Here is a 57180-nt window from a genome sequence, read left to right as displayed (position 1 = left end):
ATCCTGGCGCGCGACCTGGTATCCTCGGCTGGAACGGTGGATTAAAAAGATCTGATCGCCGTCCGGAGAGTAGCGCGCACGGGCATTATAATTGCCGGTAAACGTCACGCGATTTGTCTCGCCGCTACCTAACGAAAGCTGGTAAATCTGAGGGCCGCCGCTACGATCAGAGGTGAACAGCAGGCTACGACCATCCGGTGACCAAGCGGGCTCGGTGTCAATGCTATTGCTGTCGGTAACGCGCTCTACCGAGCGGTTAGCGATATCCATGATATAGATTTCAGGCTGCCCATCCTTGGATAACGACATAGCGATACGGCGACCATCGGGGGACCACGTGGGTGCACCATTGATACCGTCAAAGGATGTTGCCATGACACGCTGACCGGTGGCGATATCCTGGATATAAATCGCTGGGCGCTCCGTTTCAAAGGAAACATAAGCAAGCTTGCGTCCGTCCGGCGACCAAGTGGGCGACATAATCGGTTGATCAGACGTTAATACCTGCTGGCTATTGCGACCATCAGCATCGGCTATATAGAGACCGAACTGCATATTATCGCCAACCCCTTGGGCCGTTACGTAAGCAATGCTGGTTGAGAAAGCACCGCGTATATCAGTAATCGCCTCAAATATCTGGTCGCTGATATAGTGTGCCGCACCACGCAGATCATCGGCATTCGCTGTGACGGTTTCGCCAATCATCCGGCGCTGGCCACTGACATCCATCAGGTCAAACTGTAGCTGATAGCCGTTGTCCGTTTGCTCGGCACGCCCGACGACCAGATAACGCACGTCCAATGACCGCCAGGTCCCAAACTCAACATCATCCGCTTGGCTTGGTTGGTCAAACATGGCACTACGCTCTAGCGGTGAAAATAGACCACTACGTTCAAGATCATCCTGAATGATTTGAGCAACATCTTCCGACATGCCCTGATTGCCTGCGAAAGGCACCACCCCAATGGGTAATGCCTGGTCGCTGCCCCGTGTAATTTCGATGGTCAAGTTTGCATTCGCAGCTGCGAAACCACTTACTAGCAGTAGTACGCAAAATAACCACACTTTCCTTAGTTTTTGCATCAGCGAACATCCCCCGGGGTAAATCGCAGATTAAATTGACGTAAGTTCCGCTGCTGTTCCGCAGGTAAATCTCTTAATTCACCAAACGGTGCAGCATGTTCAACGGCTTGCATGGCAGATCGATCAAATGCACTGTCGCCACTAGATGTAGCAATTGACGTTGCAAGTAGTTCGCCCGAAGGGCCTAAACGTATTTGTAGCGTAGCACTCAATGAGTCGCTTGCTCCAGGTGGGATCAACCATGCCTGTTCAACCGCTCGACGCACAATATTGATAAAGCTATTGGCGGCCTGCTGCGCTTGCTGTGCATTGGCTGCTGCTTCCGCCTCACCTTCTAACTGGCGCTGCATAGCGGCTTCCGCTGCGGCAGCAGCTTGGCGTTCAGCTTCTTCACGAGCACGCTGCTCTTCAGCTTCACGTTGACGCTCTGCCTCGGCTTCTGCCTGAGCTTCTGCTTCAGCCGCTGCCTGGGCTTCTGCTTCAGCCGCTGCCTGGGCTTCTGCTTCGGCCGCTGCCTGAGCTTCTGCTTCGGCCGCTGCCTGAGCTTCTGCTTCGGCTGCTGCCTGAGCTTCTGCTTCGGCTGCTGCCTGAGCTTCTGCTTCGGCCGCTGCCTGGGCTTCTGCTTCGGCCGCTGCCTGGGCTTCTGCTTCAGCCGCTGCCTGGGCCTCTGCTTCCGCCGCTGCTTGGGCTTCTGCCTCACGGGCTTGAGCTTGCGCCGCCTGTTCTTGCGCTAGTCGTTCGGCTTCCTCAGCGCGGCGTTGCGCTTCGGCTTCTGCTGCGGCTTGGGCTTCTTCCAAAGCTTGTTCCTGCGCTTCAGCTTCAGCGGCAGCCTGCTGCTCGGCCTCTTGGTTATCCGGCTCTGGCTCAGCGACCTCCGGCTCAGGAACAGGTTCAGTTGAGCTGTTCATTGCCGCCTGCTGTTCAGTTACCTGTTGGGCCTGATCTGTGAACGTCTCGGTACTCACAAACGTGGCCTGAACAATGGATGAAGAGTCAGGTTCCGGGGTTGAACTGGGCCAATTGATAAGGCTAAAAACAATAATAGCCAAATGCACAGCGACCGCGAGGATGATTGGCAATGTGTAGCCAACGTCTTGCGGGTCATGCGGCGCAGCAACGGTTACTTGCGGCTTGCCCTTACTCATCTTGCGGTGGCTCTGAAAGCAGTCCTACGTTTTCAACGCCCGAGCGCTGGAGCGTGCTCATGAGTAGAATAATTTGTCCATACTGTACGCCTTGGTCGCCACGCACCATGACGGGCGTGCCCGGGCGACGTTGCAATATGGCCGAAACGCGTTCTGATATTTGCTCCAGCGAAACGGCGGTTGAATCCTCACCCAGCGTAATAAAATATCTACCTTCACGATCCACCGAAATAATGATCGGGTCACTGTCCTGAGTATCGATCGGTTCGGATGACACCTGAGGCAAATCCACCTGAACGCCTTGCGTTAGCATCGGAGCGGTAATCATAAAAATGACCAGCAGTACCAACATAACGTCGATAAAGGGGACAACGTTAATCTCCCCCATCGGCTTACTTTTGCCGCTGCGATTGAACGGACCTTGCATGGCTAACTCCCTTAACTGGCGCTAGGCTTGCCATCACGGCCTTGCAAATTACGATGCAAGATAGCGTGAAACTCTTCGGCGAAGTCTTCATATTTACCGAGTAAGCGAGACGCACTGTTAGATAAGCGGTTATAGAAGATAACAGCGGGAATAGCCGCGAAAAGCCCCATAGCGGTCGCAATGAGTGCCTCGGCGATCCAGGGTGCTACGGTTGCCAGTGTCGCTTGCTGGGTCATTGAAAGGGACTGGAAAGAGCCCATGATGCCCCAGACGGTACCAAACAAGCCGATATAGGGGCTGGCAGAGGCAACCGTTGCCAAAAACACCAGGTGTTGAGTCAGACGGTCTTCTTCGCGTGACCAGGCAACGCGCATGCTGCGCTGCACACCTTCAAGCACGGTGTCGGCATTGTGAGTTTTTGGCATTAGTCGGTTGAATTCACGAAACCCAGACTGAAAGATATGTTCGGCGCCATGGCGCGGGTCATCAGCTGGTATTTCTCGGTAAAGTTCGTTTAAGTCGACACCTGACCAAAACGACTCTTCGAATTGGTCGTATTCCCGCTTGGCACGGCGCAGCGCAATACTGCGCTGAAAAATCACCACCCAAGAGAGGACTGACCCCACCACCAAGAGTAGCATTACCAGCTGTACAACCGTGCTGGCATTCATAATCAGGTGCGGGATGGACATGGTGTTATCGTTCACAGGTGCCCTCATCAATCAATGATTGTCGGTCAAGCCCGACAAGTAGTGGTCTCTAAATTACGAAACCGCAGTGTTAAGAAATCGCTAACGTTTGTAGCTGGGACTGAAAAAAAGCGGGCCAGGCTTTGGGCCGCATCCGTTCAGCGCTCAAGCACGCTATCTCGACTGTCGCGCTGCATAGGAGTTCCTCACCGCGCATTACAAACTGCTCAAACGTTACTCGGCATCGCCCTATATCAATGACCCGTGCGGTTATCTCTAGCGCTTCGTCCAGGCGAGCCGGTTTCGCATAGTGACAGGCTAAGCGATATACCACTAGCTGCGTGCCCTCGTCTAGTAACGTTTGCTGGTTGAGTCCTTGCTCGCGCAGCCACTCACTGCGCGCTCGCTCCATAAACTTCAAGTAGTTAACGTAGTAGACAATGCCACCAGCGTCAGTATCTTCCATATAAACACGTAGAGGCATTGAAAACGAAGTACTCATGGGCGACGCTCCCCCTCCATATCAACCGAGTGCTCGTTGGGAACGCGGTTAAAGTGCCGCCATGCCTGACGCGTAACGGTACGTCCACGCGGCGTGCGCATCATCAACCCTTGTTGAATAAGATACGGCTCAATGACATCTTCTATCGTTGTGCGCTCCTCTCCAATGGCGGCCGAGAGAGAGTCGACGCCTACCGGTCCGCCTTCGAACTTATCGATCATCGCGAGCAGCAGCCGCCGGTCCATGTGGTCCAGACCATAGTGATCCACATTGAGCATATTAAGCGCCGCATCCGCCAATGCCACGTCTACGGTGCCATCCCCTTTAATTTCTGCGTAGTCACGCACTCGGCGCAGCAAGCGATTGGCAATACGTGGCGTCCCTCGGGAGCGCCGGGCAACCTCAACCGCGCCTTCATGGTTGGTTTTTACACCCAACAGGCGAGCTGAACGGGTCACAATTTCAGTGAGTTCTTCGAGATTATAAAACTCAAGCCGCTGAACGATCCCGAACCGATCACGTAGCGGTGCTGTTAAAAGACCTGCGCGGGTCGTCGCCCCCACCAGCGTAAAACGCGGCAAGTCCAGCTTGATGGATCGCGCAGCGGGTCCTTCACCAATCATGATATCCAGCTGAAAGTCTTCCATGGCGGGATAAAGGACTTCTTCAACGGCGGGCGATAACCGATGGATCTCATCGATAAACAAGACATCGCCTGGCTCAAGGTTGGTCAGCATGGCAGCCAAGTCGCCTGCACGCTCCAATACGGGACCAGACGTTGACTTAAGCCCTACGCCCATTTCCGTTGCAATGATGTTGGCCAGAGTGGTTTTACCTAGCCCTGGTGGGCCAAATACAAGGGTATGGTCAAGGCTCTCTTCGCGTAATCGGGCTGCGCCAATAAATATCTCAAGCTGCTCGCGAACCCGTGGCTGGCCGATGTAATCATCCAGCCGCTTGGGGCGAATGGCATAATCAATCCGCCCCTCTCCCTGTTCTGGTTCAGCCGCTATCAACCGATCATGTTCTAACATAGATGCTCTTTTTGAATATCTGGCGATCTGTTTGCACTGGGTGACGGCAAAACGGCGACCGCTATCAACCGCTCATTCGCCGTGTTAACGCTGCCTTGATCAAGGCCTCTGCCGATTGCTGTGGGTCAAGGTCTGAGAGCATTTTACTGGCTTCGGCTAGCTTGTAGCCCAGACTAACGAGTCCGGACTCGGCATCGGCCAGGTTATTACGGCTCGGTTGCCCATTGGTGCCTTCCAGGGCAAGCGGCGCGTCAGCACCTTGCTCCCATTCGGGAAAACGGTCACGCATTTCGATGATAAGTCGTTCGGCGGTTTTCTTGCCAACACCAGGCAGCTTGGTTAACGCCTTACTGTCATCATCACGAACACAGCGCATGAAGGCGTCTTCATCCATTCCTGACAAGATCGCCAATGCTAGCTTGGGACCTACACCGTTGACTTTAATCAGCGCCCGAAAAAGAGCGCGTTCGTGCTGCCGCGCAAACCCGTACAGCAGGTGGGCATCATCACGAATGGTTAAATGAGTATACAGAGATGTGCTTTCGCCTAACGCAGGAAGCGAGACAAGCGTATTCATTGAAGTCTCAAGCTCATAACCCACGCCATGAACGTCAATAACGATCCAGGGCGGTTGTTTTTCCAGCAAATAGCCACTTAGACGTCCGATCATAAATACGCTCGCGATAGTAAAAACAGACGGTTACTATAATGCTACTCTGTACAAGTGACCAGTGGTCGTTAGAGTCGCCAGCGCCCTGTAGAGGCGCGCCGCCCGCGCCCACGAGGCGTACTGGAAACTGAATTGTTGGTATAAGCGTGGGTTAATGCGATGGCCAAGGCGTCTGCCGCGTCCGCTTGGGGTGTGGCAGACAGCGTTAAAAGCGCGGTCACCATGTGCTGAACCTGTTCTTTATCTGCGCCTCCCTGCCCGGTTACCGCTTCCTTGATACGCCGCGCGGCATATTCGGCGACGCTTAGCCCGTGGTTTGCCATACATACCAACGCAGCACCGCGCGCTTGCCCCAGCTTTAGCGCTGAATCGACGTTTTTAGCCATAAAAACGCGCTCTATCGCAGTATCTGTGGGTTTGTACAAACCTACTACTTCGCTTAGTCCTGCGTATATTTGCGCCAAACGCTGCTCCAGCGGCCCTTCTGAGGTGCGAATGCAGCCGCTAGCAACATAGCTGGGTTTAACACCGACAAGATCAATAACACCATAGCCAGTAATTCGTGACCCAGGGTCGATGCCTAATATGCGCACGGGTAACGCAGCGCCTGCTTTATCCATTAACGTTTATCCGCTCAAGGTTACAAATTCCACACCACAAAAAGCAATGATACAAAAACACCGACGCCGGGGCGTCGGTGTTTTTAGCCATTGTGCAACTCATAGCCGTTACATCAAATAGCGCCAGGCTTACTCGCTGGCTGCTTCAGGCTTGGCTTTTTGACGCAAGCGGATATTAAGGTCTTTCAACTGATCTGGGCTAACCTCACCAGGTGCATCCGTCATTAAGCAAGCGGCGCTTTGCGTTTTCGGGAAGGCAATAACTTCACGAATGGTGTTGGCACCGACCATTAACATCACCAAGCGGTCCAGGCCAAAGGCCAAACCACCATGAGGCGGTGCACCGTACTGAAGTGCATCCAGCAGGAAGCCAAACTTCTCCTGGGCTTCTTCCTCGCCAATACCCAGAATCTCAAACACCGTGCTTTGCATGTCTTGATTATGGATACGGATAGAGCCGCCACCCAGCTCGGTACCGTTGAGCACCATATCATAGGCGCGTGAAAGCGCTTTTGCCGGGTCAGCCTTGAGCTCCTCCGGCGAGCAGGACGGCGCGGTGAACGGGTGGTGCAACGGGCTTAAGCGACCATTGTCATCCGCCTCGAACATCGGGAAGTCGACCACCCACAGCGGTGCCCACGCTTGGGTGTACAGATCAAGATCAGCACCCAGCTTAACGCGCAGCGCGCCAATGGCTTCGTTAACGATGCGCGTTTTGTCAGCACCGAAGAAGATGATATCGCCATCTTCTGCGCCAAGACGATCAAGCAGCTCTTCAACGATGTTTTCCATGAACTTGACGATAGGCGACTGAAGCCCTTCAAGTCCTTTGGCACGCTCATTGACCTTGATCCAAGCCAACCCTTTCGCGCCATAGATACCCACAAACTTGGTGTATTCGTCGATTTCCTTACGCGAGAGCTTGGCACCGCCCGGTACTTTAAGCGCGGCTACTCGGCCATCATCGGCACTGGCGGGGCCAGAGAAAACCTTGAAATCGACCTGTTTCATTAGGTCGTCAACGTCGGTCAGTTCAAGCGGAATACGCAGATCCGGCTTGTCTGAACCAAAACGGTCCATAGCTTCTTGCCAGGTCATGCGCGGAAATTCTGACAGTTCAACGTTCAGCACTTCCTGGAAGAGCTGACGAATCATGTCTTCAGTGATGCCCATGATGTCGTTTTCTTCGACAAATGACGCTTCGATATCAATCTGAGTAAACTCAGGCTGACGGTCGGCGCGCAGGTCTTCGTCACGGAAGCACTTGGCAATTTGATAGTAACGATCAAAGCCCGCCACCATCAGCAGCTGTTTAAAGAGCTGTGGAGACTGAGGCAGTGCAAAGAAGCTACCCGCATGCGTACGGCTAGGCACCAAGTAGTCACGGGCGCCTTCGGGCGTCGCACGCGTTAGGATCGGCGTTTCGATATCCAGAAAGCCCTGATTTTCCAGGAACGCACGGACGTTATGCGAAATGCGCGAGCGCAGACGCAGTTTTTCGATCATGTCGGGGCGACGCAGATCAATATAGCGGTGCTTCAGGCGAACTTCTTCACCCACCTTGCCATGCTCATCAAGCTGGAACGGCGGTGTGGCCGCGGTGTTCAGCACTTCAACGTCTTTGGCTAGCACCTCAATCATGCCGGTGGGCATATTGGGGTTTTGGGTACCTTCTGGGCGCAGCCTAACGCGGCCGGTAATACGCAGAACATACTCACCGCGCGCACGATCAGCATTGGCAAATGCATCAGCAGTATCCGGGTCTACCACAAACTGCGCAATGCCATCACGGTCACGCATATCGAGGAAAATTACCCCGCCGTGGTCGCGACGACGGTGTACCCATCCGCAAACGGTGACCGTTTGATCTACCAATGTCTCGTTTAGCTGGCCGCAATAATGGCTGCGCATGTCAAATCCTGTTCTGTTTCGTGGCAAATAAGGTGTCTTGGGCCAACCAGGCCCCGACCGCTACAGTCAAACTGCAGAGTCTTTTGACGTGGAAGTAGTATCGCTTTTAGCACTGTTAGCCGTTGTGCTTTTTGCATCAGCGACCAGGTTCTTTTTACTTCCCGTTTTAAAATCGGTTTCATACCAACCACCGCCCGCCAGGCGGAACCCTGCCGCGGATACAAGCCGCGCCAAGTCATTACGATTGCACGCAGGGCACTCTTTTAACGGATCTGCGCTGATTTTCTGTAATTTTTCCATGCGATGGCCGCAGGCCTTGCACTCATATTCATAGATAGGCATGTTGATAATTCCTGAAAGCTCAACGACGACAGAATATTGTCGAATATAAACGCAGCCAGCTGCGAATATGTAGCCTGTCGATATAAAATCCAAGGCTGCGGTTGATAAAGCGTCAATATTATACCCTTTTGTGCCCCCTGCCGAGCAAGGTTAACAAGCCCAGGCAGCAACTGGAGAGAATAAAATGCCTCATGCGGTCATGTTGGATGCGAAAAGTCTTGGGCCTCAAATAGATTTAAGCGCTATTCGCGGTGCGGTTACTCAACTGGATGTCTTCGATCAAAGTACAACGCAACAAGCTAAAGAGCGCTTGGAAAATGCTGACATCGCATTAGTAAACAAGGTGGTCCTGGATGCGGAAACGTTAAAACAGCTGCCTTCGCTTCGCTTGATTTGTGTCATGGCTACTGGTCTAAATAATATCGACCTTGAGGCAGCAAAAGCACTTAATATCAGCGTTAAGAATGTTGCGGCATACGGCACGGCAAGCGTGTCTCAGCACACATTAATGCTGATACTTAACCTGGCAAACCGGCTACCTCTATACCAACAGGAAGTCGCCAAAGGTGTTTGGCAGCAAAGCGACTTTTTCTGCCTCCAGGACCACGTAACGCTACAGTTAGCGGGCAAGCGGCTGGTGATGGTGGGCCAGGGCGAACTGGGAACTGAAGTGGCGCGCTTGGCGGAGGCCTTTGGCCTTCAGGTGACCTTTACGGCACGCCCCGGTCATGAAGCTAACGACGCACGCCCTTCTCTCGATGACGTGCTGCCTGAAGCCGATATTATCAGCCTACACTGCCCGCTTAATGCTGAGACACAGCACCTTATTAACCAAGAGCGCTTGGCCAAGGCTAAATCGTCCCTTCTGCTCGTAAATTGCGCTCGCGGTGGCATTATTGATGAAGTAGCGGCGCTTGAGGCATTACGCCAAGGGCGTATCGGCGGGTTAGCGGTAGACGTGCTTCCTGTAGAACCACCGAGGGAGGGACATCCACTATTGGCAGCGCTGGATGAACCGCTCAATTTGATTGTCACCCCGCACAATGCATGGGTAACGCCAGAAGCGCGCCAAAACATTATCGCTCTAACGGCGGATAATATTGCTCATTGGAAGCACGCCCAGTAAGCCTAAAATAAATATTAGCCTAATGCATCGTGAAGGCATCAGGAGCGTGGCATTGGGCTAATGCCTCATATTCGATATGGGTTACCTGCGCATTAGCAGGGCCTTGCCAAAGCCACTTACCTAGCATATTTACATGATGGCGCTCGCCACACATAAGCACCTCAACCCGACCATCCGCCAGATTTTTGGCATGACCGGTTACTCCCGCCGGTAACGCCTGCTTTTGAACGGCACGGCGATACCCTACGCCCTGCACTTTTCCGCTGACCAAGGCTTTTATGCAACACGCTGACACTATTCGTCTCCTGCTATCCTGGGCGTAAACGCCTCTGGTTCCAAGACTTCCTGCCTAACCTGAACGGCACTGTTTCGCGGAATAAGCTTTCTGCCTCGACGTAGTAAAAGCGAGCGTGTAAAGGCGGCACCAAACAATAAAATAAGCGACGAGTAATACACCCATAGCAATACCATCACCACCGACCCGGCAGCACCGTATGTCGATGCCGTCGCGGTATAGGTGAGATAAATCGCAATCACGGTGCGGCCGATAGTAAACAGTACGGCCGTGACAACAGCCCCGGTTAAGACATCCTGCCAACGCAGCACTACATCGGGCAACACTTTGAAAATAGCCGCAAACAGCAAGGTAACGACGCCAAGTGACACAAGAGAGTCCAATAGTGTCGTGGTATAACCGGCGAGCGGGACAAGATCACCTGCCATTTGCAGGATACTTCGCAAAGCAATACTTAATACCAACGAAATTAATAGAATAATACCAATGAGAAAGACAACCATTAACGATAAAAAGCGCGTTTTTATAAATACAAACAAGCTGTTACTGGCCGGCTTGGCGATCACTCCCCAAATGGTGTTCAGTGAAAGCTGCATTTGCGCAAAGACGGTTGTTGCACCGACTAACAAAGCACAAACGCCTAACACAGAAGGCAATACACCAGACTCTTCGAACCGAGAGTGGATAACGGCCTCTTCAATCGCGGAGGCCACATCGGTACCCAGTGAGTCCTGCAGCTGGGCCACGATTTGACCCTGAGCAGCGTTTTCACCAAAGACAATACCGATAACCGCAACGGCAATAATGACAGTAGGGGCTAATGAAAAAAGCGTATAAAACGCTAATGAGCCCGCGAAGCTAAACGCATGACGCTCTAACCATAGCTTCGTTGCATCCTGAACCACCTTCCACCAAAAAGTGAGGGTGTCTTTAGTCATATTCGGTCCCTTGCGTCATTGATGGATACCTTTATGTGCAATAGCTTAGCAGCATACCCAATACGGGTGCAGTACGTAGCCTTCGCCAGATTGCACCGCTGAACCGCTCTCTTCATAATGACGCTGTTATTTGACCAAATGTTAAAGGAAGCACCATGGCCCTTGATGCAAGATGCTCTACGCCTGATTACACCTTTGATTGTTTGGTATTTATTGGGCGTTTTCAGCCTCCTCACCTAGGCCACTTGGCCGTTATCCGTGAAGCGCTTAATCAGGCACGTCAGGTCATTGTATTGGTAGGCTCTGCATGGCAGGCGCGCTCGCTGAGAAACCCATGGCGCTTTGATGAGCGCCAGGCAATGATTCGTTCCGGGTTTGATGATGCTGATAACCAGCGGTTAGAAATCACGCCGCTGCTGGATGCTCTGTATAACGATGATGTTTGGGTAAGAGATGTACAGCGAAAGGTACGAGACTTAGCCGCACCGGCTAATATTCGTTTACCACGCATTGGTTTGATTGGTGCAAGCCGTGGTCAGTCAAGCTACTACTTGTCTCTGTTTCCGCAGTGGGAATCCGTCAGCGTTCCGCTGATTGAAGGCATTTCAGCCAGCCAGATTCGTGAACGACTGTTTCGATCGCCAAGCGCTTCAGACGATTATTTGAGCACGGGGGCTTATCATGACCTGCCGCCCGGCGTGGTCAGTCGCGTTAGCGAATTTTGTCGCGCAAGCGCCTATCAACAATTACTGGAAGAGCAACGGCTACTGGATCAGTACCATCAAGCCTGGTCACACGCTCCCTACCCGCCTATTTTTGTTACCGTGAATGCGGTGGTTGTGCAATCCGGGCATGTACTTCTGGTGCGCCGTAATGCAGCACCCGGTAAAGGATTGTTTGCGCTGCCTGGCGGATTCATTAACCCTCATGAGCGACTGCTGGATGCGTGCTTGCGGGAGCTCAGGGAACGGCTGCGCTTGAAAGTACCAGAGCCCGTTCTAAAAGGGTCATTACGTGGGCAACGCCTTTTTGATGAGCCGCACCGAAGCTGGCGAGGACGCACGCTAGCGGAAGCCTTCTACTTTGCGCTACGCCCAGACCAACAGCTACCGCGTTTAAAACCTGTGAAAGGGGGCGACCAAGCGCGGTGGGTGGCACTGGCTGATTTAGAGCCAGACAGCCTGTTCGAAGACCATTTTTTTATTATTCAGAACTTTCTTGGCCTGCCTGCTGACTTCGGCACGTCAACGTAACCCATTACGCTTGTAAAAAATCACGGGGCAGCTTCATCATCTGACGCCAAAGCTTCTCAACGCCAGGTTTGTGTACCAACGAGCAGCGATAAAGGCGGATTTCGAGCGGTATGTCCCAACTTTCATCACCGGCCCTGACCAAGCGCCCACTTTTGAGCTCTTCACGAATACAAAAATCCGGGATCCACGCCGCTCCAATGCCTTGAAGTACCATGCCTTTTAATCCTTCTGCCATGGCGGTTTCATAAACCGTACGTAATTTCATACGCAAAGGGTCATTCTTTAACAGCATTCGCACACTGCGCCCTAAAAAAGCACCCTGGGTATAGGCCAGGTAGGGAATTGAGGCCTCTTGCTGTAGCGAAAAACAGGGTTTCCCCGTTTCGTCGGGTAGCGAGACGGGCAGCATATTGACCTTGCCTATCGAGAAGGACGGGAAAACCTCGGCATCCAACTGCATAGTGGCAAAGGGGTCATAATAGGCCAGCATGAGATCGCAATTACCTTCACGCAGCACGTGGATCGCTTCGCCTACATTCATGGCGACCAAACGCGTTGGCAACTCTCCAAGGCCTTTCTGAAGGCGTGATATCCAAGGGGGGAAAAAGCTTAATGCCAATGAGTGGGCGGCCACAATATCAAGTGCTTCATTGGCAATCGACAAGCCACGCAAATGACTTAATGACTCGTTAAGCTGTTCAACGAGGTTTCTCGCTGTCACCAGAAACAACTGCCCTTCTGACGTAAGCCCTACGGGGGTTGTTGAGCGGTCAACAAGGGTTACGCCAATGGCTTGTTCCAGTGCTCGAATGCGGCGGCTAAAAGCAGGTTGAGTAACATGACGCTGGCGGGCAGACGCTGAAAAGCTGCGTGTATTCGCAAGTGCGACAAAATCTTCTAGCCATTTTGTTTCAAGATTCACCCAACACTCCTTTGCCGATTATTGCTATTGGACAGGCGACATTAAATACGCCGCCCGTGATACTACTTTTTTCCATAATGGACGCTGTTGAATTTCATCAATTGTGATACGCCGACAATCATTAAAGTCTTTCACCAACATGGTGTGCACTTCGGCGGCAAATATGGTGTCAGGAATATACGCTGTAATTTCAAAATTTAAGCGAAATGAACGATTATCCAAGTTTACCGTACCTACGGTGGCGGCATCATTATCAATCAGAATTACTTTTTGGTGCAGAAACCCAGGCTGATAACGGTATATTTTAACACCTGCTTTTAACATATCGGCCAAAAAAGCAAAGGCCGAGAGAAATACCAGCAGATGGTCTGGCCGCTCGGGAATCATCACTCGTACGTCAATTCCCCGCATGGCGGCCAAGCGTAGCGCATCCTGAACGCCTTGGTCGGGTACAAAATAGGGGCTGGTGACCCATAGTCGATGCGTTGCACTATGAATCAATTGCTGAATCAACAGGCTGGCTGTGTCCTGTTTGTCCGCGGGGCCTGAAGGGACAATAACAACATTCTGATCAATATTAGGGTGGCTTTCCGCCTGCCAATTCAAGCTGGTGACCTCCCCCGTTGCCCAGTGCCAATCTTCCCAAAAAGCTTCTTGTAGCCCCAATACGCTGGGCCCTTCCAGTACCAGGTGCGTATCTCGCCAAGGCCCATGGCGTGGATCCTGGCCCAGATATTCAACCCCTACATTAAAGCCCCCTAACCAACCCCGCTTACCATCGACAACAGCTACCTTGCGGTGATTACGAAAATTGAGCTGAAAACGATGTTTAAAGCCTCTTGAGGAGCGAAACGGGCTGACTTCTACGCCTTCTGCGGCCAGTTCCCGAAGATAACCCTCATTGAGTTTGCGACTACCAATTTCATCGTAAAGAAAATACACCCGTACCCCACGGCGTACCGCACCCAGCAAGTGCTGTTGAAGACGGCGGCCCAGCGCATCATCTCGCACAATAAAAAACTGCAGCAGTAAATAGTGCTCTGCTTCATCAATACCGTTAAACAAGCTATTGAACGTGGCGTCACCATCAATAAGCAACTCAGCGCTATTGCCCCGAGTGAGAGGCATCATGGCCAACTGCTCTACTGCTTGTGTATCAGAATTAGAAAACGGGACTAAATAAGGTAAGGAGCTTTCCTGGTAGCGAGCAAGCACACGCCTTAACACGCTATCGCGCTCCCCACGGGCCATTACGTATCCATAAAAGCGCGGCCGACCAAAGAACCAATAGGCCGGTAAAGCGATATAAGGAAAGGTAAGAAGAGAGATAATCCATGCGATGGCGCCTTGTGATGTCCGGCTAGACATTAGCGCCATGATCGCCGACATCACCCCTAACAGGTGTATCAGCATAATGCTTGTCCCTAGCAGCCAAGAGACCATACCTACATCTCCATTAAACGTATGGATATTTCAAACAGGGTATCGCTATGGTTCTCAATGCACAGAAGCCCCGTATGAACGGGGCTTCTGTAATTTAATCACTCGTCACAGCACAGACTGCCTTATGCCGTTTGAGCAATAATCTCCTTCCATTTGGCCGGTCCGGTTTGATGAACCGAAGTGCCCTGGCTATCAACCGCTACGGTGACCGGCATATCTTCTACTTCAAACTCATAGATGGCTTCCATCCCCAGGTCCTCAAAACCAACGACCCGGGATTTTTTAATTGCCTGAGCGACCAGGTAAGCCGAGCCACCCACCGCCATCAAGTAGACAGCCTCGTTATCGCGGATTGCGTCTATGGCCACTTGGCCACGTTCCGCTTTACCAACCATACCCAAAAGCCCGGTTTCTTCGAGCATGGTGCGCGTGAATTTATCCATCCGCGTCGCCGTTGTGGGCCCTGCTGGCCCCACCACTTCGTCACGTATCGGGTCAACTGGGCCAACGTAATAGATAAACCTGCCTTTCATATCAACAGGCAGTGGCTCGCCTTTCGCCAGCATATCCACCATGCGCTTATGAGCAGCATCACGACCGGTCAGTAATTTTCCATTCAGTAACAGCGTATCACCTGGCTGCCAGGTTTTAACTTCTTCGGGTGTTACGGTATCCAGATTAACGCGCTTCACGTTATCACCCATTTCACGGGTAATTTCTGGCCAGTCTTCCAGCTTCGGCGGGTCAAGCGCTGCAGGGCCTGAGCCATCCAGCGTGAAATGCGCATGGCGAGTTGCCGCACAGTTAGGAATGATCGCAACCGGCTTATTCGCCGCGTGGGTCGGGTAATCTTTTACTTTTATGTCCAACACCGTGGTAAGGCCGCCGAGACCCTGAGCGCCAATACCACTTTTATTGACCTTATCAAAAAGCTCTAACCGTAGTTCTTCAGCGCGGTTGCTCGGGCCACGTGCTTGCAGGTCCTGAATATCAATAGGGTCAAGCAGTGCTTCTTTTGCGATTTGCATCGCTTTTTCAGCCGTACCACCAATCCCAATACCCAACATGCCCGGCGGGCACCACCCTGCCCCCATTTTGGGAAGCTGCTCCATGACCCAATCGACAACGCTGTCAGAGGGGTTAAGCATCGCGAACTTCGATTTCGCTTCACTACCGCCGCCTTTTGCCGCAACGTGAATGTCGACCTTGTCACCCGGCACCAGCTTGTGGTGGATAATAGCCGGCGTATTATCTTTGGTGTTTTGGCGCTTCCCGTCCGGGTCTGCCAGCACGGATGCACGCAGCACGTTATCGGGCAACTGGTAAGCGCGGCGAACACCTTCGTTGACCATGTCGTCCAGGCTCATATCCGCGTCCCAGGTAACGTTCATGCCTACATGAACGAAGACGGTCACAATACCCGTGTCCTGGCAGATAGGCCGATGGCCAGTGGCGCACATTCTTGAGTTAATCAAAATCTGCGCGATAGCATCCTTTGCAGCCGGGTTTTGTTCTCGTTTATATGCTGCATCCATGGCATCAATAAAATCTTTAGGATGATAGTAAGAGATATACTGCAGAGCATCGGCAACGCTTTGTATCACGTCGTCCTGGCGAATCACGGTCATGGAGTAACAGCTCCTTGGTTTTCGTCTTGTCTACGGCTACTTTAACGAAGGTGGAAATAGCCGTTTAAGCGTGCAAGCAGTATACCGTATTGATCCCCAAGCGGCAGCTTCTACGATTTCTTAACTACCATTGAATGAGTTTGATAGTGATGTTTTGACAATCCAAACAAGATAACGGTATAAATTTTTTAATTATGCGCTCGGCTGCCCGGCGGATTTCGGGACCTTCTGGCATATCTCTATCCTAGCGCCAGCTGTTTTTCTTTCATTTGATGCAGTTGATCGCGCAGGCGCGCTGCTTCTTCAAACTCCAGATTCTGCGCTGCCTCAAACATTGCGTCTTCCAGCTTGCTGATAGCGGCTAACAAATCATGCGCCCCCATACTGGCGATATCATAATCACCGGCACCTTCTGCCACCTTACGCTCGGACCCACGCTTGCGGCTGCTCTTTTTGCCGGGGGTTTGCGCAGCCTCCAGAATATCTGCCACGGTGCGCGTCACGGTGGTTGGCGTAATACCATGCTTTTCATTGTGGGCTTGCTGTTTGGCCCGACGACGCTCTGTCTCATCAATCGCTTTGCGCATAGAGTCGGTAATGCGATCACCGTACAAAATAGCTTTACCGTGGGCGTTACGTGCCGCGCGTCCAATGGTCTGAATTAGCGAGCGCTCTGCACGCAGGAAGCCTTCCTTGTCAGCATCCAGAATCGCCACCAACGAAACTTCGGGAATATCCAACCCCTCGCGCAGCAGGTTAATACCTACCAACACATCAAACTTGCCCAGGCGCAGATCACGAATAATTTCTACCCGCTCGACGGTATCGATATCGGAGTGCAAATAGCGAACACGTACCCCATGCTCATCAAAGTATTCTGTTAAATCTTCAGCCATACGCTTGGTAAGCGTTGTCACCAGTACGCGCTCACCGACGGCAGTACGCAAGCCTATCTCGGAAAGCAGATCGTCTACCTGAGTGCTGGCCGGACGAACTTCAATTTCAGGATCCAGCAGCCCCGTAGGACGCACAACCTGTTCAACGACTTGACCGGCATGCTCGGCCTCGTACTTACCCGGGGTTGCCGAAACAAAAATAGCCTGAGGAACAATGGATTCCCACTCCTCGAATTTCATGGGACGGTTATCCAACGCCGAAGGCAAGCGGAAACCATACTCTACCAACGTCTCTTTACGTGAACGGTCACCCTTATACATACCGCCCACCTGAGGCACGCTGACGTGAGACTCATCAATAAACAGCAGCGCGTCGTCAGGCAGGTAGTCAAAAAACGTGGGCGGAGGCTCGCCAGGCGCACGCCCGGACAAGTAGCGTGAGTAGTTCTCAATACCATTGCAGTAACCCAGCTCCAGCATCATCTCGATATCGTAAAGCGTACGCTGTTCAAGGCGCTGCGCTTCTACCAGGCGTTCATGCTTGCGCATCCATTCAAGGCGCTCTTTTAACTCATCTTTTATTGAGTCAATCGCGCCTAAAATGGTTTCACGCGGCGTCACATAGTGAGACTTGGGGTAAATTGTCATGCGCGGGACTTGGCCCCGTATGTCCCCGGTTAGCGGATCAAAAATGCGAATAGTGTCAATTTCGTTATCAAACAGTTCAACCCGTACCGCATCCTCATCAGAATCAGCAGGAAAGATATCAATGACGTCACCGCGCACGCGATACGTGCCTCGACGAAAGTCCATGTCATTGCGGGTGTATTGAAGCTCTGCCAAACGGCGCAAAAAGGCACGCTGATCAATCAACTCGCCGCGGGTAAAGTGCAGACGCATTTTTAAGTACTGGTCGGGATCACCCAACCCGTAAATAGCAGAAACGGAAACAACGATGAGCGCATCACGACGTTCAAGCAACGCCTTGGTTGCCGAGAGACGCATCTGCTCAATATGATCATTGATAGAGGCATCTTTTTCGATAAACGTATCCGATGATGGTACGTAGGCTTCGGGCTGATAGTAGTCATAATACGAAACAAAGTACTCGACAGCATTATCCGGAAAGAAGGACTTAAACTCTCCATAAAGCTGAGCCGCGAGGGTTTTGTTAGGTGCCATCACAATGGTCGGGCGCTGAAGCTGCTCAACCACATTCGCCATGGTGAATGTTTTGCCCGACCCGGTTACCCCCAGCAGCGTTTGATGGGCAAGTCCTGACTCCAAGCCACTTACCAAGTCTTTTATCGCATTTGGCTGGTCACCGGCAGGCTTAAATTTCGACTGTAACCGAAACTCTTTGCTCATCATTGCTCCTGAATGAAAAGTTAAATAACGTGCGTAGTGATATCGACAGTTGCCTGCGTCATCAGGCGCTGGATGGGGCAGCGATGGCTGATCTCTTCCAGGCGCGCCCGCTGTTCCGGGTCGCTGATCCCATGCAGTGTTAACGCTACATTCAATTTATAAGTTCCATGCGCTTCCTCACTGTCGTCCCGCTGCACCGTGACAGTAATCGCCGTAAGCGGCCACTTCTTGCGCTTGGCATACATCTGCACCGTAATGGCCTTACACGTTCCCAGAGAAATATCGAAATAGTCATGTGGGTCGGGCGCACTGCCTTCGCCTCCAACCAGAGTGGGAACATCGGCATACAGGGCCTCCAGGCTATCGACCTCAATACGCTGGCGAAATACATGGTTACGCTGGCTGATTACCGTAATAGGCGGATGCATCAGGATACTTTCACTCCCAGTTTGAGCTTCTCTACAGCGTTGATCAGTGCCTCACGTTTAACACGGCCATCCACATCTGCGCCGTGGCGACCTACCTCTGCACTATCAACCCCCTCCAACATCATCAACGCCGTGGTAATCTTGTTAACTTGATCAGCGTTTTTTACGCCTTGAAACGTTAACGATTGTTGTGCCATTACGCTACCCTCCTCACTTAACCTTATGCAAAACTGATACAACAGAAAGATTCTAGCACGCTATTACACCTTGCAATTAGTATCATTAGCCCACAGGTTGAGAAGCGCGGCGTCCTAATCCTACTTTCAGCGATCAGCTACTCATCAGGAGTCTATATGGCAACGGTTATCCCCTCTACTGCGATCACCGACAATGTGCGCCTTCATCACTTGGCAGCGCTGGATGTAACAGGGGCAGATGCTGAAAAATTCCTGCAGGGCCAAACAAGCGCTCAGGTAAGTTTAGCGGATGGCGAGTTTGCCCCTCTTACGTGTTTTTGCACACCCAAAGGAAGAATGCTCGCCAATGGTCAGCTGCTACGCCTTAACGCTGAACACTTTAGACTTATCCTTAGTGTCTCTCTTGCCGACTCGCTGGCGGCCCATTTAAAAAAATTTGCCGCGTTTTATCGAGCTGAATTGATCCATAACACAAACATCACGTTTATTGGCGCCAGCAAAGCAGCAGGCACCTTAGCTGAGTCACTGGGATTAACCCTTCCTGAACAACCATACGCACAAAGCGTTAATGAACAATCAAGCGTTGTACGCGTGGCCGGGAAAATGCCTCGCTGGCTGTTTTGCACGACTGAGACAACGACAGAGGCATCCTCTCAACAGGTGGTGGACGACGAAGCCCAGCAGGCTGCCTGGCAACTTGCCGACATTCGCAGCGGAATTGCCTGGCTCTCAGAGGCTCAGCAGAATCAATTTCTGCCTCAAATGCTGAACTGGGAAGCACTAGGGGGCATTAGCTTTAAAAAGGGCTGCTACACAGGACAGGAAGTGGTAGCCCGAGCACACTTTCGTGGACAAGTTAAAAAACGCTTGGTTCACGCTGAACTGACATCGACAACGCTACCCGAGACAGGCGCCAGCATAAAAACCGAGCTGGATAAAGCCATGGGCGAGGTCGTTGCAAGCGTAAGGCGCGATAATGATAGTGTGGAGCTACTGGCAGTGATGAATACCAAGGCGACAGAAGAAGCGATACCGCTTTACTGGGAAGGCAACGCAATCACCCTACTGCCGCTACCCTACGCTATTGAACGGCTTGACCCTGAACAACTGGTGGCCACGTTAAAGGGCCAGGTTTAAAAGGGCTAGGCCTACAAGGGCTAAGCTCACTCGTTTAAGAATCCTGAAAAGCCTTAAGCTTAAACAACCGGGCGGCATTGGCACTGCTATGTGCCGCCACCTCTTCTTCTGTTTGGTTGCGCAGCGTGGCCACGACGCGACATACGTGAGCAACACATTGGGGTTCGTTACGCTCACCCTGATGGTCGCTAAGGGGCATATCAGGGCTATCTGTTTCCAGTACAAAGCCATCATTGGGCAGTGCCGCTACCGTTCGCCGCAGCCGCTGAGCACGCTCATAGGTAACAGCGCCCCCAAGCCCCAGTACAAAGCCTCCGTCTAAAAACTTTTGGGCTTGCTCTATAGAGCCAGAGAAGGCGTGAATCAGCCCCGCTTGCGGAAGCGCTAACTGGCGCAGTCGTTTACTGACCTTGTCATTGGCCTGCACACAGTGAACCACGACAGGGAGCTTGTACTGCTTGGCCAAGCGCAGCTGATCATCGAAAAGGCGCCACTGCGGCTCCCAGGAATCTGTAAAGCGTGCATCAATACCGCACTCCCCAACCGCTACGACCCTTGGATTTGAACGCAACGCCTGCTCTAGCGCGAGGATATCCTTATCGTGCTGGTGCTGTTTTATAAAATAGGGGTGGAGGCCCAAGCACACGCTAACATCACTGCGCTTGCCTAGCGCCAGCACCTGTTGCCAACGCTTCCGAGTAGTGCCAGGCACAATGAAATGAGAGACACCGGCCGCGTGTGCTGCTGCAAAAACAGCATCGCGGTCCTGATCAAACGCGCTAAAGTCCAGATGACAATGGGCATCGATTAGCACTGTCGGGCCTCCCTGTTGATATATCACGCAAGCCCCTCCTTGGGCTTGCCAACCTTTGCTTATCTTAAAGAGTAGCTAACTTAATGCTCTCGTGTGGGCTGGAAGCGAATATCGGGCCAGCGCTCCTGGGTCATTTGTAAATTAACCCGAGTAGGTGCGATGTAGGTTAAGTAACCGCCTCCATCAATAGCCAAATTCGTGCTGGCTTTACGCTTAAACTCTTCGAGCATTTTGACATCGTCGCAATATACCCAGCGGGCCGTTTGTACGTTGACCCCCTCATACAGACAATCGACCTTGTACTCCTCCTTTAGCCGATGGGCGACCACGTCAAACTGCAAGGTGCCCACCGCCCCCAGGATTAGATCGTTGTTATCCATAGGCATGAAGACCTGAGTAGCGCCCTCTTCGGACAGCTGCTGCAAGCCCTTCTGAAGCGCTTTCATTTTCAGCGGGTCTTTCAGGCGGACTCGCTTGAAGAGCTCGGGCGCGAAGTGAGGAATACCGGTAAAACGCATATCCTCTCCGACGGTAAAGGTATCGCCGATTTGGATCGTGCCATGGTTATGCAAGCCAATGATGTCACCCGGCCAGGCTTCTTCTACATGGGAGCGATCAGATGCCATAAACGTCAACGCATCGGCAATTTTGACATCCTTGCCAATACGTACATGGCGCATCTTCATGTTCTTCTCATATTTGCCGGAGCAAACACGTAAAAAAGCGATACGGTCACGATGATTAGGATCCATATTGGCCTGGATCTTAAATACAAACCCGGTGAAACGCTCGTCGTGAGCGGTTACTTCACGCAGGTCAGTTTTATGCGGCTGAGGGGCAGGCGCATACTCGACGAAGCCGTCCAGCATTTCGCGTACACCAAAGTTCCCCATCGCGGTACCGAAGTAGACGGGCGTAAGCTCACCTCGCCGATAAGCCTCAAGATCAAACGTGTGCGAAGCGCCCCGTACCAGCTCAACTTCCATACGCAGCTCTTCGGCCTGCTCTTCGCCCAGAACGGCATCAACTTCAGGGCTATCCAAGCCCTCAATGCGCTTGTCTTCCGGAATATGGCTGCCCTGGCCCTGGGTATAAAGATGGATAACATCATTGTAAAGGTGGTAGACACCCTTGAAATGACGCCCCATACCGACAGGCCATGTCATGGGCGCGCACTGAATATTTAAAACGGTCTCGACTTCGTCCATCACCTCAATAGGGTCACGGATATCACGGTCCATTTTGTTAATAAAGGTCAGGATGGGCGTGGCACGTAAACGACACACCTCCATCAATTTGATGGTCCGGTCTTCGACACCCTTGGCGCCATCAATCACCATCAAAGCGGAGTCAACGGCGGTCAGCGTTCGGTAGGTATCTTCCGAGAAGTCTTCGTGCCCTGGCGTATCCAGCAAGTTCACAACACGGCCGCCATAGGGGAACTGCATAACGGAGGTCGTCACCGAGATTCCCCGCTCCTGCTCCATCTTCATCCAGTCAGACGTCGCGTGTCGGTCATTACGCTTACTTTTCACCGAGCCTGCCAGCTGAATAGCATTCCCAAACAGCAGCATTTTTTCGGTGATGGTTGTTTTACCCGCATCCGGGTGCGAAATGATAGCGAATGTGCGGCGCAGATCCGCTTCCTGGGCTAACTGAGTGTCTTTCATCTTGCCTCTACAGAAATTAGTACTCAGCAACGTAACGCGACTCTGGCTGAGTGATTCAGAATTGGGCGAGATTGTAACGTTATGACCGTTTTAGCGCCATGTTCATTGAAACCTGCGCCTTGAAACCCTTGGGGGAAGACACATGATGGATGCTGGGAATTTTTAAGGGCTACTACTAAGGGCTACTACAAGGCGTCCGCGCAAGCGAGGCCTGCAAAATCACTTTTGAGCTCAATAAAAAACGCCGAACGGGTCGGCGCTTTAAAATGCTAGCTGATGGTGGTCGCGGGCAACGTTCTAAGCGTAGGTATTAACCTGCGTACCCACACTACCTTCTTGAGCAAGATTGGGTTCAGCGCCCATATCCGCTGACGCCATGATTTCCGTGACCCGTTGAGCCTGAATATCCAATACGTCTTTGAATATCTGCCTTGCGGCGTGGCGATTTAGAACCGCTCAGCTCGAAAGGGTGACATATCAACTTCTGTCGGCTTGCCTTCGATCATGTCAGCCAATAGCTGACCTGTTGCGGGACCAAGGGTAAACCCCTGGTGCCCGTGCCCAAATGCTAACCATAACCCAGGATGGCGTGGTGCCGGACCAATAATCGGCTTCATATCAGGCAAACAGGGGCGCGCGCCCTTCCAGGCGGCCGCATCATGGCGCTCGCCAAGCGGAAAAATAGTCCTGGCCACTTTTTCCGCCGCTTCCAGCTGATGCTCATCAGCGGGCGACTCTATTCGATCAAGCTCAGCACCGGTCGTCAGACGCACTCCTGCGTTCATGGGCGCCAGCAAATAGCCAACTTCAGCATCCATTAACCAGTAATTCAGCTTGGCTGGCGCTTGGGCAGCATAGTGCATGTGATAGCCACGTTTAACAAAGGTAGGAAAATGATAGCCAAGCCCTTTCATCCATTCGCCAGACCATGGTCCCAAGGCAACCACCACGTCATCAGCATCAAGGGTTTGCGTTTCAGTAACGATCCGCCAGCGCTCGCCTGCTTGCTCAACTTTTTGAATATCCGCCTGAAGAAGCTTGCCTCCGTTGTCCATAAAACCTTGCGCATAGGCGGCCACCAAGGCACCCGGATCGGCCACCGTCCAGGGGTCCAGCCAATGAATAGCACCAATAATATCCTTACCTAAATTCGGCTCTTTGCTTTCAACGCCTGCACGATCCAGCACGTTAAACTGCACCCCATAATGCTCACGAGCTTCTTCAGCCTCTTTAATACGTTTTGCCAAACGCGACTGCGTGCGGTAAATCTCTAACCACCCTTCACGGCGCACCAAGTGCTCGGCGCCAGCAGCTTCAATCATCAGACCGTGCGTTTTTAAGCACAATTGGATGAGGGAAGCCCACTCAGGAATGATTTTTTTATAGCGGCCTGATGAAGAGTTATGCCAATAGCTTAACAGGGGTGAAGCGGCATTCAGCATGCCTGCCGGGCGGTAACGAATATCCACGCGCTTGTTAGGCAGCACGCTTAAAATGGTTTTCATATCACGAGGGAATGCATAAGGACGCACCGCTTCTCGCTGAATGATGCCCGCATTACCAAACGACGTTTCCCGACCAGGCTGGCGTCTGTCCACCAAGGTGACCTGGTGCCCGCGACGCTGTAAATGCCATGCAATACTGACACCCACCATGCCTGCCCCTAGCACTACCGTTTGTCGCGTCATCTTGTATTCTCCTCAGCGCTAATACCTACGTTTAATACAGGCGAAAACAACGCCAGCAACTGATTGAAAAATATCACTAAACAAAGGGCACTTGCACAGCTTAAAAAGCTTTTTTCAAGGCTTTTTACAGCAATTAACGCTATAAAAATATCACTAGCAGACAACTCCACTGCTTTAGAGCTTTGCAGGCGGACAAAGCCACAAAAACAGCTTAAGCAGCAATTAAATGCAGGGTGCATGAAGAGCAAGCACAGCCAAGAAAGCAGTAAGGAAGCATGACGAATAAAACAAGCTGTCTTTAAACAGACATTACAACATGCAGGAAGGAATATGAAAGAAAAATGCAGGGATCAAAAACAAAAAAACCACAATTAAGTGGTATCAGATAAGAAGAGAAGACATTAAATAAGCAATACGAATGGGGTGGATGATGGGTTTCGAACCCACGACCACCGGAGTCACAATCCGGGGCTCTACCACTGAGCTACATCCACCACAACCTAAAACTGTAGCCGCATATTACTATCGAATGGGGTGGATGATGGGGTTCGAACCCACGACCACCGGAGTCACAATCCGGGGCTCTACCACTGAGCTACACCCACCATTGATAGCACTAACGTACTTAAACTTTCCTAACCGGCAAATGACCATCGAACAGCATTACTAATGGCACGCCCAGCAGGACTTGAACCCGCAACCTACGGCTTAGAAGGCCGTTGCTCTATCCGGTTGAGCTATGGGCGCACATAAAGCATCCCAAAAAACACTGAACGCCAATGAGCACTTGACCACAACCAAACTTGGAAAAGCAAAGTAACGCCTTTCGCGTTAAGTGTGGTCGGGATGGAGGGATTCGAACCCCCGACATCCTGCTCCCAAAGCAGGCGCGCTACCAGACTGCGCTACATCCCGATTTATCACCTTTGACGCTTACCGCGCTGCTCGTCTCAAGCGAGGCATATATTACTATTTTTAAAATTAAAGTCAACACTTAACGCGATTGATTGTGTAGATGCTTTGCCTGGCCGCTTGGGCATGCGAAAATTACTCCCTATAGTAAATGCTCAAGCAAGCGTGCTTTTGCATCAGCGCTCCAACCTCCATAGGATCTTTGTAAATGACCGCCCAACTTATCGATGGAAAAGCCATCGCTGCTCATGTCCGTCAACGCGTTGCCGAGAAGATAGCCAAACGTCAGCAAGCAGGCGCTCGTGCACCAGGACTAGCCGTTGTTGTGGTCGGTGAAGACCCGGCGTCTCACGTCTATGTTAGTAATAAACATCGAGCCTGCGAACAAGCGGGCATCCTATCGTTTCAACATGCCCTCCCCGCCGCTACCACGCAGCAAGCGTTGGAAGCATTGGTTGACCAGCTTAATGATGATGCAAGCATAGACGGCATCCTGGTTCAGCTACCGCTTCCAGCTCACCTGGACGCCAACCCGATTCTGGAGCGCATTAAGCCCGACAAAGATGTCGATGGTTTTCACCCCTACAATCTTGGCCGGCTTGCTCAGCGGTTGCCGGCTCTACGCCCCTGCACCCCCAAAGGGGTCATGACCATGCTGGCAGAAAGCGGCCTGTCGGTGCGTGGCTTAAACGCCACTATCGTTGGCGCTTCTAACATCGTGGGCCGTCCAATGTCGCTGGAACTGATGCTGGCAGGCGCGACCATCACTGTATGCCATCGCTTTACCCAGGATTTGCAGGCCCATGTTAACCGTGCCGACCTGGTGGTCGTGGCTGTCGGCAAACCTGGCATTGTTAAAGGGGAGTGGATTAAGGAAGGTGCCATTGTGATTGATGTTGGTATTAACCGTCAGGAAGATGGCTCGCTGGTGGGAGATGTTGATTTTGCAGCTGCGGCCGAGCGGGCCAGCTTTATCACCCCCGTTCCGGGGGGCGTAGGCCCCATGACCGTTGCCACTTTGCTTGAAAATACGCTTGAAGCGGCTGAGCATCACGACGCCAACGCTTAGGCTTACTGTACTGTTAATTTTTAGGGTTTGATAAAGGAGCCTATTCGATGAAGCGTATTGGCATTATTGGCGCAATGGCGCAAGAAGTCGGCATTCTGGTCGAGCAGCTCGACAATGCCGAGCGCTATGAGCATGCAGGGTTTGTATTTCATACAGGTATGCGCCATGGGCTAGAGGTAGTGATACTACAGTCCGGCATTGGCAAGGTGAATGCGGCTGTGGGTACCGCCATTCTGCTGGAGCGCCACCACCCTGACGCTATCATCAATACGGGTTCAGCGGGCGGATTTGCAAGCGATCTCAACATTGGTGACGTCATCATTTCAGATGAAGTACGCCATCATGATGTCGATGCAGTGGTGTTCGGCTATGAAATAGGTCAGGTGCCCGGCATGCCCGCGGCTTACCTGGCAGATGTTCAGCTACGCACCATTGCCCGCCAGGCAATCAAAGAGGTTGGCGAGGTTAACGTCCGAGAGGGTCTCATTGCGACAGGTGATGCGTTTATGTCTGACCCTGCACACGTGGCTGCGACACAGGCCCACTTCCCTTCCATGCTGGCGGTTGAGATGGAGGCTGCGGCGATTGCGCAAACCTGTCACCTGTATCAATGCCCATTCGTGGTGATTCGTGCGTTATCCGATATTCCAGGCAACGATGATAACCACCTTTCTTTTGAACAGTTCCTGGACGTAGCCGCCGCCCACTCATCGCGTATGGTGGACCACATGCTACAAACACTTGGCCAGCGCTAAGATCGTACCAACAGCCGGTGTTTACCACTAACGAAAACGGAGCCGAATGGCTCCGTTTTCGTTTCTTACTTCATCAACAGATTTCTTACTTCATCAACAGTTACGCTTTAATGGACCACTCAAGCGACTCTCCCGCCAGCAATGGGACAATCGTTTTGCCCCCCGCGTAAGGATAGGCTTCCGGCAGTTGCCAAGGCTTACGCTCTAACGTGATTTTATCGGCATTAGGCGCCAAGCCATAAAAACGCGGACCATTCAGGCTGGCAAACGCTTCCAGCTTATCGAGCGCGCCCATTTCATCAAAGGCCCTTGCATATAATTCAATCGCCGCCGGTGCCGTGTAAGCGCCAGCGCAGCCACAACTGGATTCCTTATCGCCCTTGGCGTGAGGCGCGCTATCCGTACCTAAAAAGAACTTGGGGCTGCCACTGGTGGCTGCTTTCAGTAATGCCTGGCGATGCTGTTCGCGCTTTAAGATGGGCAAGCAGTAGTAGTGCGGGCGAATCCCACCCACCAGCATTTTGTTGCGGTTAAACAGCAAGTGATGAACCGTAATAGTGGCCGCAACATTATCCGGCGCGTTTGCCACAAACTCTGCCGCTTGCTGGGTCGTAATATGCTCACAAACAACCTTTAACGCGGGATGGCGCGCCAGCAGAGGCTTCAGCACCGTTTCGATAAATACCGCTTCACGATCAAAAATATCGATATCGGCAGTGGTTACTTCACCATGAACAAGCAGCGGCATTCCCACCTTGGCAAGTATGGCAATGGTGTCATCGCAGTGCGCAAGATCGGTGACACCCGAATCCGAATTAGTGGTTGCCCCAGCAGGGTAAAGCTTAACCGCTTTGATCACGCCGCTTTGTGCTGCGCGCTCAATTTCCTCAGGCGGCGTCGTATCGGTTAAATAGAGCGTCATAAGAGGCTCGAACGTGCTGCCTTCAGGCAAGGCAGCCAAAATACGCTCACGGTATTCAAGCGCCTGAGCCGTGGTCGTTACCGGAGGCGTTAAGTTAGGCATAATAATCGCACGGCCCATTTGGGCGGCGGTATGGCCTACCACGGCTTTCAGCGCCTCGCCATCACGCAAATGGAGGTGCCAGTCATCGGGGCGGGTCAGGGTAATAGCGTCCACGGCAAGTCCTAAGCTGTTTAAAGAAGAAAAGCCAATACAGTATACGTGATCCACTTGGCGGAGAAATCTGCTTATCAATGTCACACACCGTAACAAGTATCGTATTATAACGGCACTCTTAGAGGTTCAAGGTCCAATTGTTTATGCAAAATGTGCGACGCTATGCGGATATTATTGCCAGCATAGAGGGGCTGGTATGGCTAGGTCTCGCCTGGTCGATTTCTATTTCCGTACATACCGGCAATACCGAGCCGACGCTGGCAGCACTTTTTATCGTGGGTGCGCTGGTGCTATTTAGCTGGGCACACCGACCGATGCGCTATCTACTGCGCCGCTACCATATCCGTAAGCGGCGCACGGATATGTGGATTCATATTCTGGCGCTACCCCTTCTGCTCGCGATGTTCTTTCATATCATGGTGGAAGCGACGTTAGGCAGCACCTGGCTGCCACCAAAAATGCTGTTATTCAATCTAATGGCATCCGCTGGCTGGCTGACCTATGTCATGACGCTACTCATTAAGGTTGTCATTCACAGCATCAAAACTTCACGTAAATAGGTAGTAGCCCATGCAAACGGCTTTGCCGCTGCCCCTCTCGACCCCGAACCGCAATCTGGTTCGCCTCACTATTGTTCGGGGAATCACCTGGACAGGGTTTCTGATCGCCATTGTGGTCGGCGTGGAGCTACTGGCCTTTGAATTACCCGTCACCGCGGTCGTCAGTGTCGTTATCGCCATGGGCTTATTGAATATCGCCACCTGGTGGCGATTGGGGCGCCCGCGAGCGGTGGAACATATTGAGTATCTGCTGCATTTATTGGCCGACATTGCGGGCCTGACCCTGGTATTTTATTTTTCGGGAGGCTCCACTAATCCGTTTATTACCTACTATCTGGTGCCTGTGACGATTGCTGCGGCAACGCTTCCGTGGCGCCATGCCTGGATATGTGCGGTCTGCGCCATGGCAGGCTACAGCTTTCTAATGTTCTTTTACCACCATGTCCCCCAACTGGCGCATATTAATAGCGATGAAATGCTCAATCTGCATGTCATGGGCATGTGGCTTAACTTTGGCCTTTCAGCAGGCCTGGTCACGTTTTTTATCTATAAGATGGCCCATGCACTGCGTAATCGAGATAAAGCACTTTCACTTACTCGCGAAGCGGCGCTGCGTAACGAACAGGTGCTGGCTGTAGCCACTCAGGCGGCGGGCACAGCACACGAACTAGGCACCCCGCTTTCGACCATGGCCATACTGTTAAAAGAGATGCAGGATGAGGCCCCCGAAGGGGGAACGTTACAGCAGGATATTCGCTTACTGCGCCAGCAAGTCGACATTTGCAAATCTCGTCTTCAGCATTTGGTCACCAGCGCTGATCGGCGACGTATGGCAGAACCCGAAATACTGGATGCCCAGATTTGGCTAACCGGTGTTGTGCAGCGCTGGTTAGTGTTGCGGCCAGATGTTAGCCACCAATTTGAGATCGTTGAAAGGCGCGGCAAACCCTGGCTTGCGGTTGACACAACGCTGGACCAGGCACTAATGAACCTGCTAAACAATGCCGCTGATGCCAACCCCGAACATGTTTCTATTCGTCTTGATTGGCAGGAAGAGAGTGTTGTCATTGATATTCGTGACCACGGCCCGGGCATTGCCATGTCTATCGCTGACCAGCTCGGTGATACGTTTATTTCTACCAAGAGCAAGGGGATGGGCATTGGCCTGTTTTTAACCCATGCCACGATCAATCGCTTTGGCGGAGGTGTTAGTCTGTATAATCATCCCGAAGGTGGCACGCTGACAGAAGTAACGCTTCCGCGTAGCTCCGCCCCCCTTTAAGCCAAACTAACGGCACAGCCTAATTGAAACGCGTTTTAGTGTGTTTCAAGCACTATCGTTGAGGACATCATGCAAACGACAGATCAGCGCCTGCTAATTATTGATGACGATGAAATGTTCTGTCACGTGCTCAGCCGCGCGTTTACCCGCCGCGGTTATGAGGTAATGACAGCGCATGATGCAGACCAGGCGCTTGCGGTAGCCGTTCAGTTTCAACCCACCATGGCCACGCTCGACCTGAAGCTTGAAAACAGCTCAGGACTAAAGCTGCTCCCAGAGATGTTAGCCGCCGTGCCAAGCTGTCGTATTGTGGTGCTTACCGGTTACTCAAGCATTGCCACGGCCGTGGAGGCCATGAAGCTCGGAGCCGTCAACTACCTGTGCAAACCAGCCGACGCTGACGACATTGTCGCATCCTTTGAACACCAGGAAGGCGACCCCAATATAGAGCTTGCTGATAACCCTCCGTCCATTAATCGAATCACGTGGGAGCATATTCAAAAAGTGCTTCATGAACACGACGGCAATATTTCCGCGACGGCTCGCGCGCTCGGTATGCATCGCCGGACACTCCAGCGTAAGCTGCAAAAACGCCCCGTTAAGCGCTAGCCTACCCCAGCGGCCTGCTCCGCGGCAGAGCCAACACTCGCCGCGTTGAGTTTGCCTACCGCATTAGCTCCCAAACCGGCCACCGCAGACGCCGATACCATCGGCGTCATTGCCTTACCCTATTGGCGAAACAAGGACTGCTACGCCACAATAGGCACCCTTGAGCCATCCATCACTTTGACGTTAGGAGTTTTCGCATGTTTGTGGTTATTTTTGGCAGAATGACCTGTCCTTTCTGTGTCCGTGCCAAGCAACTTGCTGAGCATTTGGAAACAATCGGTAAGATCGAGGGTTACCGCTATGTCGATATGCCCTCTGAAGGCGTTACTAAAGAGGACATCGCTAAAACGGCAGGCAAGCCTATCCATACGGTGCCGCAAGTATTTGTCGACCAAACGCACATAGGCGGTTTTACCGAATTCGACAGGTTTGTACGTGAGAAGCAGTTATTAGCTCCCCTGGAAGATTCGTTACGTTAAATTTGCCGTTTATAGTCGTTGAACACGCTTTTTCTCGCCTGCCTATACTGGGTTTTAAACAAGTACCCTCTTTCTAACATCGCTTGTTTAGGCGGCGAGGATAGCATCGTGCAACGTGATGAATTCGTACAGCAGCTTTGGCTTGACTATATTCACTCGCACCCCGACATCGGCGGTTTGCGTCTTTGGCCTCTCTCCTCTACGGCGGAATACTTAACGCTCGTAACGCTTAACCATGGTCCTTTTTCTGCTTCCGTTTTGAATAACCGGTTGGCGCACATGGGGTATCGTCAGGTTGCCCATTATGCGATGGCTGACAAGGGCCTTCTTATTCGCCTTCTCGCGCCTGATGACCATGGAAGTTGGCTAGTACTAGCTGAGCTACAGTTGGGGACGCTGTCAAAACTGCCTCGCGAGGCGCTGGCTGCGCTGGTGAATCAATCACACCCACAGGACTGCAAGGGCCACAACTTACTTTGTCGCGGTCGTCCGTGGCCCATGCCCTCCTGGTCGCTGTATCAGCAGCTTCTAAAGGCGCACCCTCTTGCTGCCTGGCTGGCGGTTATGGGCCCGCGCCTACACCATGCAGGCTTTGATTGTGCCGAGCTCGGCGATACGCTAACAGCGCTTAATGACCAGCTAGAAAAAACAGGCATGCCCGGTGAAAAAGAGCCACAAAACGGCGTGTTTGCGCTTTCGACGCTGATTGAGCATCATTTTTATCCTGCCATGCCGCAACGCATCATCTTTAGTGATGGCGATGAGCATCGCCTCTGCCTGGGCGGTTTGGCGCTGACTCAAAAACATATCGATGCGGGCCATGAACGCATCGCCGAAATACTCATTCCGGCCCATGCCCGCTGTGAGATTGTCTAAGCAGCCTGCCAAGGCTGCTTAAAACAAGTAACGTACTGACATTTACGTTTACGCTTCCACAAACGTCATTTCGGGTACATGGTCAGGCACTATCAGCTTACCCGCCGTTTTTTCGATAATTTCATCGATGCTGACCCCGGGCGCGCGCTCTTTAAGCACAAAGGCGCCATCTTTAATTTCCAGGTAGGCCAAGTCAGTCAGAACACGGTTAATACAACCAGCGCCCGTCAGCGGTAGAGCACACTGCTCAAGTAGCTTCGACTCGCCATGCTTGGAGGCGTGGGTCATCGTGCAAATAATATTTTCAGCGCCAGCCACCAGGTCCATGGCCCCCCCCATTCCTTTAATCAACTTGCCTGGCACCATCCATGACGCAATATTGCCATTCTGATCGACTTCAAACGCACCTAAAACGGTGAGATCCACATGCCCACCGCGGATCATGGCAAAAGATTCTGTCGATGAAAAAATAGCAGCACCAGGCCGAGCGGTCACCGTCTCTTTACCAGCATTAATCATGTCAGCATCAAGCTCTTCCTCCGTCGGGAAACGCCCCATGCCCAATAAACCATTTTCTGACTGAAGCATCACATCAATGCCTTCAGGAATGTAGTTGGCGACCAGAGTGGGAATACCAATACCCAAATTTACATAAAAGCCATCTTCCAGTTCACGCGCAACACGCTGCGCCATCTGTTCACGTGTTAAAGCCATGGTGGCAACCTCATTATTGAGCGATTAAAAAAAGTTGTTTAGCCGTTAACGGTCAACGATTTAGCCATGCACCGTGCGTTTCTCGATGCGTTTCTCAAACGAACCCTGAATAATCCGATCCACATAAATACCCGGGGTATGGATCTGGCTGGGCTCAAGCTCACCAGGCTCTACAATTTCTTCAACTTCCACCACTGTGATTTTTCCAGCGGTCGCCACCAAGGGATTAAAGTTTTGCGCGGTATGGCGGTACACGACATTGCCATAACGATCCGCTTTCCAGCCTTTTACTATTGCGAAGTCACCGACGATAGCTTCTTCCATGATGTAGTGGCGGCCGTTAAATTCGCGCACCTCCTTACCCTCACCAATGGGAGTACCGTAGCCTGTCGCGGTATAGAACGCTGGAATACCTGCGCCACCCGCCCGCATTTTTTCAGCCAGCGTGCCTTGAGGGGTAAGCACAACCTCAATGTCATCGTTGAGCATCTGCTGCTCAAAGAGCGCGTTTTCGCCGACATAAGAGGCAAATATTTTGCGGATTTGACGATCTTCAAGCAAAACGCCCAAACCAAAACCATCAACGCCGCAATTATTAGAAGCAATCGTCAGGTTCTTAACACCTCGACGTTTTATTTCTGCTATCAGGTTTTCTGGTATTCCGCATAGGCCAAAGCCGCCAGCCAGTACGGTCATTCCGTCTTCGATACCTTCCATCGCTTCGGCATAGGAAGCAACACGTTTATCAAATCCTGCCATTATTATGCCTCGCCTCGTTGTCGGTGGTGCGTAAAATGCGCTTATCGGTACTGTCAGTGTTGTCTCTATTACTACACTTGGTTACCCAAGCCCAAAAAGTGATGCCTATCACAGGCTGCCTTAAGCTTAGCCATTAAAGAGCCGGAAGTGTCGCTGGATAGAAAATTACTTTTTGAAGCGCACGAAGGTAACGACAATAAAATAAATGCTTTTTTACCATTGTGCTGGGCAGTATGGCATTGATCCATTAGCATTAATCGCATCGTTATACGTTTCATTGAAGGACGGATATGGCTATTTTCAAGGGCTTAGTCAGCATTGCGCTGTTCACGCTCACCACGCTTTTTTGGGGCATTCCCCTTATTGCGCTCACTTTTCTAAAAGTCGTTATCCCAGTGAAACGCTTTAGAAAATGGATACTTGACGGCTTATGCGCCGTGGCCCTTAACTGGATCGGCGCTAATCTTTGGTGGATGAAGCGCTGGCTGAAGCCAGATGTCACTTTTTCGATTCCTGAATCGTTGAGCCCACACCAATGGTGGCTGGTCATATCCAATCACCGTAGCTGGACCGATATTTTTATTCTTTTCATGGCCTTGCACTGCCGTATCCCTATGCCGCGTTTTTTTCTAAAACGACAATTGATCTGGATCCCGATTGTAGGTCTTGCCTTTTGGGCACTTGAATTTCCGTTTATGCGCCGCTTTAGCCGTGAACAGATCGCCAAGAACCCCACTCTTGCCACGATAGACCGCCAATCCACAGCATCCATGTGCCATCGGGCACGGAGCGCCCCCATCGCTATATTTAATTTCATCGAAGGCACACGGTTTACCATAGCGAAGCGCGATGCACAGAAAAGCCCATATCAGCATTTGTTAAGGCCAAAAGCAGGGGGAATTTCGCAGGTACTTAGCCTGCTTGGCGATCAATTGGATGGTATTCTTGATGTAACGATCAGTTACGCTAACCCGTCGCCAACGTTTTGGGGGTTTTTATGCGGTCAGGAAGCGCCTATTACACTACAGGCACGAACATTGCCCATTCCCCAGTGGATGCACGAATCCGACTACCACGAAGAAAAGCAGCATAAGGAACGCTTCCACGCATGGACCAATTCACTCTGGCAGGAAAAAGATGCCTTGTTGGACAGCCAATCCGATCACGCCTAACTGTCAGGCTTGGTGCCTGCTTGCTAATTAGCTTATTAACAGGCTGTGCAGGTTCGTCGCCCTCTTCCTCCCAACGCGATGCCGCACCTACCCATAGTGCGAGCCAAACCAGTGGCAACTGGGTGGCCGTTCAACGTGGAGATACGCTAGGAAAACTGGCTAACCGGGCTAACGTACCTCTTGAGCGACTGGAGCGTTTTAATCCAGGCGTCAATGCGCGTCGTCTTGCGGTTGGCCAGCGCTTGATGATACCTACTCAACAAGAGCGTGCTCCCTCCGGCGGCCCTTACCGTTATCAAATCCGGCCTGGCGATACGTACTCCAACATAGCACGACACTTTGGCACGACCAGTGGACGTATTCAGAGCGCCAACCCCGGCGCTTCGCCCACCGCGCTAAGGATAGGCCAAATCATCAGCGTTCCTTTAAGTAGCGGCGGTACGCGTAGCCCAGCGCCTACCAGCAACGCCTCGCCCAGTAATCGTCCGGCGCCCTCTAGCAATACCCCGGCAGTGTCGCCTCCGACCCCCACGTCATTGCCCGCATCCGCGCGTCGCTGGCCTTGGCCGCTTGAAGACTACCGCATTGTCAGACGTTTTGGCGCAGACAGCCGAGGAGCATTGCAACCCATGCTGCTTGCGACCCAAGCCGGTGCGCGTGCTCAGGCCGTAGCCCCCGGCGAGGTACGCTTTGCAAACGGTATGCGCCAGCTAGGTGAAGTCGTGATTGTGCACCACGCTGATAATCTGCAAACCGTGTATGCACTGTGTGAACGCACGCTGGTCTCGGCCGGACAGCAAGTCAAAGCAGGTGATGAACTGTGTGAAGTAGGTCAAAGTAATACCACTCAACGTTACGATCTGCTGTTTGATTTACGCCAGGGCGGCAAGCCGATTGATCCCGGCAAGGTACTGCGTTAACACGCTTGCTAAACGAGCAAAGCCCCTTATCAAAAGGGGCTTTGTTTTCTATAACGACTATTTACGGTTGACTTAGCCGCGATAATATCGGGGCTTAACAAAGGGCATCGGCGTTACGGTCATCGGTAGTTGTTTGCCGCGCACATCCGCAAACACGTTGCTTGCTGGCGCTTCCCAATCGCGGCTGACATACCCTATAGCGACAGGATGCCCAACGCTTGGCCCAAACGTGCCTGACGTTACGACTCCAACTTCGTTACCTGACGCATCCCGCAACACAGCACCTTCTCGAATAGGTGCCCTACCTTCTGCCAGCAACCCTACACGCTTGCGTAAATGATCCCTGGCATCGATTTGATGAAGAATGACATCCGCCCCAGGAAAACCTGCCGAACGCTCCCCCCCATGACGACGAGGCTTACCAATCGCCCAAATCAACCCGGCTTCCACTGGCGTTGTAGTGGCATCCATATCATGCCCATAAAGGCATAGCCCGACCTCCAGGCGCAGCGAATCGCGAGCGCCTAGCCCAATCGCCTCAACTTCCGGCTCCGCCAACAGGCGCTTGGCAAACGCTTCACAGGCATCGGCTGCCACAGAAATTTCAAACCCATCTTCGCCGGTATAGCCACTGCGGCTCACCCATACCTCATGCCCATCAATGGTAAAACGTTGATGCTGCATGAACACCAGTTCACATGCCGCTGGGCAAAGGCGCTGCATAACTGCATGTGCCTGGGGGCCTTGCAGGGCAAGCAAGCCGCGGTCTAACAACTCAATTTTGTGGGTGGCGCCCAAATTTTCCCGCAAATGCGCCAAATCTTGGTCTTTACAAGCAGCATTAACCACCAGATAGAAGTGGTCGCCACCATTAACGACCATTAAGTCATCAATAATTCCACCTTCAGTATTGGTAAACAGACCATAGCGCTGCTCACCTTTTGGGAGCCCCACTAAATCCGCTGGAATCAGTGTTTCCAGCGCCTTGGCGGTATCTTCCCCCGATACAAGAATCTGCCCCATGTGAGAAACGTCAAAGAGGCCACACTGCTGCCGGGTATGCTCATGCTCTTTTTTTACCCCCAGTGGATACTGCACCGGCATATCATATCCAGCAAAGGGCACCATTTTTGCCCCGAGTTCAAGGTGCAGTGCGTGAAGTGGCGTATGCTTTAGATCGGTCATGATAGTTCCTTGGTAAAAACGAACAACGGGGAGCTATTGTCATAACTCCCCGATGCGATTACTGCTTAAGCGGCCAATATCGCTTACTTGTCATGGTCGAGTTCTTCACCGGCTAACACTTCCTTGCCCGCAAAGTAGTCTTTGGTGAGCTTGAAAACCACCGGGGAAAGCAGCGCCAGCGCAATCAGGTTAGGAATGGCCATCATGGCATTAAAGGTGTCGGCCATGAGCCAGATAAAGCCGAGTTGCGCAATAGCACCCAGTGGAATGGCTAATACGAACAGAACGCGATAGAGCATGATGGAGCGCGTTCCAAACAGGAACTGGAAACATTTTTCACCATAAAACGACCAGCCTAGAATAGTCGTGAAGGCAAAGATAGCCAGCGCGATAGCCACAATGGGGTTACCGAATCCAGGCAGTGCCTGGTCAAAGGAGAGCGCGGTAAGCGATGCGCCTTCTTCACCCGTTTGCCATACCGTAGAGGTCAGGATCACCAGTGCCGTAATAGTACAAACGATAATGGTATCAATGAAGGTGCCCAGCATGGCAATAAGCCCTTGGCGAACCGGGTTTTTAGTTCTGGCCGCGGCATGAGCAATAGGCGCACTACCTAAACCTGCCTCATTGGAGAAAATACCCCGCGCCACACCGAAGCGAATAGCGGCCATCACAGCGGCACCCGCAAAACCACCTGCCGCCGCCATGGGGTTAAAGGCGTAGTAGAAGATCAGGCTAAAGGCCTCGCCGATTTGCCCTGCGTTAACAATCAGCACCAGCACACCGGCAATCACATAGGCAATCCCCATGATCGGTACGAGCTTCCCAGCGACTTTCGCAATCCGCTTGATGCCACCTAGAATGACCGCGCCGGCCAATACCATGATGATGACACCGGTAAGCCAATGCGGTACGCCAAAGGTGACGTCCATCGCATCAGCGACCGAGTTAGACTGCACCGTGTTACCAATACCAAAGGCTGCGACAGCACCAAAAAACGAGAACAGACCGCCAAGCCAAAGCCACTTTTTACCCAGCCCGTTTTTAATATAAAACATGGGGCCACCTACGTGGTGGCCGGTATTATCTGTTTCACGATAGCGTACAGCCAATACCGCTTCGGCAAATTTTGTTGCCATTCCCACCAGCGCTGTAATCCACATCCAAAACACAGCACCTGGGCCACCTAATGCAATTGCGGTGGCCACACCGGCAATATTGCCGGTACCAATGGTGGCTGAAAGCGCCGTCATCAGGGCATTAAAGGGAGAAATTTCGCCGTCTTCATCGGACTTGTCGACGCCAGCCTTAGCGACGGAGTCCTTGTGGGCAGGTTTAGGCTCACGCCCCTGCCAAAGTAGCTTGAACCCCATGCCCAACTTTCTGATGGGCATTAATTTTAAACCAATTTGTAGGTAGATCCCCACACCCAGTAGCAAAATCAACATCAATGGCCCCCATACGACGCCATTGATCGCCCCAAAAAGGCTATTTAACGTTTCCACACGCTTCTCCTTACCCTATTAGTTCAATTTTTATAGATGTTTGGCCGTCAGAAAACGGGCATTCACGATTATTTTGTTTAGCTAATATAGCGATGTCATGGGCACGCCCCATCTTTGATAGCATGATAGAGGCAATTATTAACATGCTCAGGTGAACCACCTGTATGTTTTACACCATTATCCCTGTTCGCTTCTATGCTTAGGCCCTTCTAAATAGTAAATGCCTTCGTACCTCCCCGCCCGATAGGCACGCTGGGTCATAAAATCTCCCTTGCTGAGCATTTTTTAGCTCACAGGAAACTTGTTTCCGATCAGAAACACGTTAACATGCTTAAAAATTCGTTTATTGGCTGGCACGCTGGTAGTCGCCAAGACTTCCGACAAGCGCTAGTATTAGCCTGTCCAGTCAATTGTTTCATAAAGGGAATCATCATGAGCAACCTTCCTTCAAATCTGCGTTACGCGAAAAGCCATGAATGGGTACTTGATCATCAAGACGGCACCGTCAGTGTAGGGATTAGTGACCACGCCCAAGAAGCGCTTGGCGATGTGGTATTTGTTGAACTACCCGAAGTAGGTCAAACGCTTACCCAGGGCAAAGAGTTCGGCGTTATTGAATCAGTAAAGGCGGCTTCCGATCTCTACGCCCCGGTAAGCGGGGAAGTTATCGAAATTAATGACGCGCTTGAAGACTCACCCGAAACGGTGAACGACGCACCCTATGAAGGCGGCTGGCTGATGAAGGTACGCCTGACCGACCAGAATCTGGACGGCTTACTGGATGCTGATGCTTATCAGGCCACATTAAGCACTGACGATTAATACCGCAAAGCCTGCCCTTTACGGCAGGCTTTGTATTTTATGCCTCTACCACGCTTCTCTTTCTCGCTCGGAATCTTCCCATGTCATTTGAAACACGCCGCTTGTCCGAACTGGCCGACCACGATGCTTTTATCAAACGTCATAACGGCCCGAATGCCGACGACGTAGATACCATGTTAAACGTGCTCAATATCAAGCGCATGGAAGATCTGATTGAGCAAACCATACCCAGCGATATTCGCCTTGGCCGCGAACTGAACCTGGATGACCCACGTAGTGAGGCTGAAGCGCTTGAGTACTTAGGCCAGCTGGCTCGCCAGAACCGTGTTGCTAAAAGCTATATTGGCCAGGGTTATTACGGCACGCATATGCCAGCGGTTATTCAACGTAATGTGCTCGAAAACCCGGGTTGGTACACCGCTTATACGCCCTATCAGCCAGAAATTTCTCAAGGCCGGTTGGAAGGATTATTAAACTTTCAGCAGGTTATTATGGACCTGACCGGAATGGAGCTTGCCAATGCTTCATTACTGGATGAGGCCACGGCAGCCGCAGAAGCCATGGCGCTATGTAAGCGGAGTAATAAAAAGAGCAAATCCAACGCTTTCTTTATTGCCGACGATATTTTTCCGCAAACCCTTGATGTCGTAAAAAACCGCGCTGATTTTTTTGGTTTTGAAATCATTACAGGGCCTGCCGATACGCTTGCCGACCATGATGTGTTTGGCGCGTTGCTTCAGTACCCTTCCGCCAGCGGCGAAGTACGTGACTTGGCACCTCTGTTACAGGCGGCCACTGCCCATAATATCATGACCTGTGTAGCCTCTGACTTGCTGAGTCTGGTGCTTCTCAAGGAACCCGGCGCGTTAGGTGCGGATATCGTGATTGGCAATTCGCAGCGTTTTGGGGTGCCGATGGGCTTTGGTGGCCCACATGCGGCGTTCTTTGCCACCTCAGATAAGCTTAAGCGCTCTATTCCCGGGCGTATTATTGGCGTATCCAAAGATAGCCGAGGCAACACCGCCCTGCGGATGGCCATGCAGACGCGCGAGCAGCATATCCGTCGCGAAAAGGCCACCTCCAACATCTGCACGGCGCAGGCTCTTTTAGCCAATATCGCAGGGTTCTACGCGACCTACCACGGTGCTGAAGGGCTGCGTAAAATTGCTGGGCGTGTCCATCGGCTCACCACATTGCTTGCGCAAGGCTTGCAGCAATCTGGCGTTTCGCTGGTGCATAACAGCTGGTTTGATACGCTGCGCTTAACCCAGGTAGATGCAGGTAAAATTCATGGCCGCGCCATGACGCACGATGTCAATCTCCACTACTTCGCCAATGGCGATGTAGGCATCAGCCTGGATGAAACAACCACCGCACACGATGTTGCCACCCTATTTGATGTGCTGCTGGGTAATGAACACGGGCTTTCTGTCGCAGCGCTGGATGAGCAGGTAATTGCCAGCGCTACCACGGGCATCCCCGCCGCCTGCCAGCGGGAAAGTGGTTTTCTGAGCCACCCCACCTTTAACCGATACCGCAGCGAAACAGAAATGCTGCGTTATCTAAAACGCCTGGAGAATAAGGACTTGTCGCTTGCCCATGCGATGATCCCTTTAGGCTCTTGCACCATGAAACTTAACGCTACCAGCGAAATGATCCCTATTTCCTGGCCTGCGTTTGCAGACTTGCACCCGTTTGCGCCGCGCGACCAGGTCGCTGGCTATCATCAGATGATTGATGAACTGGCCGCGTTCCTGGTAGAAATCACCGGTTACGATCATATTTCCATGCAACCTAACTCGGGCGCGCAGGGTGAGTACGCGGGCCTGCTGGCCATTCGCCGTTACCAGGCTGCGCAAGGCGAAGCACACCGTAATGTGTGCTTGATCCCAAGCTCTGCCCATGGTACCAACCCGGCAACAGCGGCCATGGTGGGCATGGAGGTGGTCGTTGTAGAGTGTGATCAGAACGGCAATATCGATATAAATGACCTAATGGACAAAGCCGCCCAGCATAGCGACAAGCTCTCGGCGATCATGATTACTTACCCTTCGACCCATGGTGTTTTCGAATCTCATGTGCGCAAGGTCTGTGACGTGGTGCATCAGCACGGTGCCCAAGTGTATGTCGATGGCGCCAATATGAATGCTCAAGTGGGGCTCACGCGCCCAGGCGACTTCGGGGGCGACGTATCGCACCTTAACCTACATAAGACCTTCTGCATTCCCCACGGCGGCGGCGGCCCGGGCATGGGGCCTATCGGCGTAAAAGCTCACCTGGCGCCTTATGTCTCCAACCACGTGGTGACACCTATCAATGGCGTTAACCCAGAGAGCGGTGCCGTCTCAGCGGCAGCGTTTGGCAGCGCATCCATCCTGCCTATCTCGTGGGCCTATATTAAAATGATGGGCGCCCGGGGGCTTCGCGAGGCAACACAGTTAGCCATTTTGAACGCTAACTACACCGCCAAGCGCCTAGAGGAGTCCTACTCCATTCTCTATCGGGGAACTAACGGCATGGTTGCCCACGAATGCATTATTGATATTCGCCCACTAAAAGCAGCGTCAGGTATCAGTGAGGAAGATATTGCCAAGCGGCTGATGGACTATGGCTTCCATGCGCCCACCATGTCATTTCCGGTGCCAGGCACACTGATGATAGAGCCGACCGAGTCCGAGTCGCTCTATGAAATTGACCGATTCTGCGATGCCATGATTGCCATCCGCGAAGAGATCAAGCGTGTTGAAAGTGGCGAGTGGACGCTGGATAACAACCCGTTGGTTAACGCCCCCCACACGCAGGCCGACATTATGGACAGCCAATGGGAGCGGCCTTATGACCGCCAACTGGGCGCTTTTCCCACTGAGGCGGTCACTGCAGCCAAATACTGGCCAACCGTTAATCGGGTGGATAATGTGTTTGGGGATCGTCAGCTTATTTGTTCTTGCCCGGGCATTGATGAATACCGGAAGTAAAACACGCTAGACGCCTAATACGTAAGCCAACGCTTCAGCAAGTGAACGCCTTTGAGCCCTTATTCGGGTACCAGAGGCGTTCTTTCCTGGATGCGTTGCTTACAAAAACCATCCAACAGTTTTTCATAGCGTTTAGGAAGTACGGAGTCACGCCGACGTAGCAGATAGAGCTCTTCATTCACCGCAATGGGTAAGGTTAACGCTTTCACCTGACGTTGCCACGGTGACGTTTCCAATACCAATAAAGAAACCACTGTAAACCCAAGCCCGCGAGCAACCGCATCCAGCACCATACCGACTTCGTTGGTAAACCCCTGGTAGCGAAAATGTGTCATTGAGCGAAACTCACCTGGATAATTCGCTCTCAACAGTGAATACGCGTGGTTAATGCCATCGTAGTAGTTAAGAAAGCCGATACCCATTAAATCAGACAGCGTACTCCCGGCAAAATCAGCGGGCACCACTAGGCACAGCGGCTCTTTATGCCATAGCGTGCAGGTAAGGTCAGGATGGTTGAGCGCGTCCGTCACGATACCTATATCGTAGCGCCCTTCCAGCAAGTCATTCACAATCTCATGGTTAAACGCAAAGCTATAATTAACGGTTAAATTAGGATGCATTTGCTGCTGACCTAACATAAACGGATACAGCATGAGGCCAACACTTCCAGGCGACGCAATACGGCACTCACCACTGTCCAGGGAGTCATCATCCAAGCCATGACGAAATTGTTCATGCTCAGCAAAGAGTTTTAACGCGTAATCGTAAGCACGGCGACCCGATTCCGTTAAGGTAAAAATTCGCCCTTTACGCTCAATTAGCGTTTTATCAAGGTAGTTTTCCAATTTACGTACATGCTGACTAACCCCGGGCTGGGTCATCTCCAGGCGATGTGCCGTACGTGTAAAACTACCGGTCTCAACTAACGTAATAAATGTCCGAAAATACTGGGCATTAAACATAATAAAACGCCATTTTCTATAGCCACCGTGTGCGCGTATTTTGCGCATAGAGTAGCACAGTTGGGCTTGTCACTGGTTGCGCTGTACCCACCGCTTTAGCGTGCTAGTATGCAATGAGTTAAAAAAATGACCAGGAATCGACGCACTAATGACATCAATTATCCAGCCTCGTGCCACTATCTCTAGCATTATCTCTCCCGAAGGAAGCCTTGAAGTGCTTTCACAGCACGAGGTTAATCGGCTACAAAGCACCTCACAAAACGGCTTACATGATTTACTGCGCCGCTGTGCACTGGCTGTCTTGAATTGCGGAAGGCCCACCGATGACAGTGTGGCTATTCTTGAAGCGTATAAAGATTTTGATATTGAGGTGTTACAACAGGATAGAGGAATTCGCTTAAAGCTAACCAATGCGCCCGCAGAAGCCTTTGTCGATGGCCAGATGATACGCGGCATTCGTGAGCACCTCTCCTCCATTATTCGCGATATTGTTTACGTATATAACGAGATTCAGAACCACAACCGCTTTGACCTTAATACAGCGGAAGGAACCACCAACGCCGTTTTTCATATTTTGCGTAAAGCCGGCACATTAAAACCTGGGCGTGACCCAAGCCTGGTAGTTTGCTGGGGCGGACACTCCATTTCACGTGATGAGTACGAGTACTCAAAAGATGTTGGCTACCATCTTGGGCTGCGTGATTTAGACATTTGTACCGGCTGTGGGCCTGGCGCCATGAAAGGACCGATGAAAGGCGCAAATGTTGCTCATGCCAAACAGCGGCGTCAGGATAGCCGTTACCTGGGGATTTCCGAGCCAGGCATTATTGCTGCAGAAGCCCCCAATCCCATTGTTAATGAACTCGTCGTCATGCCTGACATTGAAAAGCGTTTGGAAGCGTTTGTACGTCTAGGCCATGGCATTATCGTCTTCCCTGGCGGGGTCGGTACGGCTGAAGAGATTTTGTATCTACTCGGCATACTGCTGCATCCAAATAACAGTGAAACCCCCTTCCCTCTCATTTTCACAGGGCCTGCGGACTCAGCCGCGTATTTCCAAAAAATAGACGAATTTCTGGTCTATACCCTGGGCGAAGAAATTCGTCGCTACTACACTATCATTACCGGTGACCCGGTGGCGGTCGCCCGTAAGATGCGTACCGGGATTGATACCATTAAAGAGTTCCGGCGCAATCAGCAGGATGCCTTTTACTATAATTGGCGTCTCACCATTGCACGAGATTTTCAAGCGACCTTCGAACCTACCCACGAAGCCATGCGTGAGCTCGCTCTGCATCGCCAGCAGCCCAAGCATGAACTTGCCGCCAATCTTCGTCGTGCCTTTTCTGGGATTGTGGCTGGAAATGTTAAGGAACAAGGCATTAAAGCCATTAAAGCCCACGGTCCCTTTGTGCTAACCGCAGAACCTGCTCTGATGCAGCACCTGGATGAGTTACTGACCTCATTTGTTGCCCAAGGGCGCATGAAACTTGATGGCCAGCCCTACACGCCGTGTTATGTTTTAAAATAACCGCAGCCCCAAGGCGCTATTTGCAGCACAATTACCAGTATCTGCAGCCGAGAAATCGGCTGCTTCACTTGCTCCCGGAAGAAAACCTTGCTCATCGCCCTACTGACGCTGTTAGCTGCTGGCATTATTAAAGGTGCTATTGGTTCGGGTGTGCCGGTGTTGGTTGTGCCGGTATTTACCATGCTTTATGACGTTAAGCTCGCGATTGCCGTACTGGTTGTTCCCAACCTGCTTAGCAACCTGCTTCAGGTATGGCAATACCGGCGCCACCTACTGCCCATCCGGTTTCTGGCTGCTTTTTCGATAGCGGGCGCGCTAGGTATTATTCTGGGCACTTGGGGGTTAGTGGTTCTCTCGCCAAAGCTGCTTTCGTTAGGCGTTGCGGGCGCGATTGTCTTGTATCTAATCATCAAACTAACAAGGCGGCGCTTGGTACTTTCCTACGCACTGGCTTCACGATTCGTCATCCCGGCTGGCTTACTGGGCGGTATATTGCAAGGCGCTGCGGGCATGTCCGCTCCCGCTTCAATTACATTTTTGAATGCGATGAAGCTCGAAAGGCCTGTGTTTATTGGCTCAATTTCCGTCTTTTTTGTGGCGATTACCTGCGTGCAAATTCCCGCGCTCTTAAAGGCTGACATACTGACAATGCAGCGTTCGCTTTATAGCGTCATTGCGCTAGGCATCATTTTGACGGCCATGCCGCTGGGTGCCTACCTGGGGAATCGAATGCCACACCGTTGGTTTGATAATTTAATCATGCTGCTGCTTACGGGTATCGCCATTAAAATTATTATTGATACGCTACTCTAAGCTTGATGCCCTAACTTGATGCCCTAAGATTAAGATCCTAAAGCAAAAAACAAGAAACAATCTACACTCTAGTCTGTCTTACCTTTATCAAGGCCGATATTGACCAAGGAAAGGAGCTAACCATGCAGATGATTAGTCAACTACACGACGGAAAGACAAAAGCCTTTGCAAAACACTGCTTTGAAAGTAGCTCAGCTGAAAAGCTCCGTGCAGCAGCCGAAGGTAAGGCTGATTCGGCTGAAATGAAGCACTGGGGAATAACGGAAGGCCAATGGGAAGAAGCTGTCGCGGCAGCCTTGGCCGATCATGAGGCTGACGAGTAACCTGCTTATTACCTGCTCATTACCTGCTCATTCGTTATGCTTTCCCTAAAAGCCGCTCACGCCATTCGTCGGCGGCTTTTCTATAGCTAAATTAACAAACATTAAAGCCACCTTTAACGCAGCCATTGTGTGATCACAAGCAAACTAAAACGTTCTAACGGAGTCCTAAAAAATAGCATGAAATAACGACGGCTGATGGAGAAATATCATGTCCATAATGATTGACGATATACTGATGTTGCCAAAAACGGATTTTAATGACGCATTAACTGTCGGCGACGAGCGAGAGCATTTTGGCCTAATTGATAAACGTGATGAATATAAACAGGTGTCGAGAGACGCTCTTATCAAGGTAGTCGCCATTCATGATGACAATTATGAAGTTAAAGTCATTGACATATTAACACCGTAATACTGGAGTGGCACTGGCAGGGCATATTATTAAGCTCGCCAGTGCCCTTTCTGGCTTTTTTCACTTACTCTTCCACCGATACCCTTCGAAGATCTTCAAGACGCACATTTTCCGGCAGCTCAGACGCCTTTGCAGGCAACCATACCGGCGACAAATCGCTATCCTCACGTCCATCCTTATGAGTACAGCCGGGTATGCGATAAACCACCCGGCCATGATGGTCATCCCACGCAAAAATACGGTCCATACGGCTCTCCTTGAAATGGATAACGCTCAGCAGTGTGCCGATGCCAAGAGTTTGCAGTTGAGTAACTAGCAACCCCCGCTCTTTCCTTGGCAAAATCTCTTGGTAGGAAAAGTGACATGTTCGTGTCACCAACCTGTGCAGCCTTCTCACATTTACTTCTTTTTTCGTTCTAATGCGTCCTTGATAGACAAAATCTTTAGCGAGCCACACATAACGCGCTATTGTGGCAAGCAATTTTCCCAAGATAGAAAACAATCGGTTTTGCCGAAAGCATTTGCTAAGCTAACATTAAGAATTAATCTATATTACCAATAATTAAATGCTTTAAAACACACTGGGGGACGAACCAGCATGGCCAAAGGAATCAAGATTTATAATAAACCGGCTGGCGGGTGGGGAGCACTCAAAGCTGTCGCCGAAGCAGTGCGTGAAGAAATGGGGATGAGTACCCATACGCGCGCATTATTGCAAATGAATCAGCCCGATGGCTTTGACTGCCCAGGCTGTGCATGGCCGGACCCCGAACACACATCATCGTTTGAATTTTGCGAAAATGGCGCCAAGGCCGTCACCTGGGAGGCGACATCCAAACGCGTCACGTCAGAATTCTTTGACACACACACCGTTTCAGAGCTTTGGGAATGGTCGGATCACCAGCTGGAAAACCAAGGGCGTTTGACGCAGCCTGTACGTTTTGATGCCCAAACTGATCATTTCGTTCCAGTAAGCTGGGAAGAAGCATTTAGCCGGGCTGCAGACGCTCTGAATAATCTCGACGATCCTACGCAAGCGGAGTTCTATACCTCAGGACGGGCATCCAACGAAGCTGCCTTTCTTTATCAGCTTTTTGCACGTGAATTCGGCTCGAATAATTTTCCCGACTGTTCCAACATGTGTCATGAGCCTACCAGTGTCGGGCTACCAAAATCGATTGGCATCGGCAAAGGGACAGTGACGCTGAATGATTTTGAGCAGGCTGATGCCGTTTTTTGTATAGGGCATAACCCTGGAACCAACCACCCACGTATGCTCAGAACGCTGGCGGATGTCTCGAAGCGCGGAAAGCCGGTGGTGGTTATTAACCCGTTACGTGAACGAGGCCTGGAGCGGTTTCAGGACCCACAATCGCCCGGTGAAATGCTCACTGATAGCGCAACAGGTATTGATCGTGCTTATTTTCAGGTGAAGGTCGGCGGCGACGTAGCCGTGTTCAAAGGCATTATGAAATCGCTGTTTGATGCTGATACGAAAAACATGAACGCAGGTGGGAGCGGCCTGCTTGATCGCTCTTTTATTGCCGAACACACGGTTGGCTTTGAGGCGTTGAAGTCGGATATTGAAAATACAGACTGGGACACCATTATTCGCCGTTCGGGCCTACCGCGTGAACAAATTGAAGCGCTTACAGACATCTATGCATCTGCCGAGAACGTTATCTTCTGCTATGGCATGGGTATCACCCAGCACCGGCATGGGACAGAAGCCATCCAGCAAATGGTCAACCTGCTTCTACTACGCGGAAATATGGGACGCCCCGGTGCTGGAATTTGCCCATTGCGGGGCCACTCCAATGTTCAAGGTGATAGAACAGTCGGCATCACAGAGATTCCAAACGAGGCATTTCTGTCGCGGCTAGATAAGGCATTCGGTATTAAAAGCCCTCGTGCCCATGGTCATAATGCCGTCAACGCACTGGCTGCGATGCGTGATGGACGATCAAAGACATTCATCGGTTTGGGCGGTAACTTTGCCGTCGCCATGAGCGATCCCCAAATCGCCTACGATGCCTTCCGCGGCCTTGATCTCAACATCCAGATTGTCACAAAACTCAACAGAACCTGCCTGCTGACAGCACATGAAACCATCATCCTACCGTGCTTAGGCCGAACCGAGCATGATATCCAGGAAACGGGCCCACAAAGCATCACTGTCGAAGACTCAATGTCGATGGTCCATGCATCAAGGGGCGGCCTAAAGCCCGCATCAGATGAACTGCGCTCAGAGCCCGCCATTATTGCAGGCCTCGCCATGGCAGCACTGCCCGAAACGGCCGTCGACTGGAAGGCGCTGATTGCCGACTATAACCAGATCCGTGACAAAATTGAGGCTGTGTTTCCGGATTTCTTTGACTTCAATGAGCGTATTCAAAAACCAGGCGGCTTTCGTCTGAGAGTTGGTGCAAGTCAGCGAGAATGGGATACGCCTGACGGCAAAGCGCACTTCCTTGTCATGTCGGGTACAGACGAAGATGACGGACGCGATGATACAGCACTCACGCTGACCACCATACGTAGCCATGATCAATACAATACAACAATATACGGCTTGAATGACCGTTATCGAGGCGTCCACGGCAGGCGTGATGTACTGTTCGCAAACCGTGATGATCTAGCAGACCTGGGGCTCGAAGAAGGTGATGTCGTCGACGTACGGTCAGGAGATCGAATTTTGGCAGGGCTGACACTGGTTGATTATTCGATTTCGCGTGGCTCATTGGCAACGTACTTCCCGGAAGCCAACTGCCTTGTTGGTCTGGATGACAAGGACCACGAAAGCGAGGTCCCTGCTTATAAATCCATTCCCGTCACCATCACAAAAGCAGAGGTTTCACTCCGATCACATGCGCTGTGAGGCGGAACCTCTCAGATGGGACTACTGAATCAAACGGAAATGTGATTTTTTAAGCTCACTACTTCAGGCATAAGCAAGGTGCTGGGCACCCAACGGGGAGACAGAGCATGTCTCCCTGAACTATCCAAACTGAGATACTCAATGATGGACGATCCTGTCGAAAATCTAGACAGACCGGGAAATCGTAATGCCCAGATACGCTATGTCACACTTGCCGGAATAACGGGAATATTAACAGGCACGGTCGGCTCGTTTTTCCACCTTTTGATCGACCGCCTCCAGGTTTGGCCACATCTGTTGGCTGAGCATATTAGCGGTACTGTGCTCATTATCTCGGCTGCACTAATCACGATGTGCATTACGGTTCTTTCCGCCTATTTCGTGAACCGCTATGCCCCTGAGGCGCGTGGTAGTGGCGTGCAAGAAATTGAAGGTGCCATGCTGGGCTTAAGAACCGTCCACTGGCGCCGAGTGCTTCCTATCAAGTTCTTCACGGGTGTGGCGGCCATTGCTTCTGGCATGGTCCTTGGACGTGAAGGCCCCACCATTCATATCGGTGCTTCGTTTTCCGCGGCGATCACCGATTTTTTTAAGGTAAGCGAAACTGAGCGGCGCGGCATGCTTGGCGCTGGTGCAGCGGCTGGCTTGGCTTGCGCCTTCAATGCTCCCCTTGCTGCTATTCTTTTCATCATTGAAGAGACACACCGTCAGTTTCCTTATACGTTCCGGACGTATATGGGCATTATCGTTGCCGCGCTGCTGGCAACCGTGATGACGCAAGTCATCGGGGGTACAGCGCCCGATTTTTCCATGTTGGTTGCAGCCCCTGAAAACTGGCTACTGCCAGCGTTTGTGGCGCTAGGCTGCCTTCTCGGCGTTCTCGGTGTTGCATTGAATGCAGGCCTTATGCACATGGCGGTACTCGCATCGAGCATCAATGCACGCATCCCCTACCTCTTTCCCGCGCTTGTCGGCTTTGCAGTTGGGGCGCTGCTTATTCTCATGCCGTTATCCGTGACAGGTGGCGAATATGCTCTGACGTTTATTGCTGAGCACAGCCAAGGATTAATGTTTCTTCTGCTATTGGCGATAATGCGCTATTGCACGATGGTTACCAGTTATTCAGCCGGCACACCAGGCGGTATCTTCGCGCCTATGCTGGCTTTATCAATGTGCGTTGGCTTGGCTTTTGGTGGCACCCTTGATGCCTTAGCGCCATCAGCCGGCATCGTCCCACTGGCATTCGGTATAGCGGCGATGGGCGGTCTGTTCTCGGCCTCAGTGCGCGCTCCCGTGGTCGGCGTAGCCCTGACCCTTGAGCTGACAGCTTCCTATACAATGGTTATGCCTCTGATAGCCACATGTGTCACTGCCAATATGGTGGCTCAATGGATCGGCGGGCGCCCCATTTATGACCAGCTACTCGAAAAAACATTGGCGCAAGCCGAGATTAACCCGGCAGCCAAAGGGCCCGACAAAACGGGTCTGGCATAAGCTTTTAGGCATTAGCACTACTGTCTTTTATACGTAGGCACCAAAATCGTTGGTACGAGGATAAAGTGGATATAACTGTCATCATATTTCTGCTGGTCTATCTGGCATTAGCACTCGGCCATCTTCCTGGTTTTCGTGTTGACCGAACGGGCGCGGCCGTCGTTGGTGCTGTCGCCATGATTGGCTTTCAGAGGATTACCGATGAGGCTGCCTGGAATGCAATCGATTATGAAACGGTCGGCTTATTATTCGGGCTAATGATCGTGTCAGGTGCTTTTTCCGTTTCTGGGTTTTACGCATGGCTCGCCAGTAAAGTGGCCTCGATGGATGTCTCTCCTCCGCGCTTGCTTGCGCTGCTAGTAATAACGGGGGCAGGCCTGTCGGCGGTGCTAACGAATGATGTCGTCGTGGTTGCCATGACACCGTTGTTAGTGTCGATAACCCTCTCTCGTGGACTTAACCCAACGCCATTTTTGTTGGCCTTTTGCTTTGCGACCAATACCGGTTCGGTAGCCACTATTATTGGCAGCCCACAAAATATGATTGCAGCCCAAGCGCTGGGCTTATCGTTTACCGGATTTATGAAAGTTGCACTGGTACCTGCGCTGCTTTCCTTACCACTCGTTTGGGGCGTTGTAGCCCTGCTCTATCGAGGCAACTGGAAGCTTGCGCCGCATAATCCGAGTGTGCCATGTGAGTCGCCAGCGCCGATAGCATCAATGGACCGATTAGAAACCCTTAAAGCCGCGATTGTGACTATTGGTGTAATTTCTGCTTTTGTATTTTCAGACTTACCTCGCGAACTTATTGCTCTGTCAGCAGCAGGTATTATTCTGGTGAACCGCCGCTTATCTTCCAAGGAGGTGCTCGGCACGGTTGATGGGAATCTGCTGCTTTTATTAATGGGATTGTTTGTTGTGAATGCAGCGCTCGCACAGACAGGACTGCCGCAAAAGATCATCACCGAAATGCAGGCGGCAGGCATCGACTTTTCCGACCCAACAACACTTTTTATTGTCGGCTCAGTCTTAAGTAATGTTATTGGGAATAATCCTGCGGTAATGCTGCTGGCGCCATATTTACAGCATTCAGGGGATGTGGATGCGCTTGGTGCAGCGCTGGCATTGAGTACAGGCTTTTCCAGTAACCTCATCATTTTTGGAAGCCTGGCGGGCATTATTGTGGTTGAGCAGGCGGCAAGTCGCGGCATCACCATTAGCATGCGTGAATTTTGCCGTGCAGGCGTTCCAGTTGCCGCCGCTTGCATAGTGCTGGCACTCGCCTGGATAACACTACTGACCGCGTGATCATGGCTGCTCGTATTTTACTAACGGTCTTCATTGTATCCGATGCAACACCCATGTTGCCGAGCAATTTATACGAGGCGTGGGTATCACCACACGCTATTTCCCGAATATTGACGCCCCGGACGATGGTCAGTCGATCACTTCGAACAGGCTGACGATCCAGATCACCTGAAACAGGAGCGCAAATACAACGAACCCCGCCTGATAGCGTTCTGATCGCCAGACCAGCGCCAATATGGTTCCGGCAATCAGCACCGCTTGGCGAACCGGGTAATACCAGCCATAGTGGGCTGCATAATAGTCACCGCCCTTGATCAGGGTGTCGATAACATCGACGACCAAAAGCACTAGCAGCAAAACATAAAAGCTCCGGCTGCGCTTTTGGAGGCAATCACCATATCCCTGATATTCGTCCATGCGATCTGGAAACAGAATCGCCGACAAGGCTGCAAACAGGCTAGCGTAGAATATCAGGAAGAAATAGATTGCGAAGGACCAGTTCGGGCGATGGGCGAGCGCGAATTCAAACCACCAGAAATGAATGATGAACAGTAGCAGGAATAGCACCCAGCCTATGTGTAGGAGATAAATTTTCTCCCGCCCCGGATGTTGAACGAAACGCGTGAGGCCGATAATCAGGCGACTAACGCTGAGCCCCAGCACCATTCCTACGATGATGCGGATATGCGTAAAGATTTCTACACTGGAAGGAACGTGCGGCAACTCGTTCATGTCACCTCGCGATGCTGCAACTGGATCAACATACGCAGGTTATCAAAACCTGTTTTTTTGTATTTTTACTTCCCGGCGGTATCAGTTCGATTATCTCGGTAGAAGCTCTTAGTTATACAAAATCCTTGCTGACTGGTTTGCCCCTTTCTCCGAATATAGTTACCCCACATTTTTCGTGAATCCATCTGCCGTTAACTGGGCATGGGATTATGAGTGCAAAGCGGCATCACTCTAGCGGCACATTTTTAACATAGCTGTCTACCATGCTCAGCTTCCTGAGGCTTGCCTAGGTTGTCGCTACCTGACAAAAGTTAACAGGCCCATAGCTCACCGGAAAAATTAAATATTGGTAACACCTGGAACATAAGTCCGTCTTTCGAGCAGACCTAACAAGCTCGCTACGGTAGATGTCAACACCAGGTAAATCACCCCCGCCCAGAGAAAGACCATAAAAAAGTCCAGCGTGCGTGAGCCAATATCTGACGCAACCGCGGTGATCTCCACTACACCGATCGTAAAAGCAATAGAGGTAAATTTGAGTTCGATGATCGCCTCGTTTGACCATTGAGGAATCACGCGACGCAATGCCTGTGGCAGCAGAATATGGCGAATAGCCTGCCACTGGCTCATCCCACACGCCCGTGCAGCTACCAACTGCCCTTTTGGCACCGACAGCACTGATCCACGAAAATACTCTGCCTGATAAGCCGCACTATTAAGTGTGATGGCGATAACAGCAGCCGTGAATGCATCGAAAACAATCCCGACATGAGGCAGCCCCAAATAGATAAAAAACATTTGCACTAGCATGGGTGTTCCGCGGAACAACTCCACATACCCAGTGCTAATCCAATAAAAAAAACGATTGCCATACACCCGAGCCCAACACAGTATGAGCCCTAGAAAGAACCCCAACGTAATCGCAATTATCCACAGCGACAGCGTAACAGGAACACCCGCAAGCAGAGAGGGCAGCCATTCAATCCCAAATTCGATGAACTCCTGCATGGCTCACCCGTGCTCGGCAATAACGTTGAGAAAAGCGCGTGTCCGCTCGTGGGTAGATTGATTGAACATGACTTCAGGCTTCCCTTGCTCAACTATATATCCATGTTCCATAAAAATAATCTCGTCAGCAGCTTGACGTGCGAAGCTCATTTCATGAGTCACGACCACCATTGTCATCCCTTCCTTGGCGAGCTGTTGCATCACTTTCGTCACTTCTCCCGTTAGCTCAGGATCAAGCGCCGATGTTGGCTCATCAAACAGCAAAACATCGGGATCCATCGCCAAAGCACGCGCTATCGATACACGTTGTTGCTGGCCACCGGAAAGTTCAGCTGGATAAGCATTTGCCCTATCGGTCAAGCCGACCCGCTCTAGTTCTTGATGTGCCCGTTCAGTGGCGGAAGTTTTATCTTTACCCTTCACTTTGATCTGGCAAATACGCACATTGTCGAGCACAGTTAAGTGAGAAAACAGGTTGAAATCTTGGAAAACAAAGCCCATTCGCGCCCTCATTGCATCAATATTAGTGTCCAAGACTTCTTCACCGTTTAGCTTGATACAACCGGCATCCGGTATGGTGAGATAGTTAATACATCTCAACAAAGTACTTTTACCCGACCCTGAAGGGCCAATCAGCACCTTGGTTTCACCTTTTCTCAAACTAAAGCTGATGCCTTTGAGAACATCCACCCCATCGTAGGCTTTTTTCAGGTCTTGCACGTCCAGAATCAGATCGTTGGCCATTGTAGGCTGAACCCCTTATATTATTTTTCAAAGCCTGGTACGGCCAGCTTACGCTCAAAAGCGTACAGCAAGCTGTTACCCGCACGATTAAGAATGAAGTACATAAGCGCGATCACGGCAAACACGGTCAAAACATTTCCCTGAGTACTGGTAATGATATAGTGTGCCTGGCGTGTAAGCTCAACGACACCAATCACATAAGCCAGAGAAGTCTCTTTAATCGCGGAAGAAAACTCGTTTGTCCACGGGCCAATCGCATGGCGTGCTGCCTGCGGGAACATGATGTGCCGGATGGCACTTAATTTGGACATCCCCATGGCGCGAGCTGCCATCATTTGCCCGGCAGGCACTGACTGAAATGCACTACGAAAAATCTGCGACTGGTAAGCCGCTGAGCGCAGCCCCATGGCAAGAACAGCGGCACCAAATGCTGAAACATCCCAAACGCCCGAGATACCGTAATAGAATATGAACAACATGATGATGATCGGAATGCCGCGAAAAATACGTTCATACACTTTTAATGGCCACTGCACCAGGCGTGACTTAGGCCCATAGAGCTGGATTAAACAAATCGCCATCCCAAGCACAAAACCGATCAATAGAAGCGCCGCTAACAGAACAATGGCAACGCCTAACCCTTTAAGCAAGAAAGGGAAATCACGTATCAATACGTCATAGATATTCATGAAAGCTTCCCTACGAGGCAGACAGGAAGCGCCCTAAATAAAATCAGGCCGCTTCTTAATAAACCGAAAAGTTATTCGTTACCTAACTCGGGAAGACCAGCAACAGGCTTTTGATAAGTGTCAACAAAGTCGGGCATATGACCGGGAATCGCAGGAGGCGTTACGCCAGGAATGTATTCTTCAACAATCTCACCCCACGTACCATCTTCATAAGCTGTCAGAATCCCTTGGTTTAGAATGCCTAGAATTTCCTGAGGGTCACCTTTTGTAACGGCAAGTGCTAACGGGGCACGTATGTAAATTTTACCTGCCATTTTTACCGGTCTGCCCGCGTTGATATATTCCTGAGCAGATGTATCGTCGACGATTACGGAGGAAATACGACCAATGGCCATATCATCAACCGCAGTGACATAGTTATCGTACCTGGCAAGTTCGACGTCTATATCACTGGAGTTCACAACATTCTCTTCCATCCAGGCTTGCTGTGAAGAGCCACCTTGAACACCCACGCGTGCACCACAGCACACGGCAGTAAAGATGTTTTGATCAGAATCCTCCGGTACCAACACAACATCGTTCGTTTCCCACCAAGGGATTGTAAAGTCGATATTCTGACTGCGCTCTTCCGTCACCGTCAGCCCAGTTGCGAGAATATCAATTCTTTCTGCCGCTAACGCAGGGATCAAGGATGAAAAGGGCATATCCTGAAACTCAATTTCAAAACCAGCCTCATCTGCAATGGCCTCCATTGCATCAATGGCAATACCTTTGAATTGACCACTCTCAACGTATGCCCAAGGCGGAAAAGCAGCTTCCACACCGACAGTGTAAGTTTCCTGAGCATGCGCAGAGGTTATAAAAAAGCTTCCACTAATAGCCGAACAAAGCATTGCGGTGGATACAAAAGATAGTTTTTTCATAATAAGATGCCCTGTGATTTGGATTTATTGTCAGTAGCATGGGAGTTTGGTCAGCTCTGAGCATGCTTGTCAAGTTAACGAGCTAGCAATTGTCTTGCCAAATTTAATTTAATAAGATAAACATTTATTAAGGCCTGTTTACATGGGTAATCATAAAACCAAAGGCTAAGGCTAATGCCGCCATGCTTTCGCTGAACACAATCAGCGGCCCATAAGCAACCACGACCAAGTGAATCTTGCTCGTGTTACCCGCGCGACTTTTACCCCTTCGACGGCGCTACTGGGTCTCGGCAACTCCCTCCCAAAAATGATCATCCTCCCATTCAAGCTCATGCAGTGCCCAAGTACGGGCGTCACGGGTTAGCACCCATTCGCCGTTGATGCGCTCTCAGCGGGAGGCGGCACGCCACCGGCCATCGACGCGCACGCACTCTTCGACATAGTGCCATTGCTCGTCAATGCGTAGTTGCATGGGTTGGATCCAGCGCTGCAGCCACACATCGCCGTCGGTGCTGTAACGTCGGTGCTGTAACCATCCCTAAAATCGGTGCATGCGTGATTAGAGTTCTCCAGCCTACAATGAGGCAATCGGAGAACGGCATGAAGAAATAACGGTACACCGAATCTCAGATCGTCAAGACCCTGAAGGAAGTCGAGGGCGGACGCCTGGTCAAGGAAGTATGTCGGGAGTACGGCATCTCCGATGCGACCTACTACAACTAAAGCCAAGTACGGCGGCATGGAAGCGTCTTAAATAGCTGGAAAAGGAAAGCCGCCGTCTGAAGCAGATGTACGCCGAGCTCAGCCTCGACCACAAGCTTCTGAAGGATGTCATCGAAAAAAGCTGTAAAGCCGGCTGTTCGACGAGAACGGGTGGATTATCTCAAGCAGGCTCATGGCGTTAGTCTCCGACGGGCCTGCCGTATCGCTGGCATCAGTGACTCTGTGTACCGGTATCGGCCAAACACCTCCCGGGATGAACCAGTAATTGCAGCGCTTCAAAGCGCAACTAACCGCTATCTCGCCTACGGCTTCAGAAAAACCTTCAAGGTGCTGCAACGCTGGGGGGTATGGATGGAATCACAAGCGGGTCCACCGGCTATATTGTGCACTCAACCTGAATAAACGACGACGGGGCAAGAAACGGCTCCCGACACGAAACCCGGGGCCATTGAGCGTACCAGCCTCCGTCAATCAATGCTGGGCCATGTGAGCGACAGTCTGTTCAGTGGTCGCCGGTTTCGGACGTTTAACGTGCAGGACGACTTTAACCGGGAGGTACTGGCTATCGAGATTGACCTGAATCTGCCAGCACTCAGGGTCATATTGGTGAGGCTAAAACTCAATCAGAGTTAGCGCTCAATGCAATACACCAGCTCAACTACTTTGAATCGCCCCGGATATTC

General features: G+C 51.6%; 54 protein-coding genes, 4 tRNA genes and 1 pseudogene (1 of these 59 only partly in view). 22 read left to right on the top strand and 37 right to left on the bottom strand.

Annotated features, from left to right (window positions below):
• From tolB to ACT3TC_RS09715, 10 genes are all read right to left on the bottom strand, one after another.
• Positions 1-1083, bottom strand: the 5' portion of a protein-coding gene (gene tolB / locus ACT3TC_RS09760) for a Tol-Pal system beta propeller repeat protein TolB (RefSeq protein ID WP_444639867.1). The gene continues 210 nt to the left of window position 1, outside the view; the window shows 1083 of its 1293 coding nt (coding positions 1-1083); its start codon is at positions 1081-1083; its stop codon lies beyond the left edge, outside the window.
• A complete protein-coding gene (gene tolA / locus ACT3TC_RS09755) occupies positions 1083-2228 on the bottom strand; it encodes a cell envelope integrity protein TolA (protein ID WP_444639866.1) in 1146 nt (381 codons plus the stop codon). The genes tolB and tolA overlap by 1 nt, the downstream gene beginning before the upstream one ends.
• The gene (gene tolR / locus ACT3TC_RS09750; RefSeq protein WP_444639864.1) at positions 2221-2655 is read right to left on the bottom strand and encodes a protein TolR; all 435 of its coding nucleotides are present in this window, start codon (positions 2653-2655) and stop codon (positions 2221-2223) included. The genes tolA and tolR overlap by 8 nt, the downstream gene beginning before the upstream one ends.
• 11 nt (positions 2656-2666) lie before the next feature.
• On the bottom strand, positions 2667-3362 hold the full coding sequence (tolQ, locus tag ACT3TC_RS09745; protein WP_172116608.1) for a protein TolQ: 696 nt from the start codon (positions 3360-3362) through the stop codon (positions 2667-2669).
• Positions 3363-3435: 73 nt separating this feature from the next.
• The gene (gene ybgC / locus ACT3TC_RS09740; RefSeq protein WP_172116607.1) at positions 3436-3846 is read right to left on the bottom strand and encodes a tol-pal system-associated acyl-CoA thioesterase; all 411 of its coding nucleotides are present in this window, start codon (positions 3844-3846) and stop codon (positions 3436-3438) included.
• Positions 3843-4880, bottom strand: a complete 1038-nt coding sequence (gene ruvB / locus ACT3TC_RS09735; RefSeq protein ID WP_172116606.1) for a Holliday junction branch migration DNA helicase RuvB — start codon at positions 4878-4880, stop codon at positions 3843-3845. The genes ybgC and ruvB overlap by 4 nt, the downstream gene beginning before the upstream one ends.
• 64 nt (positions 4881-4944) lie before the next feature.
• Positions 4945-5550 (bottom strand): Holliday junction branch migration protein RuvA, encoded by a 606-nt coding sequence (ruvA, locus tag ACT3TC_RS09730; protein ID WP_444639862.1) that lies wholly within the window; start codon positions 5548-5550, stop codon positions 4945-4947.
• 68 nt (positions 5551-5618) lie between these two features.
• Complete coding sequence (gene ruvC, locus ACT3TC_RS09725) at positions 5619-6143, bottom strand: crossover junction endodeoxyribonuclease RuvC (protein WP_444639860.1); 525 nt, start codon at positions 6141-6143, stop codon at positions 5619-5621.
• Between the two features lie 156 nt (positions 6144-6299).
• A complete protein-coding gene (aspS, locus tag ACT3TC_RS09720; protein ID WP_444639859.1) occupies positions 6300-8081 on the bottom strand; it encodes an aspartate--tRNA ligase in 1782 nt (593 codons plus the stop codon).
• Between the two features lie 66 nt (positions 8082-8147).
• Entirely contained in the window at positions 8148-8423 is a 276-nt protein-coding gene (locus ACT3TC_RS09715; RefSeq protein ID WP_444639858.1) for an FmdB family zinc ribbon protein, read from the bottom strand.
• Positions 8424-8607: 184 nt separating this feature from the next.
• On the opposite strand from ACT3TC_RS09715, the gene ACT3TC_RS09710 reads away from it, so the two are divergent.
• Positions 8608-9549: a D-2-hydroxyacid dehydrogenase gene (locus tag ACT3TC_RS09710; protein WP_444639856.1), complete on the top strand. Its 942-nt coding sequence runs from the start codon at positions 8608-8610 to the stop codon at positions 9547-9549.
• A gap of 19 nt (positions 9550-9568) precedes the next feature.
• Here ACT3TC_RS09710 and ACT3TC_RS09705 read toward each other — a convergent pair whose 3' ends face one another.
• Positions 9569-9844, bottom strand: coding sequence for an acylphosphatase (locus ACT3TC_RS09705; protein WP_444639855.1), 276 nt, complete (start codon positions 9842-9844; stop codon positions 9569-9571).
• Positions 9844-10782, bottom strand: a complete 939-nt coding sequence (locus ACT3TC_RS09700) for a YihY/virulence factor BrkB family protein (RefSeq protein WP_192526953.1) — start codon at positions 10780-10782, stop codon at positions 9844-9846. Before ACT3TC_RS09700 ends, ACT3TC_RS09705 begins: the two co-directional genes overlap by 1 nt.
• Before the next feature lie 155 nt (positions 10783-10937).
• Here ACT3TC_RS09700 and ACT3TC_RS09695 point away from each other — a divergent pair, with 155 nt between their 5' ends.
• Complete coding sequence (locus ACT3TC_RS09695; protein ID WP_444639853.1) at positions 10938-12035, top strand: bifunctional nicotinamide-nucleotide adenylyltransferase/Nudix hydroxylase; 1098 nt, start codon at positions 10938-10940, stop codon at positions 12033-12035.
• Between the two features lie 4 nt (positions 12036-12039).
• On the opposite strand, the gene ACT3TC_RS09690 is transcribed toward ACT3TC_RS09695, so the two are convergent.
• From ACT3TC_RS09690 to ACT3TC_RS09665, 6 genes are all read right to left on the bottom strand, one after another.
• The gene (locus tag ACT3TC_RS09690) at positions 12040-12957 is read right to left on the bottom strand and encodes a LysR substrate-binding domain-containing protein (RefSeq protein ID WP_087105473.1); all 918 of its coding nucleotides are present in this window, start codon (positions 12955-12957) and stop codon (positions 12040-12042) included.
• Positions 12958-12981: 24 nt separating this feature from the next.
• Positions 12982-14400 (bottom strand): cardiolipin synthase, encoded by a 1419-nt coding sequence (gene cls / locus ACT3TC_RS09685; RefSeq protein WP_444639851.1) that lies wholly within the window; start codon positions 14398-14400, stop codon positions 12982-12984.
• Between the two features lie 122 nt (positions 14401-14522).
• Positions 14523-16028 carry a fumarate hydratase gene (locus ACT3TC_RS09680; RefSeq protein WP_444621728.1) on the bottom strand — a complete coding sequence of 502 codons (1506 nt, stop codon included), beginning with the start codon at positions 16026-16028 and terminating at the stop codon, positions 14523-14525.
• Between the two features lie 239 nt (positions 16029-16267).
• Positions 16268-18292, bottom strand: a complete 2025-nt coding sequence (gene uvrB, locus ACT3TC_RS09675) for an excinuclease ABC subunit UvrB (RefSeq protein ID WP_444639850.1) — start codon at positions 18290-18292, stop codon at positions 16268-16270.
• Between the two features lie 20 nt (positions 18293-18312).
• Complete coding sequence (locus tag ACT3TC_RS09670; protein ID WP_192526950.1) at positions 18313-18720, bottom strand: OsmC family protein; 408 nt, start codon at positions 18718-18720, stop codon at positions 18313-18315.
• Positions 18720-18917, bottom strand: coding sequence for a hypothetical protein (locus ACT3TC_RS09665; RefSeq protein ID WP_087105479.1), 198 nt, complete (start codon positions 18915-18917; stop codon positions 18720-18722). The genes ACT3TC_RS09670 and ACT3TC_RS09665 overlap by 1 nt, the downstream gene beginning before the upstream one ends.
• A 156-nt stretch (positions 18918-19073) precedes the next feature.
• On the opposite strand from ACT3TC_RS09665, the gene ygfZ reads away from it, so the two are divergent.
• On the top strand, positions 19074-20054 hold the full coding sequence (ygfZ, locus tag ACT3TC_RS09660) for a CAF17-like 4Fe-4S cluster assembly/insertion protein YgfZ (protein WP_444639849.1): 981 nt from the start codon (positions 19074-19076) through the stop codon (positions 20052-20054).
• Between the two features lie 34 nt (positions 20055-20088).
• Here ygfZ and ACT3TC_RS09655 read toward each other — a convergent pair whose 3' ends face one another.
• From ACT3TC_RS09655 to ACT3TC_RS09625, 7 genes are all read right to left on the bottom strand, one after another.
• Positions 20089-20868 carry a TatD family hydrolase gene (locus ACT3TC_RS09655; RefSeq protein ID WP_444639918.1) on the bottom strand — a complete coding sequence of 260 codons (780 nt, stop codon included), beginning with the start codon at positions 20866-20868 and terminating at the stop codon, positions 20089-20091.
• An 80-nt stretch (positions 20869-20948) separates the two neighbouring features.
• Positions 20949-22538 (bottom strand): peptide chain release factor 3, encoded by a 1590-nt coding sequence (locus ACT3TC_RS09650; RefSeq protein ID WP_444639847.1) that lies wholly within the window; start codon positions 22536-22538, stop codon positions 20949-20951.
• Between the two features lie 446 nt (positions 22539-22984).
• Complete coding sequence (locus tag ACT3TC_RS09645; protein ID WP_444639846.1) at positions 22985-24226, bottom strand: NAD(P)/FAD-dependent oxidoreductase; 1242 nt, start codon at positions 24224-24226, stop codon at positions 22985-22987.
• A gap of 419 nt (positions 24227-24645) precedes the next feature.
• Positions 24646-24720: transfer RNA gene (locus tag ACT3TC_RS09640), tRNA-His, on the bottom strand.
• Between the two features lie 36 nt (positions 24721-24756).
• Positions 24757-24831: transfer RNA gene (locus ACT3TC_RS09635), tRNA-His, on the bottom strand.
• Positions 24832-24896: 65 nt separating this feature from the next.
• Positions 24897-24973: transfer RNA gene (locus ACT3TC_RS09630), tRNA-Arg, on the bottom strand.
• A gap of 91 nt (positions 24974-25064) precedes the next feature.
• A tRNA-Pro gene (locus ACT3TC_RS09625) sits at positions 25065-25141 on the bottom strand.
• A gap of 205 nt (positions 25142-25346) precedes the next feature.
• Between ACT3TC_RS09625 and folD the strand changes: the two genes are divergently transcribed.
• Positions 25347-26207, top strand: a complete 861-nt coding sequence (gene folD / locus ACT3TC_RS09620) for a bifunctional methylenetetrahydrofolate dehydrogenase/methenyltetrahydrofolate cyclohydrolase FolD (RefSeq protein ID WP_444639845.1) — start codon at positions 25347-25349, stop codon at positions 26205-26207.
• A 47-nt stretch (positions 26208-26254) separates the two neighbouring features.
• Positions 26255-26962, top strand: a complete 708-nt coding sequence (gene mtnN / locus ACT3TC_RS09615; RefSeq protein ID WP_444639844.1) for a 5'-methylthioadenosine/S-adenosylhomocysteine nucleosidase — start codon at positions 26255-26257, stop codon at positions 26960-26962.
• Positions 26963-27062: 100 nt separating this feature from the next.
• Here mtnN and pyrC read toward each other — a convergent pair whose 3' ends face one another.
• Positions 27063-28100 carry a dihydroorotase gene (pyrC, locus tag ACT3TC_RS09610; RefSeq protein WP_444639843.1) on the bottom strand — a complete coding sequence of 346 codons (1038 nt, stop codon included), beginning with the start codon at positions 28098-28100 and terminating at the stop codon, positions 27063-27065.
• 143 nt (positions 28101-28243) lie between these two features.
• Here pyrC and ACT3TC_RS09605 point away from each other — a divergent pair, with 143 nt between their 5' ends.
• The 5 genes from ACT3TC_RS09605 to ACT3TC_RS09585 all read left to right on the top strand — a co-directional run bounded on the left by ACT3TC_RS09605 (position 28244) and on the right by ACT3TC_RS09585 (position 31906).
• Positions 28244-28660 (top strand): hypothetical protein, encoded by a 417-nt coding sequence (locus tag ACT3TC_RS09605; protein WP_444622619.1) that lies wholly within the window; start codon positions 28244-28246, stop codon positions 28658-28660.
• Positions 28661-28670: 10 nt separating this feature from the next.
• Positions 28671-29942, top strand: coding sequence for an ATP-binding protein (locus ACT3TC_RS09600; protein WP_444639842.1), 1272 nt, complete (start codon positions 28671-28673; stop codon positions 29940-29942).
• 69 nt (positions 29943-30011) lie between these two features.
• Positions 30012-30551: a response regulator transcription factor gene (locus ACT3TC_RS09595; protein ID WP_172116582.1), complete on the top strand. Its 540-nt coding sequence runs from the start codon at positions 30012-30014 to the stop codon at positions 30549-30551.
• A gap of 197 nt (positions 30552-30748) precedes the next feature.
• Entirely contained in the window at positions 30749-31030 is a 282-nt protein-coding gene (locus ACT3TC_RS09590) for a GrxA family glutaredoxin (protein ID WP_444639841.1), read from the top strand.
• Between the two features lie 108 nt (positions 31031-31138).
• Entirely contained in the window at positions 31139-31906 is a 768-nt protein-coding gene (locus ACT3TC_RS09585) for a DUF1338 domain-containing protein (protein ID WP_444639839.1), read from the top strand.
• A gap of 48 nt (positions 31907-31954) precedes the next feature.
• Here the strand turns inward: ACT3TC_RS09585 and ACT3TC_RS09580 are convergent, their stop codons facing one another.
• Both ACT3TC_RS09580 and ACT3TC_RS09575 read right to left on the bottom strand, forming a co-directional pair.
• Positions 31955-32620, bottom strand: a complete 666-nt coding sequence (locus tag ACT3TC_RS09580; protein ID WP_444639838.1) for a CoA transferase subunit B — start codon at positions 32618-32620, stop codon at positions 31955-31957.
• A 60-nt stretch (positions 32621-32680) separates the two neighbouring features.
• Positions 32681-33379, bottom strand: a complete 699-nt coding sequence (locus ACT3TC_RS09575) for a CoA transferase subunit A (protein WP_087105500.1) — start codon at positions 33377-33379, stop codon at positions 32681-32683.
• Between the two features lie 290 nt (positions 33380-33669).
• Between ACT3TC_RS09575 and ACT3TC_RS09570 the strand changes: the two genes are divergently transcribed.
• Together ACT3TC_RS09570 and ACT3TC_RS09565 are read left to right on the top strand one after the other, a co-directional pair.
• Complete coding sequence (locus ACT3TC_RS09570) at positions 33670-34551, top strand: acyltransferase (protein WP_444639837.1); 882 nt, start codon at positions 33670-33672, stop codon at positions 34549-34551.
• 122 nt (positions 34552-34673) lie between these two features.
• Positions 34674-35471 (top strand): LysM peptidoglycan-binding domain-containing protein, encoded by a 798-nt coding sequence (locus tag ACT3TC_RS09565; protein WP_444639917.1) that lies wholly within the window; start codon positions 34674-34676, stop codon positions 35469-35471.
• Positions 35472-35543: 72 nt separating this feature from the next.
• Here ACT3TC_RS09565 and gcvT read toward each other — a convergent pair whose 3' ends face one another.
• Both gcvT and ACT3TC_RS09555 read right to left on the bottom strand, forming a co-directional pair.
• Positions 35544-36656: a glycine cleavage system aminomethyltransferase GcvT gene (gene gcvT, locus ACT3TC_RS09560; RefSeq protein WP_444639835.1), complete on the bottom strand. Its 1113-nt coding sequence runs from the start codon at positions 36654-36656 to the stop codon at positions 35544-35546.
• An 83-nt stretch (positions 36657-36739) separates the two neighbouring features.
• The gene (locus tag ACT3TC_RS09555; RefSeq protein ID WP_444639833.1) at positions 36740-38161 is read right to left on the bottom strand and encodes an alanine/glycine:cation symporter family protein; all 1422 of its coding nucleotides are present in this window, start codon (positions 38159-38161) and stop codon (positions 36740-36742) included.
• Between the two features lie 432 nt (positions 38162-38593).
• Between ACT3TC_RS09555 and gcvH the strand changes: the two genes are divergently transcribed.
• Both gcvH and gcvP read left to right on the top strand, forming a co-directional pair.
• On the top strand, positions 38594-38983 hold the full coding sequence (gcvH, locus tag ACT3TC_RS09550; protein WP_172116571.1) for a glycine cleavage system protein GcvH: 390 nt from the start codon (positions 38594-38596) through the stop codon (positions 38981-38983).
• A gap of 80 nt (positions 38984-39063) precedes the next feature.
• A complete protein-coding gene (gene gcvP, locus ACT3TC_RS09545) occupies positions 39064-41958 on the top strand; it encodes an aminomethyl-transferring glycine dehydrogenase (protein WP_444639832.1) in 2895 nt (964 codons plus the stop codon).
• A 59-nt stretch (positions 41959-42017) separates the two neighbouring features.
• On the opposite strand, the gene ACT3TC_RS09540 is transcribed toward gcvP, so the two are convergent.
• On the bottom strand, positions 42018-42920 hold the full coding sequence (locus ACT3TC_RS09540; RefSeq protein ID WP_172116569.1) for a LysR family transcriptional regulator: 903 nt from the start codon (positions 42918-42920) through the stop codon (positions 42018-42020).
• A 148-nt stretch (positions 42921-43068) separates the two neighbouring features.
• Between ACT3TC_RS09540 and ppnN the strand changes: the two genes are divergently transcribed.
• The 4 genes from ppnN (at position 43069) to ACT3TC_RS09520 (ending at position 45999) form a co-directional block, all read left to right on the top strand.
• Positions 43069-44451: a nucleotide 5'-monophosphate nucleosidase PpnN gene (ppnN, locus tag ACT3TC_RS09535; RefSeq protein WP_216657936.1), complete on the top strand. Its 1383-nt coding sequence runs from the start codon at positions 43069-43071 to the stop codon at positions 44449-44451.
• Between the two features lie 87 nt (positions 44452-44538).
• Complete coding sequence (locus ACT3TC_RS09530) at positions 44539-45264, top strand: sulfite exporter TauE/SafE family protein (RefSeq protein ID WP_193053517.1); 726 nt, start codon at positions 44539-44541, stop codon at positions 45262-45264.
• Between the two features lie 122 nt (positions 45265-45386).
• Positions 45387-45587 carry a hypothetical protein gene (locus ACT3TC_RS09525; RefSeq protein ID WP_444624392.1) on the top strand — a complete coding sequence of 67 codons (201 nt, stop codon included), beginning with the start codon at positions 45387-45389 and terminating at the stop codon, positions 45585-45587.
• Between the two features lie 208 nt (positions 45588-45795).
• A complete protein-coding gene (locus tag ACT3TC_RS09520; RefSeq protein WP_444639831.1) occupies positions 45796-45999 on the top strand; it encodes a hypothetical protein in 204 nt (67 codons plus the stop codon).
• A gap of 64 nt (positions 46000-46063) precedes the next feature.
• Here the strand turns inward: ACT3TC_RS09520 and ACT3TC_RS09515 are convergent, their stop codons facing one another.
• Positions 46064-46318 (bottom strand): hypothetical protein, encoded by a 255-nt coding sequence (locus ACT3TC_RS09515; protein ID WP_444639829.1) that lies wholly within the window; start codon positions 46316-46318, stop codon positions 46064-46066.
• Between the two features lie 279 nt (positions 46319-46597).
• Between ACT3TC_RS09515 and ACT3TC_RS09510 the strand changes: the two genes are divergently transcribed.
• The 3 genes from ACT3TC_RS09510 (at position 46598) to ACT3TC_RS09500 (ending at position 51678) form a co-directional block, all read left to right on the top strand.
• Positions 46598-48877, top strand: coding sequence for an FdhF/YdeP family oxidoreductase (locus ACT3TC_RS09510; protein ID WP_444639828.1), 2280 nt, complete (start codon positions 46598-46600; stop codon positions 48875-48877).
• A gap of 141 nt (positions 48878-49018) precedes the next feature.
• A complete protein-coding gene (clcA, locus tag ACT3TC_RS09505) occupies positions 49019-50371 on the top strand; it encodes a H(+)/Cl(-) exchange transporter ClcA (RefSeq protein WP_444639827.1) in 1353 nt (450 codons plus the stop codon).
• A 65-nt stretch (positions 50372-50436) separates the two neighbouring features.
• Positions 50437-51678 carry an SLC13 family permease gene (locus tag ACT3TC_RS09500; protein WP_444639826.1) on the top strand — a complete coding sequence of 414 codons (1242 nt, stop codon included), beginning with the start codon at positions 50437-50439 and terminating at the stop codon, positions 51676-51678.
• A 129-nt stretch (positions 51679-51807) separates the two neighbouring features.
• Here the strand turns inward: ACT3TC_RS09500 and ACT3TC_RS09495 are convergent, their stop codons facing one another.
• The 5 genes from ACT3TC_RS09495 to ACT3TC_RS09475 form a co-directional block, all read right to left on the bottom strand.
• On the bottom strand, positions 51808-52410 hold the full coding sequence (locus ACT3TC_RS09495; RefSeq protein WP_444639825.1) for a hypothetical protein: 603 nt from the start codon (positions 52408-52410) through the stop codon (positions 51808-51810).
• A gap of 339 nt (positions 52411-52749) precedes the next feature.
• Positions 52750-53418, bottom strand: coding sequence for an amino acid ABC transporter permease (locus ACT3TC_RS09490; RefSeq protein ID WP_444639824.1), 669 nt, complete (start codon positions 53416-53418; stop codon positions 52750-52752).
• A gap of 3 nt (positions 53419-53421) precedes the next feature.
• Complete coding sequence (locus ACT3TC_RS09485) at positions 53422-54162, bottom strand: amino acid ABC transporter ATP-binding protein (RefSeq protein ID WP_444639823.1); 741 nt, start codon at positions 54160-54162, stop codon at positions 53422-53424.
• 20 nt (positions 54163-54182) lie between these two features.
• The gene (locus tag ACT3TC_RS09480; RefSeq protein WP_444639821.1) at positions 54183-54851 is read right to left on the bottom strand and encodes an amino acid ABC transporter permease; all 669 of its coding nucleotides are present in this window, start codon (positions 54849-54851) and stop codon (positions 54183-54185) included.
• 71 nt (positions 54852-54922) lie between these two features.
• On the bottom strand, positions 54923-55774 hold the full coding sequence (locus tag ACT3TC_RS09475; protein ID WP_444639820.1) for an ABC transporter substrate-binding protein: 852 nt from the start codon (positions 55772-55774) through the stop codon (positions 54923-54925).
• 630 nt (positions 55775-56404) lie between these two features.
• Here ACT3TC_RS09475 and ACT3TC_RS09470 point away from each other — a divergent pair.
• A pseudogene (locus tag ACT3TC_RS09470) lies at positions 56405-57106 on the top strand (transposase); the annotation flags it as partial.
• Positions 57107-57180: the final 74 nt, after the last annotated feature.

Source organism: Halomonas sp. AOP27-A1-41, assembly GCF_052378605.1.
In the GTDB taxonomy this organism is placed as follows: Bacteria; Pseudomonadota; Gammaproteobacteria; order Pseudomonadales; family Halomonadaceae; genus Vreelandella; species Vreelandella citrativorans.
This window is presented reverse-complemented; position numbering and strand designations above follow the sequence as displayed.

What these genes read in the sequence shown, in the direction of transcription:
- tolA (WP_444639866.1), bottom strand. Translation starts at nt 2,228, where the DNA reads ATGAGTAAGGGCAAGCCGCAAGTAACCGTTGCTGCGCCGCATGACCCG.
- tolR (WP_444639864.1), bottom strand. Translation starts at nt 2,655, where the DNA reads ATGCAAGGTCCGTTCAATCGCAGCGGCAAAAGTAAGCCGATGGGGGAG.
- ybgC (WP_172116607.1), bottom strand. Translation starts at nt 3,846, where the DNA reads ATGAGTACTTCGTTTTCAATGCCTCTACGTGTTTATATGGAAGATACT.
- ruvB (WP_172116606.1), bottom strand. Translation starts at nt 4,880, where the DNA reads ATGTTAGAACATGATCGGTTGATAGCGGCTGAACCAGAACAGGGAGAG.
- ruvA (WP_444639862.1), bottom strand. Translation starts at nt 5,550, where the DNA reads ATGATCGGACGTCTAAGTGGCTATTTGCTGGAAAAACAACCGCCCTGG.
- aspS (WP_444639859.1), bottom strand. Translation starts at nt 8,081, where the DNA reads ATGCGCAGCCATTATTGCGGCCAGCTAAACGAGACATTGGTAGATCAA.
- ACT3TC_RS09715 (WP_444639858.1), bottom strand. Translation starts at nt 8,423, where the DNA reads ATGCCTATCTATGAATATGAGTGCAAGGCCTGCGGCCATCGCATGGAA.
- ACT3TC_RS09710 (WP_444639856.1), top strand. Translation starts at nt 8,608, where the DNA reads ATGCCTCATGCGGTCATGTTGGATGCGAAAAGTCTTGGGCCTCAAATA.
- ACT3TC_RS09700 (WP_192526953.1), bottom strand. Translation starts at nt 10,782, where the DNA reads ATGACTAAAGACACCCTCACTTTTTGGTGGAAGGTGGTTCAGGATGCA.
- ACT3TC_RS09695 (WP_444639853.1), top strand. Translation starts at nt 10,938, where the DNA reads ATGGCCCTTGATGCAAGATGCTCTACGCCTGATTACACCTTTGATTGT.
- cls (WP_444639851.1), bottom strand. Translation starts at nt 14,400, where the DNA reads ATGGTCTCTTGGCTGCTAGGGACAAGCATTATGCTGATACACCTGTTA.
- ACT3TC_RS09680 (WP_444621728.1), bottom strand. Translation starts at nt 16,028, where the DNA reads ATGACCGTGATTCGCCAGGACGACGTGATACAAAGCGTTGCCGATGCT.
- uvrB (WP_444639850.1), bottom strand. Translation starts at nt 18,292, where the DNA reads ATGAGCAAAGAGTTTCGGTTACAGTCGAAATTTAAGCCTGCCGGTGAC.
- ACT3TC_RS09670 (WP_192526950.1), bottom strand. Translation starts at nt 18,720, where the DNA reads ATGCATCCGCCTATTACGGTAATCAGCCAGCGTAACCATGTATTTCGC.
- ACT3TC_RS09665 (WP_087105479.1), bottom strand. Translation starts at nt 18,917, where the DNA reads ATGGCACAACAATCGTTAACGTTTCAAGGCGTAAAAAACGCTGATCAA.
- ygfZ (WP_444639849.1), top strand. Translation starts at nt 19,074, where the DNA reads ATGGCAACGGTTATCCCCTCTACTGCGATCACCGACAATGTGCGCCTT.
- ACT3TC_RS09650 (WP_444639847.1), bottom strand. Translation starts at nt 22,538, where the DNA reads ATGAAAGACACTCAGTTAGCCCAGGAAGCGGATCTGCGCCGCACATTC.
- ACT3TC_RS09645 (WP_444639846.1), bottom strand. Translation starts at nt 24,226, where the DNA reads ATGACGCGACAAACGGTAGTGCTAGGGGCAGGCATGGTGGGTGTCAGT.
- folD (WP_444639845.1), top strand. Translation starts at nt 25,347, where the DNA reads ATGACCGCCCAACTTATCGATGGAAAAGCCATCGCTGCTCATGTCCGT.
- mtnN (WP_444639844.1), top strand. Translation starts at nt 26,255, where the DNA reads ATGAAGCGTATTGGCATTATTGGCGCAATGGCGCAAGAAGTCGGCATT.
- ACT3TC_RS09605 (WP_444622619.1), top strand. Translation starts at nt 28,244, where the DNA reads ATGCAAAATGTGCGACGCTATGCGGATATTATTGCCAGCATAGAGGGG.
- ACT3TC_RS09600 (WP_444639842.1), top strand. Translation starts at nt 28,671, where the DNA reads ATGCAAACGGCTTTGCCGCTGCCCCTCTCGACCCCGAACCGCAATCTG.
- ACT3TC_RS09595 (WP_172116582.1), top strand. Translation starts at nt 30,012, where the DNA reads ATGCAAACGACAGATCAGCGCCTGCTAATTATTGATGACGATGAAATG.
- ACT3TC_RS09590 (WP_444639841.1), top strand. Translation starts at nt 30,749, where the DNA reads ATGTTTGTGGTTATTTTTGGCAGAATGACCTGTCCTTTCTGTGTCCGT.
- ACT3TC_RS09580 (WP_444639838.1), bottom strand. Translation starts at nt 32,620, where the DNA reads ATGGCTTTAACACGTGAACAGATGGCGCAGCGTGTTGCGCGTGAACTG.
- ACT3TC_RS09575 (WP_087105500.1), bottom strand. Translation starts at nt 33,379, where the DNA reads ATGGCAGGATTTGATAAACGTGTTGCTTCCTATGCCGAAGCGATGGAA.
- ACT3TC_RS09570 (WP_444639837.1), top strand. Translation starts at nt 33,670, where the DNA reads ATGGCTATTTTCAAGGGCTTAGTCAGCATTGCGCTGTTCACGCTCACC.
- gcvT (WP_444639835.1), bottom strand. Translation starts at nt 36,656, where the DNA reads ATGACCGATCTAAAGCATACGCCACTTCACGCACTGCACCTTGAACTC.
- gcvH (WP_172116571.1), top strand. Translation starts at nt 38,594, where the DNA reads ATGAGCAACCTTCCTTCAAATCTGCGTTACGCGAAAAGCCATGAATGG.
- gcvP (WP_444639832.1), top strand. Translation starts at nt 39,064, where the DNA reads ATGTCATTTGAAACACGCCGCTTGTCCGAACTGGCCGACCACGATGCT.
- ACT3TC_RS09540 (WP_172116569.1), bottom strand. Translation starts at nt 42,920, where the DNA reads ATGTTTAATGCCCAGTATTTTCGGACATTTATTACGTTAGTTGAGACC.
- ppnN (WP_216657936.1), top strand. Translation starts at nt 43,069, where the DNA reads ATGACATCAATTATCCAGCCTCGTGCCACTATCTCTAGCATTATCTCT.
- ACT3TC_RS09525 (WP_444624392.1), top strand. Translation starts at nt 45,387, where the DNA reads ATGCAGATGATTAGTCAACTACACGACGGAAAGACAAAAGCCTTTGCA.
- ACT3TC_RS09520 (WP_444639831.1), top strand. Translation starts at nt 45,796, where the DNA reads ATGTCCATAATGATTGACGATATACTGATGTTGCCAAAAACGGATTTT.
- ACT3TC_RS09510 (WP_444639828.1), top strand. Translation starts at nt 46,598, where the DNA reads ATGGCCAAAGGAATCAAGATTTATAATAAACCGGCTGGCGGGTGGGGA.
- clcA (WP_444639827.1), top strand. Translation starts at nt 49,019, where the DNA reads ATGATGGACGATCCTGTCGAAAATCTAGACAGACCGGGAAATCGTAAT.
- ACT3TC_RS09495 (WP_444639825.1), bottom strand. Translation starts at nt 52,410, where the DNA reads ATGAACGAGTTGCCGCACGTTCCTTCCAGTGTAGAAATCTTTACGCAT.
- ACT3TC_RS09490 (WP_444639824.1), bottom strand. Translation starts at nt 53,418, where the DNA reads ATGCAGGAGTTCATCGAATTTGGGATTGAATGGCTGCCCTCTCTGCTT.
- ACT3TC_RS09485 (WP_444639823.1), bottom strand. Translation starts at nt 54,162, where the DNA reads ATGGCCAACGATCTGATTCTGGACGTGCAAGACCTGAAAAAAGCCTAC.
- ACT3TC_RS09480 (WP_444639821.1), bottom strand. Translation starts at nt 54,851, where the DNA reads ATGAATATCTATGACGTATTGATACGTGATTTCCCTTTCTTGCTTAAA.
- ACT3TC_RS09475 (WP_444639820.1), bottom strand. Translation starts at nt 55,774, where the DNA reads ATGAAAAAACTATCTTTTGTATCCACCGCAATGCTTTGTTCGGCTATT.